The following is a 56772-nucleotide window of genomic DNA, read 5'->3' on the forward strand; positions in this document are numbered from 1 at the left end:
TGTCACATATAAGTCTATTTATTAGCGCCAGCCAATAACCAGCTGGAGTTTGTTTTATTATCTATCCGTTTTGGATAATAAGGTAAGAGATTTTCTCTTATGAGTACGATACACATAATTTCTAAGAAATGCAGATTGCTCTGCGTTGGCGTGAACAAGGGCAACGGGGTTAAAACAGGCAACACCGCTACGTCATGGATAGAATGCTGAATGCGTGCCTGAGCCACAGTAATGAAATCACACAGCAGGGTGCATAGATAGGGAGAATTTATGATGGTGAATGTTGGTAATAATTGACCCTAAGCGGTGAGCAGTTCATTGATAATTATAAAGCTAGACAAGCCGCCTCTGCGCTGGGGGAGCATCGGTTTCGCCGCCAGCCGCGATAAGATGCAGCGTGCGTATGCCTCGCTAGATAGCTATACCGGCATTTTTACCGCTAAAGGCGGTTTTGATATCACCGTGGATAACCATACCCTGCGGGATGGGCGGTTATCGCCTCTACCGTCCGGCGGTAACAACAATAGGTTGGAGACAGGCACGCGCGGCTGGGCGGATATTCGCAACGAAAGTGAAACATCCGATGATCGCCATACCGTAGCGATGTTGGGCCGAGTAGGCGGTGGAGGTGATGAAAACCGCAACGTGATGTCGGCTATCTGTACCGTGCAGGCGGAGGATGTTCATCGGCAGATAAGTAAGTATATCGGTGATAAACAGGCTACGGCTTGCCTGAAGTTAAAGGAAGCTTTGGACTGTCAGAATGAGGTGAAACGCCAGTGGGCGTTGGAGGATATTTACAACCTACGGTATCAGCGACGTTTATTTGGCTGGTATTGCACGATTTATGCGGAGAATTATCAATAACAAGGAGATGATGATGATGAAAAAGATGTTGGTTATGCCGTTGATTGCAGCAGGTTTTATGGTGAGTACTCTGGCATTGGCGGAGACGCAAACCGTCTCTCTGGGTTACGCGCATATCAGGCCTCAGGAAGAAAAGGCCTTGAACGGTGCAATACTTGGCTATCAGTATGAGTTTGACAATGACTGGGGCGTGTTGGGCAATGTTACCTTTGCCAAAGGTGGCAGAAAAGAAACCGACGATTTCGCTAAAGGCGATTTTAAATATTATTCACTGATGGCCGGGCCAACTTACCGGATTAATGAATACATCAGCGTATACGGCCAGCTGGGTCTAGCCTACTTCAATGCCAAATTTGAAGCCAATTATGACGATGGCTATAGCGAACACAGTAGCGCCTCAGTAACAGCGTTGGGCTGGGGGGCAGGATTCATTGTGAACCCGATGGATAATCTGGCAATTACTGTTGGTTATGAAGGAAGTCGGTTCAACTTCAATGGAGATAACGAAGGCAGTAAGGCTTCAACCAATGGCTTTAACGTGAGCCTGGGATACCGTTTCTGATACTGATAGTTCGTTGTCAGTAACAGGGTGAAGACCCATACGCAATAGCAAGGCAACGCATTGCGTGCTACGCAGGCAGTTTTCGCGGCCGCCTGTCGGATAAGGTGATCCAACATAATCTCATTCTGGTAACGCTTTAAAAGCGTTATCTCGGTTACCTTGATGTAATTATTGAGATTTATGCCATGTAACATAGCGTTACGCTACGGTTATCATGGAACACTACCCAGAGCACAACTCGCAATGTCCGCCTTTATTTATGGGGGAGCCATCAGGTCTAAAGGCTCCTTTTTTATCGCCCGCATCGCGCGGGCGGCGGTGACGCTGGGCTTATTTGCCGCTATCCTCGGCGCCCGCGGTGGCGGGATTGCTCTGGGCGTTGGGCTGGCGGCGCTTGCCGACGTTTTTACTGTCGCGGTGGCGCACTTTGGTCTTGACCTTTTTCTTCTGCTCGTCGAGCTTTTTCTGCGCCCGCTTGGCCTGCACCTTCTTCGACGGCTTACCCTTGTTTTTCAGGCTCGGCGCCTTGGTTTCCGGGCGTAGATCATCGACGACGCGTGACTTCAACGGCTCCTGCACATAGCGGCTCACCTTGCCGAGCAGCAGCTGGTCGTGCGCCTCGATCAGGGAGATGGCGGTGCCCTTACGCCCGGCGCGGGCGGTACGCCCGATGCGGTGCAGGTAGACATCGGCGCTGCGCGGCATGTCAAAGTTGAACACGTGGCTGATATCCGGAATATCCAGGCCGCGGGCGGCGACGTCGGTGGCGACCAGTACGTTGACCCGTCCGTCCAGCATGCGCTTAATGGCCTCGTTACGCTTGGCCTGCACCATTTCGCCTTCTAAGAAACAGGCCTGGATACCGGCCTGATGCAGCCAGGTGACCAGCTCATGCACGCGCTCACGCTTGCGCACAAAGATAACGGACTTGGTGACGTCCGGCTGGCGCAGCAGATTACACAGCAGGGCGGTCTTGTGTTTCAGGCTATCGGCGCGATAGTACCACTGCTGGATCTTCTTACGTTCACGGCGCGGCGGCTCGGCGCTGACGTCAACGGGATCGTTGAGCAGGCGATCGGCAAAGTCGTGAACCGCGTCGGACTCCAGGGTGGCGGAGAACAGCAGGGTCTGCCGACGCCAGCGGGTTTCGGCGGAGACGGTTTCGATGTCGCTGGCAAAGCCCATGTCCAGCATGCGGTCAGCTTCATCGAGGATCAGGGTCTCTACCGCCCGGCAGTCAAAGTTCTCTTCTTTGATATACTGCAACAGACGCCCCGGCGTGGCGACCACCAGATCCTGGTTGGTGTTAAAGATCTCGGCGTGGTTAATATAGGAAACGCCGCCGGTGATGGTGGTGATGTCCAGGCTGGTGTGGCGTGCCAGCTCCCGGGCCTGATCGGCCACCTGCATGGCAAGTTCGCGGGTCGGCGTCAGGATCAGAACGCGCGGCGGGCCGGACTTCTTACGCGGGAAGTCGAGCAGGTGCTGCAGCGCGGGCAGCAGGAAGGCGGCGGTCTTGCCGGTTCCCGTTGGTGCGGAACCCAAAACGTCCCGTCCGTCCATGGCGGGCGGGATGGCGGCGATCTGGATGGCGGTCGGGCGCTCATAGCCTTTGTCGCGCAGGGCGTCGAGCAGGCGCTCGTCGAGTTCGAGTTCGGAAAAGTTGGTTGCTGTCATGGTCTACCTCTGCTTGGGGCGCAGATTATAGACGGGTTGGCGACTATATTCATCCATTAAAGCGCGATGTGCGCCTCCCCCATGCCCAGCAGCGCAGCCGCCGCGTCGTCTGCAGGGCCGTGCTGGTCTGCCTTTATTACACTGACTACACTGCAGTCGCGCAGGCGCGGCGATGGCCATTCCTTTTTTACGGCGGCGCGGGTATGTTATGCGCGTTACTCTCTCAGTCCCAAGGAGCCTGCTGTGCCGCATCCGCCCTCCGCCGCGCCCCTGCCGCGCAACGGATTTACCCTCAAGCGTTTCTTTGTCGCCCACGATCGCTGTGAAATGAAGGTCGGTACCGATAGCATTATGCTTGGGGCCTGGCTACCCCTGCGCGGCGATGAACGGCATATTCTGGATATCGGCAGCGGCAGCGGGGTGTTGGCGCTGATGATGGCACAGCGCAGCGCGGCGCAGGTTGACGGCGTGGAGATTGAGCCCGACGCGGCGACGCAGGGGCAGGAGAATTTTCTGGCTTCGCCCTGGCCGACGCGGCTGACCATGCATACGCTCTCTCTGCAGGCGTTTAGCGCCGGGTGCGGACGCCGCTACGATCTGATCGTCAGCAATCCACCCTATTTTACGCCGGGCATCGCCTGTCGTACGGCGGCCCGGGCGACGGCGCGCTATACGGACTCCCTGGATCATGCGACGCTGCTGCGGCACGCCGCCGCGCTGGGCTGCGCAGATGGGCGCCTGGCGCTGGTGCTGCCCGTCGAGGTCGCCGAGCCGGTGATCAGGGAGGGGACGGCGCACGGCTGGCACCTGCTACGCCGGACATGGGTGCGCGATCGCGCCGATAAACCGGTGCGGCGGGCGCTGCTTCTGTTCGGACGCATCCCCGCGAGCATACAGTCGAATACACTGGATATTCGCGATGATTCCAGCGAATACTCCTGCATTTTTCGCGACATGACGAAAGATTTCTACCTTTTCTTCTAGTGCTGTTGCTTTAATCAGCATGATATTCCAATATTCCTCACAGGGCAGGCGTATCCTGTCCATAATATCCTGGTCCGAGGGCAGGGGTATTTACGGGATTCAGGGACAAATCCAATACATCGCACCCGCTTTATTGCCACATACCTGAGTTTACTTCTGGACAGACCGCGTTTTGATGCGGCACCCCCGTGCGTTTCTGCGGCGTAGACGGTTGGGTAAGAGAGATAAGAGGGCAGAATATGCAACAACGTTTATCGATGGCTGACACTCTGGGGCTGGGGTTAATGACCTTTGCTTTTTTCCTGGGCGCCGGCAACATTATTTTTCCGCCGCTGGAAGGCCAGATGGCCGGTGAGAATGTGCTGTACGCCATGGGCGGCTTCCTGCTGACCGCCGTCGGCCTGCCTCTGGTGTCCATTATCGCCGTCGCCAGCGCCGGCGGCGGCCTGCCGGCGATGACCCGCGATTTACCGCGCGGCACCGGCACCTTTGCCGCCGTGCTGCTGTTTATCATCATCGGGCCGGCCTTCGCCGCGCCGCGTACCGGCCTGGTGGCCTTTGAGATGGCGATCCGTCCGCTGCTGGGGAGCCAGAGCGACAGCGCGCTGCAGGTCGGCGGCGTGACCCTGGACGGGGCGCAGATGGTCGTTACGGCGCTGTTCTTTGTGGTGACGCTGGCGCTGGCCTGGAGCCGCGGCAAGCTGATCGACAGCGTGGGTAAACTGCTGACGCCGATGCTGTTTCTGCTGCTGGTGGTGCTGGCGCTCGGCGTACTGCTGCGCCCGCAGGGCGAGATCGTCGCTCCGGTGGAAGCCTACCAGACCATGGCCTTCAGCAAGGGCTTTATCGGTGGCTATAACACCATGGATACCTTCGCTGCCCTGATGTTTGGCATGCTGCTGGTGGACGTGCTGCGCGGCAAGGGAGTCACGGCGCCGCGCGCCTGCTTCCGCTATCTGAGCATCGCCGGGGTGATCGCCGCTATCGGCCTGGCCTTTGTCTACGTTTCCCTGTTCTGGCTGGGGGCGACCTCGTCTAGCGTTGCACCGGGCGCGAGCAACGGCGGGGTGGTGCTCGCGGCCTATGTGCAGGCGCTGTTCGGCCAGCCGGGGCAGTGGATCCTATCGCTGGTGGTGCTGCTGGCCTGTCTGACCACGGCGGTGGGGCTGGTGAGCGCCTGCGCCGACTACTTCTCAACCCTGACGCCGCTGCGCTACCGTCAGTGGGTGGTGCTGCTGTGCGTGATCTGTGCGGTGGTGGCCAACGTGGGCCTGAGCCGTCTGATCGCCCTGTCGGTGCCGGTGCTGATGGCGCTCTATCCGCTGGCGATCGCGTTGGTGGTGCTGACCTTCATCCGCCGCTGGCTGCGTAATCCGCTGCTGGGCTATCGCCTGGTGATGCTGGTCGCTCTGCTGTGCAGTCTGATGGATGGCGCCCGCGCTGCCGGCGCCGAGAGCGGTTGGCTGGGCGAGCTGCTGGCGTGGCAGATGCGTACCATGCCGCTGGCCGCCGACGGTATGGCCTGGGTGCTGCCGTCTGCGCTGGCGCTGCTGGTGGCGCTGCTGCTGCCGGCGGGAGCCCGCAACGCCGGTGCGCCGCAGGCCGCCTGAGTCAGACCGCGGTTCACGGAGCATCGTCGGGCGCCCTTGGGGCGCCCGATTTTTTAGCGCGTGTCCCTCGCCCCGGTCGCCGGGGCGCCGTTTGTCGCGCCGCAGGGCGCAGCGCCGGGGGTAACCCTGTGTCTCTACTCTGAATTTTGTCGCCGCCGTAGTCAGGGGGCAGCCGAATCAGAAAAATCGTGTTAGGCTGTTGCGTCCAGCCACTCATTGCCAAGGCGTATCGACTCTGCATCGGGTAACGGAGCACCGCTGGGCGGATGTCTGTGCCCCGGCGTGGGCGGCGGATCGTGTGCCCGCAGGATAAAAATAACGGGCAGGGAACTTTTGGGCGCGTATGAACTCTAATTCAATGCTTGCTCAGTTTTTTTGACGACTGGCGATCTATTTCATACGTGGAGACAGATTTGGGGAGACATTACCTCGGATGAGCGAGCAGTTAACGGATCAGGTATTGGTCGAGCGCGTCCAGAAGGGGGACAAGAAGGCGTTTAACCTGCTGGTAGCGCGCTACCAGAATAAGGTTGCGAGCCTGGTGTCCCGCTATGTTCCGCCCGGCGATGTGCCGGATGTGGCGCAGGAGTCGTTCATCAAGGCCTATCGCGCGCTGGCGTCGTTCCGCGGTGACAGTGCGTTTTATACCTGGCTCTATCGTATTGCCGTGAATACGGCCAAAAATTATCTGGTTGCTCAGGGGCGCCGCCCACCGTCAAGCGACGTGGACGCGGTCGAAGCCGAAAACTTTGAAGGCGCCAGCGCGCTGAAAGAAATTTCGAACCCTGAGAACTTAATGTTGTCAGATGAGCTAAAGAAGATCGTTTTTCGCACCATTGAGTCATTGCCAGAGGATTTGCGCCTGGCGATTACGCTCAGGGAGCTGGATGGCCTCAGCTATGAAGAGATAGCGGCTATCATGGACTGTCCGGTCGGTACGGTACGTTCACGTATCTTCCGCGCCAGGGAAGCGATCGACAGTAAAGTTCAGCCGCTGATTCAGCGTTAGTCATGCGGACACAGCAAAGGGTATAAGGCATGCAGAAAGAAAAACTTTCGGCTCTAATGGATGGCGAATTGCTGGACAGCGAGCTGATCGGCTCACTGAGCAAGGCGCCTGAGCTGCAGCAGACCTGGCAGCGTTACCACCTGATCCGTGACACCCTGCGCGGTGACGTGGGTGAGACGCTGCAGATCGATCTCACCGATCGCATCGCCGCCGCGCTGGAGGACGAGCCGGTGCGTCTGGTGCCCAACGCCATTCCTGAGTCTCAGCCACAGCCGTCCGCCTGGCAGCGCATGCCATTCTGGAGCCGGGTGCGTCCGTGGGCGGGGCAGATCTCCCAGATGGGGATCGCCGCCGGTGTTTCCCTGGCGGTGCTGCTGGGCGTGCAGCATTACAACAAGCCTCTTGAGGGTGTCTCCGAACCCGAGTCGCCGGTCTTCAACACCCTGCCGCTGGGTGGACAGGCGTCGCCGGTGAGCTTTGGCGTGCCGAGCGAGGGCAACAACGCGCAGCAGCAGATCCAGCAGCAGCGCAAGCGCATCAATGCGATCCTGCAGGACTATGAGCTGCAGCGCCGTCTCCACGCTGAACAGCTGCAGACCGAGGATAGCAACGCGCAGGCGTCTATCCAGGTGCCCGGCACGCTGTCATTGGGAACTCAGCAGCAGTAATGAAGCACATTTGGTTTGCCCTGAGTCTGTTGACCGGCAGCCTGTTTATCTCCTCTTCCGCCCTGGCCCAGGATACTGCGCCGGGGCTGATGCTGCAGCAGATGAACAAGGCCAGCCAGTCACTCAATTACGAACTGGCGTTCATCAATATCACCAAGCAGGGCGTCGAGTCGCTGCGCTATCGTCACGCACTGGAAAACCAGCAGGCCTTGGCGCAGCTGCTGCAGATGGATGGCCCGCGGCGCGAGGTGGTGCTGCGCGGCAATGAGGTCAGCTACTTTGAGCCGGGCCTGGAGCCCTTTACCCTGGCCGGCGATCACATTGTCGATGCGCTGCCGTCGGTGATCTTTGCCGATATTGCTCAGCTGGCGCCCTACTACAACTTCATCTCCGTTGGACGCACCCGCGTAGCCGATCGCCCCTGTGAGGTGATCCGGGTGGTGTCGCGCGACGGCATGCGCTTTAGCTATATCGTCTGGATCGATGAGGACTCCAAGCTGCCGCTGCGGGTGGATTTGCTCGATCGCGACGGTGAGACGCTGGAGCAGTTCCGGGTCATCGCCTTTGACGTGGGACAGCAGGTGGCCAACGAGATGCGTAGCTTTAGCCGTCTGACCCTGCCGCCGCTGCTGCGCCTGCCGCCGGCCGAGCACGTCAGCTTCAGCTGGCGTACCGCCTGGGTGCCCGACGGTTTCAAAGAGGTTTCCCGCAGTCGTCGAACCCTGCCTTCTCTGTCCGAACCGGTCGAGTCTCGTCTGTATAGCGACGGGCTGTTCAGCTTCTCTGTCAACGTCAGTCCGACGACCGGCGATAGCCGCGACGATCAGTTTTTGCGTCAGGGGCGGCGGACCATTCATACCGAAACCCGCAATAACGCCGAAATCAGCGTGGTGGGCGAGCTGCCGCCGATGACCGCCAAGCGCATCGCCGCCTCCGTCCGTTTCAGCCGGTAATGCCGCGATGATGCGTGAGTGGGCTACGGTGATCAGCTGGCGGCAGGGGGAGGCCCTGCTGCAGTGCGAGGCGCACGCCGGGTGCAGCGGCTGCCGGGCCCGTCAGGGGTGCGGCAGCGCGGCGCTGGCCGAGCTGGGGCCGCAGACCCGGCATCAGCTGAGGTTGGCCGTTAGCCAGCCGCTGCAGCCGGGGCAGCGGGTCGAAATCGGCCTGCAGGAGGCCAGCGTGCTACGCTCTGCGCTGTTGGTTTATATTACGCCATTGGTCGGGCTGCTGGGCGGCGGCGCTGCCGGTCAGCTGTGGCTGGGATCGGATGGTGCTAGCGCGCTCTGTGCCCTGGCCGGCGGCGTTCTCGGTTTTATCCTGGCTCGCCGCTGGGCGCGCCGTATGACGCAGGGCGAGGCCTATCAACCGGTGCTGCTGCAGGTGGCGCTGCCGTCCACCCAGCTGTGTAGCATAACGAATCCACCCAATCGCGAGTGAAGCGCTAGGTTTTGGCCGATGGGCTGTGTAAAATGCAGCGATTCGGCGCCCGGCGCCACTTAACCCAAATCATCGCTTTGAGCCCGTCCGCGTGTCCTTAGGCGAGTAATTCAGAAATCATCAGGCATATATATTAATAATGAAGAACATACGCAATTTCTCCATTATCGCGCACATTGACCACGGTAAGTCGACGCTGTCTGACCGTATCATTCAGCTCTGCGGCGGTCTGTCAGACCGTGAGATGGAGGCCCAGGTTTTGGACTCCATGGATCTGGAGCGCGAACGCGGTATCACCATCAAGGCCCAGAGCGTCACGCTCGACTATAAGGCGCAGAATGGACAGGTGTATCAGCTCAACTTTATCGATACGCCGGGACACGTGGACTTCTCTTATGAGGTCTCCCGTTCGCTGGCCGCCTGTGAAGGGGCACTGCTGGTGGTCGACGCCGGGCAGGGGGTTGAAGCCCAGACCCTGGCCAACTGCTATACCGCCATCGAAATGGATCTCGAAGTGGTGCCGGTACTGAACAAGATCGACCTGCCCGCCGCCGATCCGGATCGTGTCTCCCAGGAGATCGAAGACATCGTCGGCATCGATGCCACCGATGCGGTGCGCTGCTCGGCCAAGACCGGCGTTGGCGTCGGCGATGTGCTGGAGCGTCTGGTGCGCGATATTCCGGCGCCGGAGGGCGATCCAGAGGCGCCGCTGCAGGCGCTGATCATCGACTCCTGGTTCGATAACTACCTCGGCGTGGTGTCGCTGATCCGTATTAAGAACGGTACGCTGCGCAAGGGCGATAAGGTCAAGGTGATGACCACCGGGCAGACCTATAACGCCGATCGTCTGGGGATCTTCACCCCGAAACAGGTCGATCGCGACGTGCTGAACTGCGGCGAGGTCGGCTGGCTGGTCTGCGCCATCAAGGATATCCACGGTGCGCCGGTGGGCGATACCCTGACCCTGGCCCGCAACCCGGCGGACGTCGCCCTGCCGGGCTTCAAGAAGGTGAAGCCGCAGGTATACGCCGGGCTGTTCCCGGTCAGCTCCGATGACTATGATGCCTTCCGCGATGCGCTGGGCAAGCTGAGCCTGAACGACGCCTCGCTGTTCTATGAGCCGGAGACCTCGACGGCGCTGGGCTTCGGCTTCCGCTGCGGCTTCCTCGGCCTGCTGCACATGGAGATCATTCAGGAGCGTCTGGAGCGTGAGTACGATCTGGATCTGATCACCACCGCGCCGACGGTAGTGTATGAGGTGGAGACCACCCGTAACGAGGTGATCTACGTGGACAGCCCCTCCAAGCTGCCGGCGGTGAACAATATTCAGGAGCTGCGCGAGCCGATCGCCGAGTGCCATATGCTGCTGCCGCAGGAGTTCCTGGGTAACGTGATTACGCTCTGTATCGAGAAGCGCGGCGTGCAGACCAACATGGTCTACCACGGTAATCAGGTGGCGCTGACCTATGAAATCCCGATGGCCGAGGTGGTGTTGGACTTCTTCGACCGTCTGAAGTCCACCTCGCGCGGCTATGCGTCGCTGGATTACGGCTTCAAGCGCTTCCAGGCCTCGGATATGGTGCGGGTTGACGTGATGGTCAACAGCGAGCGCGTCGATGCGCTGGCGCTGATTACCCACCGCGCCAACGCCAATGTGCGTGGCCGTGAGCTGGTCGAGAAGATGAAAGAGCTGATCCCGCGCCAGCAGTTTGACATCGCCATTCAGGCGGCGATCGGTAACCAGATCATCGCTCGAGCGACGGTGAAGCAGCTGCGTAAGAACGTACTGGCCAAGTGCTATGGCGGCGACATCAGCCGTAAGAAGAAGCTGCTGCAGAAGCAGAAAGAGGGTAAGAAACGCATGAAGCAGATCGGCAACGTCGAGCTGCCGCAGGAAGCGTTCCTGGCCATTCTGCACGTCGGCAAGGACTGATCGTTAGCCTGGCGGGCGCGGTTGATACCGCGCCCGCTGCGTTTATAAGCATTGATTTTAAGGAGTGATGGACATGGCAAATATGTTTGCCTTGATCCTGGTTATCGCCACGCTGGTAACCGGTATCGTGTGGTGTATCGACCGTTTCAAACTGGCGCCGGCGCGGCGTGCCCGCCTGGCGCAGATTAACAGCCAGACCGAGCAGGGGCTGGATGCGCAGAGCGCCCGCCAGGCCGTCAAGGCGCCGGGCTGGATCGAGTCCTGCGTATCGGTGTTCCCGGTGCTGGCTCTGGTATTGGTGATCCGTTCCTTTATCTACGAACCGTTCCAGATCCCCTCCGGTTCGATGATGCCGACGCTGCTGATCGGCGACTTTATTCTGGTGGAGAAGTTTGCCTACGGGCTGAAGGATCCGGTGACCCAGACCACCCTGATCCCGACCGGGCATCCCAAGCGCGGCGATATCGTGGTGTTCAAGTATCCGCTCGATCCGCGTCTGGATTACATCAAGCGCGCCATCGGTCTGCCGGGCGACAAAGTGGTGTACGACCCCTACAGCAAGGAGCTGACGGTGTATCCAGCCTGCCAGCAGGGCGAGCAGTGCGATCGGCTGCTGCCTATCACCTACAGTCCGTCGCGCCCGAGCGAATGGGTGCAGACCTTTAATCAGATGAGCGCCAACGAGCCGAGCAGCGGTTTCTATCAGTATCCCATCGATCAGAGCGTGCCGAACGGCTACCGCATGTATCAGCGTCAGGAGACGCTGGGTACGGTGAGCCACAGCATCCTGACCGTGCCGCAGGCGCAGGATATGGTCTCCCGCTACTACCAGCAGCCGGGTCAGCCCGAGGGCACCTGGATCGTCCCTCCGGGCCACTACTTTATGATGGGTGATAACCGCGACAACAGCGCCGACAGCCGTTACTGGGGTTTCGTGCCGGAGAAAAATCTGGTCGGTAAGGCCACGGCGATCTGGATGAGCTTTAAGAAACAGGAAGGCCAGTGGCCAACCGGCGTCCGGCTGGAGCGGATTGGTGGAATTCATTAAATAACCCCCGTAATTACGCAGCAATCTCCGGTCAGTCGTTGTAGAATATTCCCGTGACACGTTTGGCCCCCCGCGCGGGGGCCACTGCAAACGAAACAGCTTTGGATTGGCTTATGGCAAGGCAGGCCTGTTCCGTATGCTGCGGTTTTTGACGCATTCTGAATTTATTGGTATCTCATGAACCCCATCGTAATAAACCGGCTTCAGCGTAAGCTGGGCTACACTTTTAGACAGCAGGATCTGCTGATGCAGGCGCTGACCCACCGCAGCGCCAGTAGTAAACATAATGAACGGCTTGAGTTTCTGGGTGACTCGATCCTGAGCTTTGTGATCGCCAATGCGCTGTATCACCGCTTCCCGCGGGTGGATGAAGGCGATATGAGCCGGATGCGCGCCACGCTGGTGCGCGGCAACACCCTGGCCGAAATGGCGCGTGAGTTCGATCTGGGCGAGTGCCTGCGTCTGGGGCCGGGCGAGCTGAAGAGCGGTGGCTTCCGCCGTGAGTCTATCCTGGCGGATACCGTAGAGGCGCTGATCGGCGGCATTTTCCTCGACAGCGATATTCAGACCATTGAGCGTCTGATCCTCGACTGGTATCGCTCCCGTCTGGAGGAGATCAGCCCGGGCGACAAGCAGAAGGATCCCAAGACGCGTTTGCAGGAGTTTCTGCAGGGTCGCCATCTGCCGCTGCCCTCCTATCTGGTGGTGCAGGTGCGCGGTGAGGCGCACGACCAGGAGTTTACCATTCACTGCCAGGTCAGCGGGCTGTCCGCGCCGGTAGTCGGCGTCGGCTCCAGCCGGCGCAAGGCCGAGCAGGCCGCCGCCGAGCAGGCGTTAAAACAGTTGGAGCTTGAATGAGCGAAGAAAAAACCTACTGCGGCTTTATTGCCATCGTTGGCCGTCCCAATGTCGGTAAATCAACGCTGCTGAACCAGTTGCTGGGGCAAAAAATCTCCATCACCTCGCGTAAGCCGCAGACCACTCGTCACCGCATTATGGGCATTCATACGGAGGGCCCGTACCAGGCTATCTATGTCGATACCCCGGGGCTGCACATCGAGGAGAAACGGGCCATTAACCGCCTGATGAACCGTGCGGCCAGCAGCTCCATCGGCGATGTCGAGCTGGTGATCTTTGTGGTGGAAGGCACCCACTGGACGCCGGATGACGAGATGGTGCTCAACAAGCTGCGCGATCTGAAGTGCCCGGTGATCCTGGCGATCAACAAGGTAGACAACGTGGTCGACAAGACCGCGCTGCTGCCGCACATTCAGTTCTTGAGCCAGCAGATGAACTTTTTGGACGTGGTGCCGATTTCGGCGGAGAAGGGCACCAACGTGGACGCTATCGCGCGCATCGTGCGCCAGCGTCTGCCGCAGGCGGAGCACCATTTCCCGGAGGAGTACATCACCGATCGCTCCCAGCGCTTTATGGCCTCTGAGATCATCCGTGAAAAACTGATGCGCTTCCTCGGCGAGGAGCTGCCCTACTCGGTCACCGTAGAGATCGAACGCTTTGCGCCGAACGAGCGCGGCGGCTATGACATCCACGGTCTGATCCTGGTGGAGCGCGATGGCCAGAAGAAGATGGTCATCGGCAACAAAGGCAGCAAGATCAAAACCATTGGTATCGAAGCGCGCCAGGACATGGAGGCGATGTTTGACGCCAAGGTGCATCTTGAGCTGTGGGTTAAGGTGAAATCCGGCTGGGCGGACGACGAGCGTGCGCTGCGTAGCCTGGGTTACGTCGACGATCTGTAAACCAGACGATGGACGGCTGGCAACGCGCCTTCGTGCTGCACGCACGGCCCTACAGTGAAACTAGCCTGATGCTGGATACGTTCACCGAGGGGCATGGTCGGGTACGTCTGCTGGCCAAAGGGGCGCGCAGCCGCCGCTCTTTGCTGAAGGGGGCGCTGCAGCCCTTTACGCCGCTGCTGATCCGCTGGGGCGGCCGGGGCGAGGTAAAGACCCTGCGCAGCGCCGAGGCCGTCTCCCTGGCGCTGCCGCTCAGCGGTATCACCCTCTACAGCGGCCTGTACGTCAACGAACTGCTGGCGCGAGTGCTGGAGCAGGAGACCTGCTACAGCGCCCTGTTCTTCGATTATCTGCACTGCATTCAACATCTGGCCGCCCACGCGGGCTCACCGGAGCCGGCGCTGCGCCGCTTTGAGCTGGCGCTGCTGGCCCAGCTGGGTTACGGCGTCGACTTTCTGCACTGTGCGGGCTCCGGCGAGCCGGTGGCCGATACGATGACCTACCGCTACCGCTACCGCGAGGAGAAGGGATTTATCGCCAGCCTGGTGGTGGATCAGCTCAGCTTCACCGGACGCGATCTGAAGGCGCTGGCCAGCCGCGAATTCCCCGACGGCGCCTCCCTGCGCGCCGCCAAGCGCTTTACCCGCATGGCCTTAAAGCCCTACTTGGGCGGTAAGCCTCTGAAAAGCCGTGAGCTGTTCCGTCAGTTCTCCCCGCGTCGCCCGGCCTCGCCGGGGCCCTCCTGACGCCGACTGTCCCCCTGTTTTCCCCGCCGCTGTCCTGCGTCCGGCGGCGCGCCCGGCGTTACACTGCATCAGGCTAGCCCGGCGGCACTTGTCAGCCGTCCGTTGGCGGGTAATATGATGTCTGATAACCGGGTTATCCCGACCGATCATCCTTGAGGAGCTGTCATGGCCGATATTCTGCTGGGCGTTAACATCGATCACATCGCGACCCTGCGCAACGCGCGCGGGACTCAGTATCCCGATCCGGTACAGGCGGCCTTCGTCGCCGAGCAGGCCGGGGCGGACGGCATCACCGTACACCTGCGCGAGGACCGTCGGCATATCACCGACCGCGATGTGCGGCTGCTGCGTCAGACCATCCAGACCCGCATGAACCTGGAGATGGCGGTGACCGAGGAGATGGTGGCGATCGCCTGTGAGCTGCGGCCGCACTTTTGCTGCCTGGTGCCGGAAAAGCGCCAGGAGGTGACCACCGAGGGGGGCCTGGACGTCGCCGGTCAGCGCGACAAGATCGCGGCGGCGGTGGCGCGTCTGAGCGCCGCCGAAATCCAGGTGTCGCTGTTTATCGATCCCGATGAGCGCCAGATCGAGGCCGCGGTGGCCGTCGGTGCGCCCTACATTGAGATCCATACCGGCGCCTATGCCGATGCGCCCAGTGCGCTGGCGCAGGCGGCGGAGCTGGAGCGGATTGCCGCGGCGGCGCGCTTTGCGCACGCGCGTGGCCTGAAGGTCAACGCCGGGCACGGTCTGACCTACCACAACGTGCAGGCGGTGGCCGCTCTGCCGCAGATGCATGAGCTGAACATCGGCCACAGCATCATCGGCCGCGCGGCCCTCGACGGGCTGAATTTGGCGGTGCGCGACATGAAGCAGCTGCTGCTGGACGCGCGTCGCTGATGGCTATTGTGGGGCTGGGTACCGATATCGTCGAGATCGCTCGCATCGCGGCGGTGGTTGAGCGCAGCGGCGATCAGCTGGCGCGGCGGGTGCTTTCGCCGGCGGAGTGGCAGCAGTATCTGACGCATGCCCAGCGGGTACGCTATCTGGCCAAGCGCTTCGCCGTCAAAGAGGCGGCGGCCAAGGCGTTGGGGACCGGTATCCGCCACGGCTTGGCCTTTGCCCAGTTTGAGGTGGCTAACGATGCGCTGGGCAAGCCACGGTTGATCTTACACGGGCGCGCGGCCGAGCTGGCCGCCGAGTTAGGGATCGCCTCGCTGCACGTGTCGCTGGCCGATGAGCGACGCTATGCCTGTGCGACGGTGATCGCGGAGGGGTGACCCCCGCGGCGCCGGGCGACGGCGGCGGAGAAGAAACGGTGGGCCGCGGCCCGCCGTTTTTTTTGTCTCTTGCCCCTAATGCGATCCACGGCCCGGCGGCGCCTGACGTCTCCGTGGCGATGCGGGCAGCCTTATCGGCGTAGAGACCATCCCCCGGCGATGCCGGGAGATATTTACTGTTCGTCGCCCGGCACCGGCGTGAGGTAGCCCTGCGCGGCGCGGGTCACGTTGTCCATTTCATCCAGCAGCTCCAGCCACTCCGGCTCCAGATCGCTGGCCGGCGTACCGTGGCGCAGCTGCTGCTCCAGATAGTGGCACAGCCTGCGCAGGCGCGGCACCCCGCTGTAGCTGCTGCTGCCGTGCAGCTTGTGGATCAGGCTGCACAGGTCGCCGTCCTGCTCGCCCGCCAGCTGGCGGGCGATCCGCTCGCGGACCTGGGGCAGGAACGCGAGCAGCATCTGTAGCATGTCGCGCGCCAGATCGGCTTTATTGGCCGCCTGGCGCAGCGCCAGGCCCCAGTCGAGGGAGACATCGGCGCTATCCGGCTCTGCCGGGACAGGCGCGCTGGGGCGCTCGCCGCTGTAGCGGTTGAGCAGCTGGCGCAGCATGTTTTCGTCGATCGGCTTGGCCAGATAGTCATCCATTCCGGCGCGCAGTAAACGCTCACGTTCGCCGTTAATCGCATGGGCGGTGACAGCGATGATCGGCGTGGTGGCGTGGCGCGCCTGTTGGCGCAGCAGCTCCGTGGTGCGGATGCCGTCCATCTCCGGCATCTGGATGTCCATCAGAATGATATCCAGATGGCGTTCGCGCGCCGCCGCCAGCGCCTCCTCACCGCTGTGGCACAGCAGGGTATGCTGCACCAGCTCGCCGAGCAGGGCGCCGATAAGCTTCAGGTTGGCCGGGTTATCGTCTACCGCCATCACCGTCAGCGGCAGGCGGGCGCCGTGCGGAGAGATCACCTGCGGCGCCCGCAGCGGCAGGGCGTTATCCATCAGTGCGGGCAGCAGTCGGCTGCTGGCGAGCGGTTTGAACAGGCAGCTGCGGATACCGCGGGCCTTCAGGGTATCGCTGTCGTGCAGCGTGTGGCTGGGCAGCGCCAGGATCACCCGGTCGGCCAGGCACAGCGCCTGGCTCAGCTTCTCCTGCGTCGACTCCGTCGTGAGAGAGGTCTTGACCGGCAGGCCGAACAGCAGGATATCGTAGTGGCTGTCCGGGATCACCTGGGCGAACTGCGGGCAGTAGGTGACCTGCAGCGGGGTGACCTTCAGCATATCGAGGGTGCACTGCGCCGCCACCGGGTTGCTTTCGATGTACAGCAGGGTCTGGCCCTGCAGCCGCTCCAGCGGCAGGCTGGAGGGGGGCGCGTTATGATTGAGCTCCAGGCGGATATGGAACCAGAAGGTCGACCCTTTGTGGGGCTGACTGTGGAAGGCGATGTCGCCGCCCATTTCGTTGATCAGCTTCTGGGTGATCACCAGCCCCAGACCGGTGCCGCCGTGGCGGCGGGTAATGCTGGCATCCGCCTGGCGGAAGGCCTGGAACAGCTGGGACTGCTGACGCTCGGAGATACCGATGCCGGTATCGTGCACCTGTACCTCCAGCTCGACGGCCTGGGCGGTCTGGCTGCGCAGCTCGATGCGGATGTCGATGTTGCCCTTTTCGGTAAATTTAATCGCGTTGCCCAGCAGGTTAGTCAGCACTTGCTGCAGGCGCATCGGATCCCCCAGCACATGCTCCGGAACGTCGTTGCGCACGTTGAGCGTCAGCTCCAGCCCCTTGTCATGGGCGCTGGGCGCCAGCAGGGTCGCCACCTCGTCAATGGTTTCACGCAGCATGAACGGGATGTGTTCCAGCACCAGCTTACCGGCCTCCAGCTTGGAGAAGTCCAGTACGTCGTTGATGATGGTCAGCAGGTTGTTGGCCGAGCGTTCAATGGTGTGCAGGTAATCTATCTGGGTGGCGCTCAGCGGCGTTTTCATCACCTGGCGGGTGAAGCCGATCACGCCGTTGAGCGGGGTGCGCAGCTCGTGGGACATGTTGGCCAGGAACTCGGACTTGATGCGAGCGGCCTCCTGGGCGCGCTTCTTGGCCAGATCCAGCTCGACGTTCTGGATCTCCATCTGCTCCAGGGTTTCACGCAGATCGGAGGTGGCCTGGTCGATGTTCTGCTGCATCTCCTCATGGTAGGCGGTCAGCGACATCGCCATCGAGTTGATGCCGTTTTTCAGCATATCCAGCTCACCCAGCATGTGTCCCTCTACGCGGCTATCGAGCTGACCGCGGCGGATACGATCGACGGTGTTGACCATGTTGCGGATGGGGCCGGTGACGTCGCGCATCAGACGGTAGGAGAACAGCAGCGCAATGCACATGCTGATCAGCAGCAGCAGCGTGGCGACAAAGACCTCTTTATACTGCTGCAGGCGCACCGAGCGCAGATCCAGCTCAATGGCGATATAGCCCAGCGGCGCGCTGACGGCGTTTTTATCTTCCGCCAGGCGGTTTTCGGAGATGATCGGGGTACGCAGGATCAGCGCGTCGCCGCGTTTGCTCAGCATCAGATCGGTCGGCGGCGGGCTGCCGTCCGGCAGCTGCAGCATGGCGTAGTTATGGTGATAGTTCGAGGTAACGAACAGATTATTCTGGCTGTCAAAGACTGCGATGGCGCGCACAATGTCCGAGTGACGCCGATGCAGCAGGCCGATCAGCTGGCGCACCGCCTCGCGGCTGCGGAAGGTCATGCCGTATTCGCTGGCGACGGCCAGCGGCTCGATGATGCTGGCGCCGGCGTCGACCAGCTGATCCTGCAGTTCATTGTAGCGGTGCACGACGAAGAAAGTGCTGAGCAGCAGCCCGATCAGCAGCGTCGGGGCCAGCGTCAGGATCATCATGCGCGCCCGCAGGCTGTATTTGGTCATGGCGTTCCGATGTGGGAGAATTGGCGGCAAACTATTATTGGGGTAAGCCCCGGCTTAACCCACCGCACAGATAAGCAATCGACATGGCTCAATTTTACACACCGGGGCGCCGTACCGCGACCCGGAAAAACCTGATTGTGACCGCCACCGATCTGGATGCCTTTGGCCAGGGGGTGGCGCGCGATAAGGGCAAGACGCTGTTTATCAGCGGACTGCTGCCCGGCGAGGAGGCCGAGGTCATCCTGAGCGAGGAGAAACGCCAGTTTTCCCGCGGGCGGGTTACGCGTTTAATCAGCCACAGCCCGCAGCGGGTGGCGCCGCGCTGCCCCCACGCCGGCGTCTGCGGCGGCTGTCAGCAGCAGCATGCGGCGATCGCGTTGCAGCAGCAGAGCAAGTCGCAGGCGCTACAGCGTCTGATGGCGCGTGAGACCGGGGTGGATATGGCGCCGCAGGTGATCGCCGGAGAGCCCTATGGCTACCGGCGGCGCGCCCGCTTTGGGCTACAGTTTAACGCGAGGACGCAGCGGGTGGTGCTGGGGTTCCGTCAGGCGGCCTCTAACGACCTGGTGGCCCTGAAGGCCTGCCCGGTGTTGGCGCCCGCGCTGGAGGCGCTGCTGCTGCCGCTGGGCGAGTGTCTGTCGGCGCTGCGCGCGCGGCGCCGTCTGGGACACCTGGAGCTGGCGCTGGCCGACAATGGGCCGCTGATGGTGCTGCGCCATCTGGATCCGCTCGCGTTGTCGGATCGGGAGGCCCTGGGCGCCTTTGCCCGCCAGCGCGGGCTCACGCTGTACCTGAGCGACGGCGGCGCACCGCAGCGCCTGCTCGGCGAGGCGCCCTATTACCAGATCGACGGGATCCGCCTGGATTTTAACCCGCAGGATTTTATCCAGGTGAACGCCGCGGTAAATACGCAGATGGTCGAACAGGCCCTGGCCTGGCTGGATGTCAGGGCCGATGAGCGCGTGCTGGATCTGTTCTGCGGCATGGGCAACTTTACCCTGCCGCTGGCGCGCCGCGCCCAGCGGGTGGTGGGCGTCGAGGGGGTTCCCGAGCTGGTGGCGACGGCGCAGAATAATGCACGTAACAACGGGCTGAGTAATGTAGAATTCTTCCATCAGAATCTGGAGGAGGACGTGACGCGTCAGGCCTGGGCGGCACAGGGATTTGACAAGATTTTGCTCGATCCGGCGCGCGCCGGCGCCCCCGGGGTGATGCAGCATATCGTTCGCCTGGCGCCGCGTCGGGTAGTCTATGTCTCTTGTAACCCGACCACGCTAGCCCGGGACAGTAAGACGCTGCTGCAGGGCGGCTATCGGTTGACGCGTTTATGTATGCTGGACATGTTTCCCCACACGGGGCATTTGGAGTCGATGGCGCTGTTTGAATCGGCGGCGCAATAGGCATTTGATAGACAGTAGTCGAGAGGGAGAGAACCATGGTCGCGGTAAGAAGTGCTCATTTGAATACGGCTGGTGAATTTGTCCCCGAGCAGTGGGTGGCAAGCCTGAACCTGTCCAATTCTGAGTCGTGTGAGCGTCTCACCGCCACCTGGCGCTATTGTCAGGAGAAAACCGCCGGTAACGCCGCGGCGCCGCTGCTGCTGTGGCGCGGCGTCGAAATGGTCGAGATCCTCTCCACCCTGAGCATGGATAATGACAGCATGCGCGCCGCGCTGCTGTTCCCGCTGGTGGACGGTGCGGTGATCGATGACGCCCGGGTGCGCGAGGACTTTGGCTCTTCCATCGCCGATCTGGTGCGCGGGGTGCTGGAGATGGACGCCATCCGCGAGTTGAAGGCTACCCAGAGCGGGGCGGCCGGGTCAGAGCAGGTGGATAACATTCGCCGGATGCTGCTGGCCATCGTAGAGGACTTCCGCTGCGTGGTGATCAAGCTGGCGGAGCGCATCGCCCACCTGCGCGAGGTGAAGGATGCGCCGGAAGAGGAGCGCGTGCTGGCGGCCAAGGAGAGCTTCAACATCTATGCTCCGCTGGCCAACCGGCTGGGGATCGGCCAGCTGAAGTGGGAGCTAGAGGACTTTTGCTTCCGCTACCTGCATCCGGATGAGTACAAGCGCATCGCCAAGCTGCTGCATGAGCGGCGCATCGATCGCGAGCAGTTTATCGACGACTTTGTGCGCGACCTGCGCGGGGCGATGGCCGAGGAGGGGATCAAGGCGGATATCTACGGTCGCCCCAAGCACATCTACAGCATCTGGCGCAAGATGCAGAAGAAATCCCTGGCCTTTGACGAGCTGTTCGACGTGCGTGCGGTGCGGGTGGTGGTCGAGCGCCTGCAGGACTGCTACGCGGCGCTGGGGATAGTGCATACTCACTACCGTCACCTGCCCAGCGAGTTCGATGACTATGTCGCTAACCCCAAGCCCAACGGCTACCAGTCGATCCATACGGTGGTGCTCGGGCCGCACGGCAAGACGCTGGAGATCCAGATCCGTACCCGCCAGATGCACGAGGACGCCGAGCTCGGCGTGGCGGCGCACTGGAAATACAAAGAGGGGCCGCAGGCGGGCGGCCGCTCCGGCTACGATAACCGCATCGCCTGGCTGCGCAAGCTGCTGGCCTGGCAGGAGGAGATGGCCGACACCGGCGAGATGATCGACGAGGTGAGAAGCCAGGTGCTGGACGATCGGGTGTATGTCTTTACCCCCAAAGGCGACGTTATCGATCTGCCCGCCGGCTCCACGCCCCTCGACTTCGCCTACCATATCCACAGCGACGTCGGCCACCGCTGCATCGGTGCCAAGATCGGCGGGCGCATCGTCCCCTTTACCTATCAACTGCAGATGGGCGATCAGGTGGAGATCATCACCCAGAAGCAGCCTAACCCGAGCCGCGACTGGCTGAACCCGAACCTGGGGTATGTCACCACCAGCCGCGGGCGCGCCAAGATCCACAACTGGTTCCGTAAGCTCGATCGCGATAAGAACATCCTGGCCGGGCGCCAGATTCTGGATGACGAGCTGGCCCGTCTGGGGATCAGCCTGAAAGAGGCGGAAAAGCTGCTGCTGCCGCGCTACAACGTGCATACCCTGGACGAGGTGCTGGCCGCCATCGGCGGCGGCGATATCCGCCTGAACCAGATGGTCAACTTCCTGCAGGGCAAGATCAACAAGCCCAGCGCGGAGGAGGCCGATCGCGAGGCGCTGAAGCAGCTGACCCAGAAGGGGCAGTCCAGCGTACGCAGCGACAAGAGCAGCGGCCGGGTAGTGGTCGAAGGGGTCGGTAACCTGATGCACCACATCGCCCGCTGCTGTCAGCCGATCCCCGGCGATGAGATCGTCGGTTTCATTACCCAGGGGCGCGGGATCTCCATTCACCGGGTCGACTGCGACCAGCTGGATGAGCTGCGTCGCCACGCGCCGGAGCGGATTATCGACGCGGTATGGGGCGAGAGCTACTCCAGCGGCTATTCGCTGGTGGTGCGGGTGACCGCCAACGATCGCAGTGGGCTGCTGCGCGACATCACCACCATATTGGCCAACGAAAAGGTCAATGTGCTGGGGGTCGCCAGCCGCAGCGATACCAAGCAGCAGATGGCGACCATCGATATGGAGATAGAGATCTATAACCTGCAGGTGCTGGGCCGGGTGCTGGCCAAGCTGAATCAGCTGCCGGACGTGCTGGACGCGCGTCGTCTGAACGGCGGACGCGGCGGCGCGGAGTAAGTCCGGGGCCGCCTCCCCACTGTCTGACGCGCCGGCCCGGGTTGGGCCGGCTGGCGTCGCTCTCTTTTTTACTGCGGGAATAACACCGATGACCACACCTGCCATGCAACGATTGTTGACGATTATGCGCACGCTGCGCGATCCGCAGCGGGGCTGTCCTTGGGATCTACGTCAAACTTTTGCCACAATCGCGCCCTATACGCTGGAAGAAACCTATGAAGTGCTTGACACGATTCAGCGCAGCGATTTCAATGGACTTCAAGAAGAGCTGGGCGATCTGCTGTTTCAGGTCGTGTTCCATGCGCAGATGGCTCAAGAGCAGGGGCTGTTCGACTTTGATGACGTGTGTCAAAGCATCTGCGACAAGCTGGAACGCCGCCATCCCCACGTGTTCGACGCGGAGTATGACGGGACGGCGCAGGCGTCCGTGGCGCGCTGGGAGCAGCGTAAGCAGCGGGAGCGGGCGCAAAAGGCGATGGACTCAGCGCTGGATGATATTCCGCAGGCGCTGCCGGCGCTGATGCGCGCCGACAAGATCCAGCGGCGCTGTGCCTCGGTGGGATTTGACTGGGACACCCTGGGGCCGGTGCTGGGCAAGGTTTACGAAGAGATAGACGAAGTGATGGATGAGGCGCAGCAGGCGGTGGTGGATCAGACCCGCCTGAGTGAGGAGGTGGGGGATCTGCTGTTCGCCACGGTCAATCTGGCGCGTCATCTCGGCTGTCGTGCAGAAACCACACTGCAGGAGGCCAACCGTAAGTTTGAGCGCCGTTTCCGCGCGGTCGAGCAGGCGATAATCGCCGGTGGACAGACGCTGGATAGCGCCTCGCTAGAGGAGATGGAAGCGGCGTGGCAGCAGGTAAAACAGCAAGAAAAACAGTAGGGTGGCGCGCCGCGGCGACGGTGGTTTTCCGTTTTGTTTTGGCTGTTTGATACGCTGCGACAGAGATTAATGGGATTTTTTGGCGTTTTTTCTCTGTATCTTGTTGTTTAAGAAGTAAAAGAAGATTATTGCAGGCGGTGTTTGGGCGCAGAAAACGGCGCGGACGGGATCAGATCGTTTGTGGCAAATAAAACCTTCGGGTATACTACTGTCCCGTCCTGGTTCTTCCATCGTCTTTAAACCTAACTCTCAGGTTCAGCATGACAACGAATTATATTTTTGTGACCGGCGGGGTCTTATCCTCTCTGGGTAAAGGCATTGCCGCAGCCTCCCTGGCGGCCATTCTTGAAGCCCGTGGCCTCAATGTATCCATGATGAAGCTCGACCCGTACATCAACGTCGATCCGGGTACCATGAGCCCGATCCAGCACGGGGAAGTTTTCGTTACCGAAGACGGCGCGGAAACCGATCTGGACCTGGGTCACTACGAGCGCTTCATTCGTACCAAAATGTCCCGTCGCAATAACTTTACCACCGGGCGCATCTACTCCGATGTGCTGCGTAAAGAGCGCCGCGGCGACTATCTGGGCGCCACCGTTCAGGTGATCCCGCATATCACTAACGCCATCAAAGAGCGCATCCTGGAAGGGGGCGAGGGCCACGACGTGGTTCTGGTTGAGATCGGTGGCACCGTCGGTGATATCGAGTCGCTGCCGTTCCTGGAGGCCATCCGCCAGCTGGCGGTCGACGTCGGTCGTGAGCACACCATGTTCATGCACCTGACCCTGGTACCCTACATGGCGGCCGCCGGTGAGGTGAAGACCAAGCCGACCCAGCATTCCGTGAAAGAGCTGCTCTCTATCGGTATCCAGCCTGACGTGCTGATCTGCCGCTCCGATCGCGCGATTCCGGCCAACGAGCGCGCGAAGATCGCGCTGTTCTGTAACGTACCGGAGAAAGCGGTTATCTCCCTGAAAGACGTAGATTCCATCTACAAGATCCCGGGGCTGCTCAAGTCGCAGGGGCTGGATGAGTTTATCTGCAAACGCTTCAATCTGGCCTGCCCGGCGGCGAATCTCTCCGAGTGGGAACAGGTTATCTTTGAAGAGGCCAACCCCGCCGGCGAAGTGACCATTGGGATGGTCGGCAAGTACGTCGAGCTGCCGGACGCCTATAAGTCGGTGATCGAAGCGTTGAAGCACGGTGGGCTGAAAAATCGCGTCAGCGTGAATATCAAGCTGATCGACTCGCAGGATGTCGAAACCAAAGGTACCGAGATCCTCAAAGATCTGGATGCTATCTTGGTGCCGGGTGGCTTCGGCTATCGCGGCATTGAAGGGAAGATCGCCACCGCTCGCTATGCGCGCGAAAACAATATCCCGTATCTGGGCATCTGCCTGGGTATGCAGGTTGCCCTGATGGAGTTTGCCCGCAACGTCGTGGGCATGGAAGGCGCCAACTCAACGGAGTTCATGCCGGACTGCAAATACCCGGTCGTGGCGTTGATCACCGAGTGGCGTGATGAAGAAGGTAACGTTGAAATGCGCAGCGAAGACAGTGATCTGGGCGGTACCATGCGCCTGGGCGGTCAGCAGTGCAATCTGGTGGACGGTACGCTGGCGCGCCAGCTGTACGATGCGCCGAGCATTGTGGAGCGTCACCGTCATCGCTACGAAGTGAACAACATGCTGCTGAAGCCGATCGAAGCCGCGGGTCTGCGCGTCTCCGGCCGTTCAGCGGACAATAGCCTGGTGGAGATCATCGAGCTGCCTAACCACCCGTGGTTCGTGGCCTCGCAGTTCCATCCGGAGTTCACCTCCACCCCGCGTGATGGGCATCCGCTGTTCTCCGGCTTTGTTAAAGCGGCGGCGGAATACCAGAAACGTCAGGTGAAATAAGTGATTATGGGCAGGCGCGGGACTTTTGTTCCGCGTCTGTCGTCTGGAGTTTTAGTTTAACTTGTATCGAGGAAAACCTAATGTCCAAAATCGTTAAAGTCATCGGTCGCGAAATCATCGACTCCCGCGGTAACCCGACTGTAGAAGCCGAAGTTCATCTGGAAGGCGGTTTCGTCGGTATGGCTGCTGCGCCGTCAGGTGCTTCTACCGGTTCTCGCGAAGCGCTGGAACTGCGCGACGGTGACAAGTCACGTTTCCTGGGTAAAGGCGTCCTGAAGGCGGTTGCCGCCGTCAACGGCCCGATCGCTGAAGCCATCATCGGCAAAGACGCGAAAGACCAGGCTAACATCGACCAGATCATGATCGAACTGGACGGTACCGAAAACAAATCCAAGTTCGGTGCTAACGCCATCCTGGCGGTTTCCCTGGCTAACGCGAAAGCTGCCGCTGCCGCTAAAGGCATGCCGCTGTACGCGCACATCGCCGAACTGAACGGCACTCCGGGCAAATACTCCATGCCGCTGCCGATGATGAACATCATCAACGGCGGTGAGCACGCCGACAACAACGTCGACATCCAGGAGTTCATGATCCAGCCGGTTGGCGCTAAGACACTGAAAGAAGCGGTACGCATCGGTTCTGAAGTGTTCCACAACCTGGCTAAAGTTCTGAAAGCCAAAGGCATGAACACCGCCGTGGGTGACGAAGGTGGCTACGCGCCGAACCTGGAATCCAACGCCGCTGCGCTGGCTGCCATCAAAGAAGCCGTTGAGAAAGCCGGTTACGTGCTGGGTAAAGATGTTACCCTGGCGATGGACTGCGCCGCTTCTGAGTTCTACAACAAAGAAACCGGTATGTACGAACTGAAAGGCGAAGGCAAATCCTTCACCTCTAACGAGTTCACTCACTACCTGGAAGGTCTGACCAAAGAGTTCCCGATCGTCTCTATCGAAGACGGCCTGGACGAGTCTGACTGGGACGGTTTCGCTTACCAGACCAAAGTGATGGGCGACAAGCTGCAGCTGGTGGGTGACGATCTGTTCGTAACCAACACCAAGATCCTGAAAGAAGGCATCGAGAAAGGCATCGCCAACTCTATCCTGATCAAGTTCAACCAGATCGGTTCTCTGACCGAAACTCTGGCGGCGATCAAGATGGCGAAAGATGCTGGCTACACCGCTGTCATCTCTCACCGTTCTGGCGAAACCGAAGATGCCACTATCGCTGACCTGGCGGTAGGTACCGCGGCAGGCCAGATCAAGACCGGTTCCATGAGCCGTTCTGACCGCGTTGCCAAGTACAACCAGCTGATCCGTATCGAAGAAGCGCTGGGCGCGGCTGCACCGTTCAACGGTCTGAAAGAAGTGAAAGGTCAGCACTAATCGCTGCCGTTTCACCGATGCAAAAAACCCGCCATATGGCGGGTTTTTTTATGTCCGCGGTGTAACGATCAACTGACCGCCTCCTCACTGCGCAGGATCTGGTACAGCTCATCCTTGATCCTCAGTTTTTCGCGCTTCATGGCGGCGATCTGCTCATTGAATAGCGCGCCGGGTCTGTTTTCGGCCCTTCTGATTTCATGATCCAGCTGGTTATGCTCATGGAACAGGGTGGCAAATCGGACGTCTTCGGTTTTCAAACGGGAGATCAGATCACGATACTCTGGGAACATAAGCCCTCCTTTTGGTCAGAACCCATCGTTAACTATGGCACAGAAATAGTGGTGAGTTTGTAACCAGGCTCTCAGCTTGTCGCTTCGCCGCGCAGGATCGCCGCAGGGAGGGGGATAAAAAACGGAGGCCGTGCTTGGCACGACCTCCGGGTCTCGTTGATGGGGGATTACAGGCCGGCGATCACTCGGCGCAGCAGACGGATGCGCGGGGCGACGCTCTCCAGCTCCAGGTATTCGGCCGGGCTGTGGAAGCCGGCGCCGATCGGGCCAAAGCCATCCAGCGACGGGATCCCCAGCGCCGCGGTGTGGTTGGCGTCGGAGCCGCCGCCCACCGCCTGCCAGGTGATGGCGATCCCCTCTTCACGCCCCGCCTGTTCGACGCGGGCCATCAGGGCTTCGGTATCGCCCGACGGCGCCATGGCCGGGGTGTGGGCATCCTGCTGCAGCGTGCAGCTGACGCCGTCCAGGAACGGCTGCTGACAGCGGGCCTGCAGCGCCTGATTGACGCGCTGATACTCATCGTTGCACCAGAAGCGCAGATCGACCACGGCCTGAGCGTGGTCGGGCACGATGTTTGCCGCGTCGCCGCCGCTGATCACCCCGACGTTGAGGGTGGTGCCCTTGTCGCTGTCGCCCAGCTGGTTGACGGCGATGATGGCGTGGGCCAGGGCGGTGATCGCCGAGCGTCCTTTCTCCGGATCGTTACCGGCGTGGGCGGCGACGCCCTGGAAGTCGAGGCGATAGCGGGCCATACCTTTCCGTGCCTTGACCAGGGAGCCGTCGGCGCGCGCCGCTTCGCACACCAGCACGCAGCCGCTGCGCTTGGCCAGCTCGCCAATCCAGGCGTGGGAGTGGACGGATCCAGTCTCTTCATCCGGGTTCATGGCGACGGCGATGCGCAGGCGCTGGCGATCGCGCTCCTCCAGACCACGCAGGGCCCACAGAATATTGAGCAGGCCGCTCTTCATATCCGAGACGCCCGGCCCGTAGGCGCGGCCATCGCGTACGCTCAGCGGACGCTCGGCGGCGGTGCCCGGAGGGAAGACGGTGTCCAGATGGCCGACCAGCAGCACATCGTAGCGATCGGCCTGCGGCTGGTTGGTGACAAAGACCCCCGGTCCGACCTGATCGCCGAGATCGACCCGCTCCGCGTGCCAGCCGGCGTCGCGGTACAGGCCGGCAAAGATGTCGGCGACCCGGGCGACACCGTCGCGGGTCTGGGTGCCGCAGTCGACGTTGACCACACTGCGCAGTTCGTCCAGATACTGTTCCAGCTGTATCATTCGATCTCTCCTTGAGTTACAGAATTACGCGCATGAGCAGCATGGCGATGAAGGCGTTGATGACGGAGATGCCGATCATCACCGGGATCCGTTTGGCGGCGGTGCCGATAACGCCGAGGATACGCCCGGCATACTGGATCTGGGAGCCCATCAGGTAGATGGCCGGCGCCAGGATCGCCAGATGGGTTCCGGTGAGGATACCCTGGTCGAACAGCGCCACGGCAACGCCCACGCCGCCGCCCATGGACATCCAACCGCCGATCAGCACGGCGGCGGCCTCACCCGGCAGGCCAAACAGCCCCATCAGCGGGCCAAACACCAGCGCCATCCCTTTCAGGGCGCCGGTGATCTCCAGGGCCTTGATCAGCACAAAGGCCATCAAGACGTTGGGCAGGGTGCTGGTGGTAGCAATGTTCCAGCCTTTACGCGCGCCGGCGACGAAGACGTCGGTGATCATGGGCTTCGATGCGGAGGTAGAAATAGGTGCAGACATTAGGCTTCTCCCTGTGCCGGATGGGTTACATTTTTTGCGCTGTTACGTGTCGTCAGGCGCAGGTACAGGCGCATCAGGTTGGCGCCGAAAATTTTCATCACGAACATAACCGCCACGCACAGGCCGATAGAGGCCGGTACCGCCGGGGTGCCGTCGAGGGTCATCAGGGTGAACAGCACCGCGCCGGAGGAGAAGAAGTTGGTGATCATGGCGCCGGCGGAGAACTGGAACATGGTGAAGACGTCACGCTCGTGTTCGGCGATCTGTCCTTCGTCGGAGAGGTTGCGGGTCAGCGAGGCACCGACGTCGGTGCTCTGCAGTGAGCCGATCATCGCCAGGCCGGCGGCGCCGGGGATCCCCAGCAGTGGGCGCAGCAGCGGCGTCAGCAGCTTACGGGCCGCGTTGAGCGCGCCGTAGTGCTCCAGCACGTTGATCATCCCCAGGGCGAACATGACCGCCGGGATCAGGCCAAAGGCGAACAGAAATCCGTCCATGGCACCGGAGCCACCCTTACCGCGGAAGGTGCTGGTGGCGGCGTTCACCGCATCGCCGGCGCTGCTGACGCCGCTGACCACCTTACCAAATGCGCCGTTGAGGGTGGTGAAGTCGAAGACGCCGTACCATTCTTTTCCGCCCAGCAGGCCGGAGAAGAATACCATTGCGAAGATCAGCGCGATATAGGCGCCGAAGCCGACGCGCTGTTCCGTGGGCGGGGCGCTGGGTGGGATTGGACTACTCATGGATCATTTCCTTATGCCAGGTGTGAAGTGTTACAAAAGACAAGAATACGAATATTCAGTAATACTTTTTTAGAATATATGACCTGGAGCAATAAAAATATTGGTTATTTATACGACTAATTAATAATTTGAGATATCGCACGTGGAAAAATCGGAATTCCGTGCTAATAGTTCGGAATTGCAGAAATGTTACCGGGAACTCGCGCGCGAGGGCGGCGGCCATAAAAAATCCCCGCCGGCGTCAGCGGGCAGGGATTGCAGGGGAATGCGCCGATCGCAGCGATCAGTACATCAGGGAGTAGAGCTGGCGGCGGAACTTAGCGGCCAGCGCATCGCCGGTGCCCAGGGCGGCCAGAATGTCCATCAGCGTCTTGCGCGCCGCTCCGTCACCGGCGGCCAGATCGTGGCGCAGGTGATCCATCAGCAGGGTCAGCGCCTCTTCATTGCGTCCGACCTGATGCAGCTGCAGGGCCAGCTGGACGGCCAGCGCCACGTTCTGCGGCTGTTCGGCGACCTGCTGCTGTAGCTGCTGGATCTCCGGGGAGTCGGCGGCCTGCTTCATCAGCTCGATCTGGGCGATCAGGCTCTGGTAGTGAGTATCCTGATCCTGCAGCGGTACGGTGGTCAGCAGGGCGCTGGCCTCGTCGCTGCGGTTTAGGGCGATCAGGGTTTCCGCCAGCGCCAGCGTGATATCACTGCGGGTCGGCGCCAGGGTGTGGGCCTCTTTCAGCAGCGGCAGGGCCTCCGCCATATTGCCGGCGGCCATTAGCTCCGCCGCCTGGGCGGCCTTTAGCTCTTCTGGCTTGGGTAGAACCCGGGCCAGCAGATCGCGGATCTGCTCTTCCGGCTGCGGTCCCTGAAAGCCGTCAAGCGGCTGACCGTCCTTAAACAGGTAGACCGTCGGAATGGCGCGTAGCCCGAACTGGGATGCCAGCATCTGTTCGGCGTCGCAGTCGACCTTGGCCAGGATGAACTGCCCGGCGTACTCGGCGGCCAGCTTTTCCAGCACCGGCGTGAGCTGTTCGCAGTGTTGGCTGCGGGCAGACCAAAAGTAAAACAGCACCGGCACCGACATGGATTGCTCCAGCGTCTGGTGTAGGTTGGCTTCGGTAATGTTGACTACGGTGGCGTTGATCATGGTGGTTTCTCTCGATCCCTTCGGCTAGATAAAACGGATATGGGGGCGGCGGCGGCAATTACAAGATCAGCGCGCCGTCGAATGGCCACTCAGAATGCGATCCAGCACGCGGCCCGGCAGGATCCGTCGCAGCAGGCTGAGCACGTGAGCGATAACGGTGACCGGATAGCGCAGGCGCGGACGCGGACTCTCCAGCGCGTGGCGCAGCTTGGGCAGTATCGCCTCCGGGGTCAGGGCGAAGCGGGCGGCGATGCTGGGGTTGGTCACCGGCCTAGCGCTGTCGCACTGGTGCACGTTGTGGGTAAAGCGCGTGTGGATGGGGCCGGGCTCGATCAGGGAGACGTGTACGCCGCTGCCGCGCAGCTCCATGCGCAGCGCATCCGACCAGCCCTCCAGCGCATATTTGCTGGCGGCATAGGCGCCGCGTCCGGGGGTGGCAACCAACCCCATAATGGAGCTGGTCTGGATGATGCGCCCCTCACCCTGGGCCAGCATCGCCGGTAGCAGCAGCTGAGTCAGCTGATGGGTGCCGAACAGGTTGGTGGCGAACTGGCGCTCCAGCCCCTCGCGGCTGATCTGGCTGAGGGGCCCATAGAGGCCGAATCCGCCGTTATTGAACAGGGCATACAGACGCCCGCCGGTCAGCGTCAGTACCCGACGGGCGGCCTGCTCTACGCTCTCGGCGCTGTCGAGATCCAGCGTGATGCCCTCCATCCCCATGGCCTCCATCGCCGCGACGTCCTCCGCTTTACGGCAGGCGGCCAGCACTCGGTAACCCCGCTGGTGTAGATCCTTGGCCGCTGCCAGTCCGATGCCGCTAGAGCTGCCGGTGATTAAGATGGCTTTTTGCATAAGTTTACCTAAGTTGCCCTGTTGGTCGCTGAATATTCATGTTTAATTAATAGACGGCGCACCGTCCTCCGCGCGCGTTAGCTGCGGCAGCAGGCGCTGCGCCATCCAGTCGGCGATAAACGGCTGGGCCAGCGCGTTGGGGTGCAGGCCGTCATCCTGGATCCAGTCGGGGTGGCTGACCACCGCCTCCATGTAAAACGGCAGCAGCACCGTGCCAAAGTGCGCGGCCAGCTGAGGGTAGATAGCCGCGAAGGCGTCGCCGTAGCGCCGGCCGTAGTTGGGCGGCAGGCGGATCTGCATCAGCAGCGGCGTGGCGCCGGCCTGCTGCACCTGTCCGATGACAGCGGACAGCGTAGCGGCGATGGCGTCGGGAGCAACGCCGCGTAGCCCATCGTTGGCCCCTAGCTCAATCAGCACCCAGCGCGGCCGGTGCTGCTGCAGCAGCGCCGGCAGGCGCAGCAGGCCCTGCTCGGCGGTATCGCCGCTGATGCTGGCGTTGATCACCGTCAGCGGCGGGGTACGCCGCTGCCATTGCTGTGCCAGGCGTGCGACCCAGCCCTGCTGTTCCGGCAGGCGATAGGCGGCGCTCAGGCTGTCCCCTAGCACCAGCAGTGTATCGGCACGGGCCGCCGTTAGGCCACACAGGATCATGACCACTATCAGGAGTATTCGATGCCAGCGCAAAACGTAATTGAAGTTCATCATGTCGCCAAACGGGTTGGTGAGGGTGAAAACCAGATCTCCATCCTTACTGCTGTCGACCTGGTTGTCAAACGCGGACAGAGTCTGGCGCTGATCGGTGAGTCGGGATCGGGAAAATCGACGCTGCTGGGGATCTTGGCCGGGCTGGACGATGCCAGCGACGGCGAGGTGCGTCTGCTGGGGCACCCCCTGTCACAGCTGGATGAAGAGGGGCGTGCCGCCCTGCGTGCCCGCGATATCGGCTTTGTGTTTCAATCATTTATGCTGGTTCCGACCCTGACGGCGCTGGAGAACGTACAGCTGCCCGCGCTGCTGCGCGGCGAGAGTGAGCGCGACAGCGGCCAGCGTGCCGCGGCGCTGCTGACGCAGCTGGGGCTGGGGCAGCGCCTGCGCCACCTGCCGGCCCAGCTCTCCGGCGGTGAGCAGCAGCGGGTCGCGCTGGCGCGCGCCTTCAGCGCCCGGCCGCAGATCCTGTTTGCCGATGAACCGACCGGCAACCTGGATCGCCAGACCGGCGATCGCATTGCCGATCTGCTGTTTGAGCTGAACCAGCGCCAAGCGACGACGCTGGTGCTGGTGACCCACGATGTTCAGTTGGCGACACGCTGCCAGCGGCGTCTGCGGCTGGTGGACGGAACGCTGCGGGAGGTCGCGTGATCCGGCGCTGGTTCTGGCGCGAATGGCGTACTCCGTCGCTGCTGATCGTCTGGCTGGCGTTGGCGCTGGCGGTCGCCTGCGTGCTGGCGCTGGGGCGCATTGGCGATCGTCTGGATCAGGGGCTGCAGCGGCAGGGACGCGAGGCGATCGCCGCCGATCGGGTGCTGCGCAGCTATACGCCGGTGCCGGAGGCGTGGCTGGCGCAGGCGCGGCGGGAGGGGATCCGGGTCAGCCAGCAGTGGGTGTTTTCAACCATGGCGTTTGCCGAGGGGAAGCTGCAGCTGGCGGAGGTGAAGGCGGTGGACGACGCCTACCCGCTGTATGGGCGGCTGGATACGCGCCCGTCGCGCCAGATGCCGCGCCCCGGCGATGCCGTGGAGGTGGGGGATATAACGCTGCGGGTGGCCGGCGAGGTCGACCGGGAGCCGGATGGCGGGTTCAGTCTGCTGAGCAGCGCGCCCAGGATGCTGATCGCGCTGGCAGACGCCGAGCGCAGCGGAGTGGTGCAGCCGGGTAGCCGGGTGAGCTACCGCTATGGACTGGCCGGCAGCCGCGAGGCGCTGGCGCGCTATGACGCCTATCTGACGCCGCGCCTGCAGGCGGATCAGCGCCTGACTCAGGCCGCACAGGGCTCGAACGTGTTGGCGCGTACCCTGCAGCGGGCGCAGCAGTTTCTGCTGCTGTCGGCGCTGCTGACGCTGCTGCTGGCCATGGCCGCCGTCAGCGTGGCGATGGGGCACTACTGCCGCCACCGTCATGCGCTGGTGGCGTTGTTGAAGACGCTGGGCGCCGGGCGGCGTCTGCTGCTGAAGTGGGTGGTCGGACAGTGGCTATGGCTGCTGGGGTCGGCGCTGCTGGTGGGGGCTGGGCTGGGGCTGCTGGTCGAGCGGGGGCTGCTGTGGCTATTGGCGCCGCTGCTGCCCGTCGCGCTGCCGTCGCCCGGTCTCTGGCCCTGGCTGTGGGCGCTGGGGGGATCCCGCTGATGGCGCTGCTGGTCGCCCTGCGGCCCTATCGTCAGCTGCTGGCGATGCGGCCCCTGCGGGTGCTGCGCGCCGACGCGCCGTGCCCGGTCTGGCCCCTGCGCTACTACCTGCCGCTGATGGCGCTGCTGCTGGGCGCCGGGCTGCTGTGGCTGGTCGGCACCAGCGCACTGATGTGGTCGCTGCTGCTGGGGATGGCTCTGCTGGCCCTGCTGTTGGCGCTGTGCGGCTGGCTGGGGCTGTGGAGCTTGCGCCGACTGGTGCCGGGCAGCCTGACGCTGCGTCTGGCGCTGGGGCGTCTGCTGCGCCAGCCGGGGGCAACCCTGAGCCAGCTGGCGGCCTTTTCGCTCTCTTTTATGCTGCTGGCGCTGCTGTTGATGCTGCGCGGCGATCTGCTCGATCGCTGGCGCCAGCAGCTGCCGCCCGACAGCCCCAACTACTTTCTGCTCAACATCAGCGCGGCGCAGCGCGAGCCGCTGCAGGCGTTCCTGCACGCCAACGGCGTCACTCCGCAGCCGTTTTATCCCATTGCGTTGGCGCGGCTGACGGCGATCAACGGGCGCCCGCCGGCGACGCAGGGGGGCGATGAGTCCCTGAACCGTGAGCTGAACCTCACCTGGCTGGCGTCGCTGCCGCCTGGAAACCCGCTGCTGGCCGGAGAGTGGCCGTCGGGCGCGGGGGGCGTCTCCGTGGAGCAAGGGGTGGCTGAACGCCTGGGTCTGACGCTGGGAGATAGCCTGACGTTTAGCGGCGACAGTCGCCAGTTCAGCGCCCGAGTGACCAGCCTGCGGCGGGTGGACTGGGAGAGTCTGCGCCCCAACTTCTACTTCATTTTTCCGCCCGGCGGGCTGGAGGGGCAGCCGCAAACCTGGCTCACCAGCCTGCGCTATGACGGCGATACGCGGTTCTTGGCTGAGCTTAACCGCCGCTTTCCGACCCTGACGCTGGTGGATATGGGCGCCCTGCTGCTGCAGGCGCGTCAGATATTGGATCAGGTGGGGCGAGCGCTGGAGGTGATGGTGCTGCTGGTGGTGCTGTGTGGGGTCCTGCTGCTGTTGGCGCAGGTACAGGTGGGGATGGATCAGCGCCGTCAGGAGCTGCAGATCTACCGGATCCTGGGCGCTTCGCGGCGGGTGCTGCGCCGCACTCTGTATGCCGAATTCATGCTGCTGGGGCTTGCGGCGGGCGCGGTGGCCGCGGCCGCGGCCGAGGGGGCGCTGTGGCTGCTGCAGCGGCAGGTGTTTGACTTTCCCTGGCAGCCCGCCTGGCCGATGTGGCTGCTGTTGCCGCCGGGCGCCGCGCTGCTGCTGGGGTGCTGCGGCGCCGGGCTGGGAAGAGGGCTGCTGCGGCGCCCCTCTGCGCGCTGATGCTCAGCTCAGCCGTGCGCCGGCCCAGGCCAGGGCGTCCTGGTACTCCGCCGGCAGCTGGCCGCGCAGGGTGTCCAGGGCGCTGACCAGTCGTTGGGACTGGAAGTGGTTCAGGTTGAGATGGCCCACCTTGCGCCCCGGACGAACCGCCTTATCGTACCAGTGCAGGTGCACCAGCGGACCGGCTAGCCATGCGGTGTCCAGCGCGGTGCCGATCAGGTTGATCATCACGGAGGGGGTGGAGACATCCGGGTGCGGCAGCGGCAGGCCGAGCAGCGCGCGCAGGTGCAGCTCGAACTGGCTGATCGAGGCGCCGTTCTGGGTCCAGTGTCCGCTGTTGTGTACGCGCGGCGCTAGCTCGTTAATCAGCAGGGTGTCGTCATCCACCACGAAACACTCCATCGCCATGACGCCGACGTACTCCAGGCGCTGCATGATGCGCTGCAGCATCGTCTGCGCCTTCTCCTGCAGAAAGCTTTCCGGCTGCGGAAAGACCAGGCTGGCGCGCAGAATGCCGTCCTGGTGCAGGTTATGGGTGAGGGGATAGAAAACGCAGCGGCCATCCCGAGCGCGGGCGCCGATCAGCGAGACCTCGCCGATGAAGTTTATCCCTTGCTCGACGATACACTGCCCGTAGACCTCGGCATCCAGCTGGGTTTCAGCGCCGGGGCGGATACGCCACTGACCGCGACCGTCATAGCCGCCGGTGCGGCGCTTGACGATGGCCAGCGGTCCGAGGCGTTCAAACAGGGCGGGCCACTGTGCTGGGGTGGCCAGCAGCGCCCAGGGCGCCGTCGGTAGGCCCAGTTCGTCCAGCAATTGCTTTTGGCTGTAGCGATCGGCCAGCTGTGGGAAGATATCGCGGTTGATAAAGCCCGGGTGGCGGGCCAGCTCGCGGGTCAGCGGCGTGTCGGGCCAGCGCTCTATCTCGGCGGTGATCACCGCCTGCTGCCAGGGCACGCTGTGCGGATCGGCCTCGATACCCACCGGATAGACCGGGATCCCCAGCGGCTCTCCGGCCTGACGCAGCATGCGTCCCAGCTGGCCGTCGCCCAGTACGCAAACCGGCTTCATGCGTCCTCCCGCGGATCGGGATGGTTGAGCACGTCGTCGCTCTGCGCCTGGCGCCAGGCGGCCAGGCGGCGGCTCAGCGGCTCGTCATGCAGCGCCAGGATCTGGGCCGCCAGCAGGGCGGCATTGGCCGCCCCCGCCTTGCCGATGGCCAGGGTGCCAACCGGGATGCCGCGCGGCATCTGCACTATCGAGTACAGGCTGTCGACCCCATTCAGCGCGGCGCTCTGTACCGGTACGCCCAGCACCGGCAGCAGGGTTTTGGCCGCCAGCATGCCGGGCAGGTGGGCCGCGCCGCCGGCGCCGGCGATGATCACCTGCAGCCCGCGCGCCGCCGCCTGCTCGGCAAAGTGAAACAGCTTATCCGGAGTACGGTGCGCTGATACCACCTCTACGTGGCAGGACAGTTCAAGCTGAGTCAGGATTTCGGCGGCGAACTGCAGAGTGGCCCAATCGCTTTTGGACCCCATGACGATGGCGATCCTGGCCGGTGCGGCGCTGGCGGACATGAATGGCGTGCTCCTCTAACTCGGTGGCGGTGACATGGCCGCCCGATCCCGGCGGCCCTGCAAATAAGAGGGGCAAAGCATAGCATAGCTTCGCCGGTGAGGAAAACGTTTGCGTGGCCGCCGCGCCGGGGAAAGATAGCCCCGTTACGCCGTCATGCGCTGGAAACCTCAACGACAAAAGCCGTCGTCCTGGAAGGGCTCTGCGGGGGCCTCAGCCGTTCGACGCCAGAGAGTCTGACGCCATCGTGTTTAAGCGCCGCCGATGGGGGGAGTCGCGATGCGACTCTCCTGCGGCGGCCTTCCGTATCGCTGGCGTTGTCGGCGGGGGAGGGCGGAATACGCGCCCAGGCGTACGCGGCGTAGGCCGGCATGGCGCTATATCAGCTCACGCTGGCGAGGGTTAACCGCGCCGCGATGGGTTAGTCCTCGGCGGGGTGAGCGGGCAGTTCGATCAGGTGTATCCCCTGAGCGTCGACCCGGATCATCGAGCCGTGGGTATGCCAGGCTCCCAGCACCGCGCGCAGGGCGCCGCGGCCATCGTCCAGGCTAAAGTGGTGCAGGGCCGGGCGGTGGGTATGGCCGTGGATCATGCGCTGAACGCCGTGGCGCCGCAGGGTGGCGCAGACCGTCTCCTGGTTGACGTCCATGATGGTCATCGCCTTGGCGCTGTTGCTACGCTGGCTCTGTCGGCGCATGCCTGCGGCGATCTTCAGGCGCAGACGTAGGGGAAGGCGGCGGAACAGCCACTGCAGCAGGGGGTTATGAACCCGGCGTCGGTAGCGCTGGTAGTCGCGATCGTCGCTGCACAGGGTATCGCCGTGCAGCAGCAGAATAGGCTGACCGTACAGCGTAATGATCTGTTCGTCGGGCAGCAGAGTCATGCCGCAGCGCTTGGCATAGGACTTACCCAGTAAAAAATCGCGGTTGCCGCAGATGAAGTAGCAGGGAACGCCGCTGTCGCTCAGACGGCGCAGCGCCTCGGCGACCTGCCGGTGCAGCGGCTGGGGGTCATCATCGCCTATCCAGTAGTCGAAAAAGTCGCCCAGAATGTACAGGGCTTCTGCCTTAGGGGCTTCTTCGGCAAGAAAACGCAGAAAACCGGCGGTGATCGCCGGTTCCTGTTGGCTGAGGTGTAAATCAGCGATAAACAGCGTTGCCATTCGGGCGATTATTCGCTCACGGTAACGCTTTGGATGATCACGTCTTCACGCGGAACATCCTGGTGCATGCCGTTACGGCCGGTGGAGACACCCTTGATCTTGTCGACCACGTCCATGCCTTCCACCACTTCGGCGAATACGGCATAGCCCCAGCCGTCCGGGCGCTCGGAGCGGAAGTTGAGGAAGTCGTTATCAACGACGTTGATGAAGAACTGGGCGGTCGCAGAGTGCGGATCGTTGGTGCGCGCCATGGACAGCGTGCCACGGGTATTCTTCAGGCCATTGTTGGCTTCATTCTTGATCGGTGCCTTGGTGGCTTTCTGTTTCATGCCCGGCTCGAAACCGCCGCCCTGGATCATGAAGCCATCGATCACGCGGTGAAAGATGGTGTTGTCGTAGAAGCCGTCACGGCAGTATTCCAGGAAGTTGGCAACGGTAGCCGGTGCTTTGTCGTCAAAGGTTTTGATGACGATGTCACCATGATTGGTGTGGAAAGTAACCATAACAATAATCCTGTTTTATGATGATTGAAGCAAGCGGGATGATTGTAGCCGATGCCCCTGCCGCTGGCACCTCTTTCTCCGGGAATATTCGCCGTGCGCCGCTCCCGGGCTTCATTCTCTCCGGGCGCTGCGTTAGTATAACCTTTACGTTTCTATCCTGTTATCAGCAACTATCACGGATACCCCCGATGCTTAAAATCTTTAATACACTCAGTCGCCAGAAAGAGGAATTTAAACCCATCCATGCCGGTGAAGTCGGTATGTATGTGTGTGGGGTAACCATTTACGACCTGTGTCACATCGGCCACGGTCGTACCTTTGTCTGTTTCGACGTGGTGGCCCGCTACCTGCGCTACCTGGGCTACAGGCTGAAGTATGTGCGTAACGTGACCGACGTGGACGATAAAATCATCAAGCGTGCGCTGGAGAACAAAGAGAGCTGCGAGCAACTGACCGAGCGTATGCTGGCGGAGATGCATCGCGATTTCGACGCCCTGAACATCGCCCGTCCCGACGTGGAGCCGCGCGCGACCCACCATATCGCTGAGATCATCGCGCTGGTAGAGCAGTTGATCGCCCGCGATCATGCCTACGTGGCCAGCAACGGCGACGTGATGTTCGCCGTCGATACCGATCCGGACTACGGCGTGCTGTCGCGCCAGGATCTGGAGCAGCTGCAGGCCGGTGCGCGGGTGGAGGTGGCCGACGTGAAGCGTAACCCGATGGACTTTGTGCTGTGGAAGATGTCTAAGCCGGGCGAGCCGAGCTGGTCGTCACCGTGGGGCGACGGGCGTCCCGGCTGGCACATCGAGTGTTCGGCGATGAACTGCAAACAGCTAGGGGCGCACTTTGATATTCACGGTGGTGGCTCTGATCTGATGTTCCCGCACCATGAGAACGAGATCGCCCAGTCGACCTGCGCCCACGACGGCGCCTATGTCAACTACTGGATGCACTCCGGCATGGTGATGATCGATCGCGAGAAGATGTCCAAGTCGCTGGGCAACTTCTTCACCATTCGCGACGTGCTAGCGCATTATGACGCAGAGACGGTGCGTTACTTCCTGATGTCCGGCCACTACCGCAGCCAGCTGAACTACAGCGAAGAGAACCTGAAGCAGGCGCGTGCGGCGCTGGAGCGTCTGTATACTGCGCTGCGCGGCACCGACGCCGCGGCGGCGGCGGCGGCGGATGAGACCTTTACCTCTCGCTTCCGGGCGGCGATGGATGATGACTTCAACACGCCGGAGGCCTACTCGGTACTGTTCGACATGGCGCGTGAGATCAACCGCCTGAAAGGGGAAGACATGGCGCAGGCGAATGCGCTGGCGGCGCAGATGCGCGGCCTGGCCCACGTACTCGGGCTGCTGGAGCAGACGCCGGAGCACTTCCTGCAGAGCGGCGCCGCGGCAGGCGACGACGAGGTTGCGCAGATCGAGGCGCTGATCAAGCAGCGCAACGACGCCCGCGCCGCCAAGGCATGGGCGCTTGCCGATGAGGCGCGTGACAGCCTGAATGCGATGGGGATCGTGCTGGAGGATGGGCCGCAGGGCACTACCTGGCGGCGTAAGTAAGGCCGAGCGATAACGCGCAAAAAGCCGGACCCGGGTCCGGCTTTTTTACGTTTGACGCTCAGCTTAGGCGATGACGCGCGCCTGCTGCCCGGCGAAGTCGACCACCTGGCCTGCGACAATCTTTGCGCGCTTGCGCGTTTCGATCGCGCCGTCGACCTTGACCTGGCCCTCGGCGATCAGGTTTTTGGCCTGGGCGCCGCTGTCGCACCAGCCCTGCAGCTTCAGCAGATCGCACAGCTCGACGTGCGGGTGATTGTCCAGATGGAAAGTTTGCATGGTCTTTTCTCTTGCCTTAAAAATTAACCGCCGCGCGGGCGGACACGCCGCTATTGTGCCAGCCTGCAGCGCCTGGCGCACGGGAAAGCTGCGTCTGGGGTGCGATGGCGCGCCGAGGACTTAGCGATCGTGAAACGCCTCACAGGCCTGCAGGGTGTTCTGCATCAGAGTGGCGACGGTCATCGGCCCGACGCCGCCGGGGACCGGGGTGATCCAGCTGGCGCGCTGGGCGGCACCGGCAAAGTCGACGTCGCCGACCACCTTACCGCTCTCCAGCCGATTGATGCCGACATCGATCACCACCGCGCCGGGCTTGACCCATTCGCCGGGGATAAAGCCGGGTTTACCGACGGCGGCGACGATCAGATCGGCGCGCTCGACGTGCTGCTGCAGGTTACGGGTGCGGCTGTGGGTGATGGTGGTGGTGCAGCCGGCCAGCAGCAGCTCCAGCGCCATCGGTCTCCCCACGATGTTGGAGGCGCCGACCATCACGGCATCCATCCCCTGGGTTTCGATGCCGCAGCGCTCCAGCAGGGTAATGATGCCGCGCGGGGTGCAGGGGCGCAGCTTGGGAGTGCGCTGACACAGGCGGCCCAGGTTGTAAGGGTGAAAGCCATCCACGTCTTTGTCCGGATGGATGCGTTCCAGCACGCGGCTGTTATCGATGCCGGCGGGCAGCGGCAGCTGTACCAGAATGCCATCGATGGCCGCGTCTGCGTTGAGTGTATCGATCAGCGCAAGCAGCTGGGCCTCATCGGCACTGTCCGGCAACGCATAGGAGCGGGAGAGAAAGCCGACCTCTTCACAGGCGCGCTGTTTACTGCCGACGTAGATGCGGGAGGCTGGATCGTCACCGACCATGATAACCGCCAGTCCCGGCGCCCGTTTGCCGTCCGCCAGGCGCTGTCGCACCCGTGTCGCCACTTCGCTTCTGACCTGCTGCGCAATCGTTTTCCCATCAATAATTTTTGCTGTCATGGTGAGCTGATCCATCCTGGTTATGTTGCGGGGATAACGCCATTGTCGCAAATGGCTGGCCCGCTGTCAGGTGAATATTGATCTCCATCAATACCCGATAGGCGCGTTTTACAGTGAAAGGCATTGACTCACCCGAGTGGGGCCGTATAATCCCATTCCGCCTGAAACATCAGGCAGATGCACCGGTTGTTTTCCGATGCGCCCTTAGCTCAGTCGGATAGAGCAACGGCCTTCTAAGCCGTGGGTCGCAGGTTCGAATCCTGCAGGGCGCACCATTGAAAATCAATGCGTTACGCGATTTTCAATCCTGCCTATTTTCCCTCCTGTGTCGTTTTTGTGTCGTTAATTGCCAAAAGTGGGTCGATTTTTCTGGCGTACTCGGTAAGGTGATCGACTGCCAGACGTGCATAGCCTCGTACCATTGCGCTTGCTCCCCATCCGCCCACTCCTGGCAAAACAGCGAGTGGAACACCCGATTGTATGAGCCAGATCGCTCAGACGGGGCCCAGAGCGTGAACATGACACGCCTTAATCGTAGTGCGGAGATGTGCTGCCCTAACGCTCTGCGAGAGGGTGGCGATAACGCCTAAAGAGCGCGCGATCTGCGGGCCGATGGGCTAGCGCTGTTATCCTACGCATTGAGGGTCGTCGATTGACGCGCCCTTCGCGCCCTGGCGATATAATCCGTGGGCGCGATGATGTGCGGGGGCTGGATGGCGCCCTGCACAGTAATACCGAGGGGTAAACGGTAAGAGGCGGGGCAGCCCAGAGCGCGCCCTGCTGCGCTGTGTGAGGAATATCTGAAAATCTCCTTGAGCCATTGCTCATCGCTACGGTCATCGATAACATCCCCCACCGCGGTAATGAGACCCCTGGTTAGCGTCGGCTGCGGCAGTCTGGGGATAACTCTCCCTTGTTTACAGTGCTTGCCCCTTTAGCTCAGAGAGGCGTGGGCTAAAGGCTCATAACCGATTGGTCGCTGGCTCAAAGTCAGCAAGGGCCACCATATAGGCGGGCATCGTATAATGGCCATTATCTCAGCCTTCCAAGCTGATGATGCGGGTTCGATTCCCGCTGCCCGCTCCAATCTATCCGCCACTAGCTCAGTTTGGTAGAGCCGATAACCTTGAGGTTGTAGGTGCGAGGTTCGAGGCCTCGGTGGCGGACCACATTTAGCACAGCATTCAGCGATGAAGGGTTTCCCGGAGCGTTTACTGTGCATCCCTAGTTCGGTTTCGCTAGCCACACAATAATCGCCCTCCATCGCATTCTCCACGTTGCTCGTATCGACTTGCCCAAGAAAGCCCATAATGTGCGGCAACGCACCACACGCCGATATCTCGACGATCCTGTGTCCTGCCCTCCCTGCGATCGGATGAATCAACGCGCTCTAATCGGCCATCTTTAAAACCATGCCTTCTCGGCCGTGTGGCGTCATTCTGCCGCCGCCGATCTGCTGGCCGCAGGGCAACGGCAGAGAGGACTCACGCAGCACCGGTGGCCGCACGTTTCACCGTGCGCGGCGCCACCGCTCGGCAAGAGGGAGCCCTGATCGTGGAGGCATGGGGGATGGGATTGCCGTCTTCAGGCTACATCATTGCGGTGGCGCAGGATGATGAGATCGCCCTATTATTTTGATGCGGCGCCTGCTCGCGATGACCGATGGATCGCCAGACGTGTCATGTTGGTCAGGTTGATAAAATGCCTTATATTCGCCGAAGACCCCATCGCATGCGGCGATGGGGTTATTCCAGGTTAAGCTACCTTTTCAAAGTTTCCGATAGCATATTTGGCAGACCCCTCCTTTTTCTTCAGCGTACCGGGATGGCTGGCATCAATATAGCAGGTGCCCTTTGCGCCAAAGCCTTTGCTATCAGGAAGATCGGCCCAATTTAATACAACGGATTGATCCTGTGGGTCAATAACACCAAAGCCTACGTTATGGCAGCCGTTGCCTGATCCGGAAACAAATACGGCATTTCCATCTTGCGTAATCTGATAGGTCATTCCATCGCCATGACATAGCCACTTGCCAGTTAAATTCTGCATATGAATTTCCTTTGGGGATAGAGAGATTGTCCTACTCAATTAACGTTGCGGTGCACCCAGCAATATAAGGAATAGCATAGGCAAGGATAACCTGCAGTGGTTTTATCCTGTTAAAACTTGTCATGGGTCAAACTTATCGGCTTGCAATGTTTTATATATTGCGCACCCAATAGTTCTCGCGCGATATATACAGTATGGCTGAATGTCATTATTTATCGGAGTCGGCGTATTTATTCTTCTCTTGAGCGATGAATAACCCAGCTTTTTATTATAAGCGCGTAGATGGCGGCGCTCGCTCTCTGACGTGTAAGAAAAGATAACAATATTGACGCAGCCGCGGCAGGATAGCCTGGCACAGGCTGTGCTATGGTCACCCACTGTGATGAATGGGTGACGGACGGTGACGGTGAGTAAGCTGGGTGACATATTGCATTGGCGGCGCTGGGGCCGCTTTACGCTGGCGACGCTGCTGACGGGGGGGATCGCTGGGGGGGCGGGATGGCTGGTCGCCCTGCTGCTGCACAGCGTGCAGCACCTTGCCTATGGCTATAGCCTGGATGCGGTTATCAGCAGTGAGTCTTTTCTACAGGGGGTCAGCGATGCGCCGGCGTGGCGCCGTTTTACGGCGCTGATGGCGGCGGGCGGCGTAGCCGGCGTGGGGTGGTACGCGCTGTACCGTTATGGACGCCGTCTGGTCAGCGTGCGCGACGTGCTACGCACTCCGCCGCCGCGGATGCCGCCGCGGGAAAGCATACTGCATGCCGCGCTGCAGGTGATTACGGTCGGGATGGGATCGCCGCTGGGGCGGGAGTCTGCGCCGCGGGAGATGGGGGCCCTGGGTGCGGAGCGTCTGGCCTCTGCGCTGGGGGTTACGGCGCAGCAGACGCGTACACTGATTGCCTGCGGCGCCGGGGCTGGCCTGGCGGCGGTGTACAATGTGCCGCTGGCCGGCGCTCTGTTTACGCTGGAGGTGCTGCTGAAGAGCTGGCGGGCGAGGGCGGTGATCCCGGCGCTGGTCTGCTGCGCAGTGGCGACGCTGGTCGCCCGGATCGGACTGGGGGATGAGTACCAATACCATATGCCGGGTTATCGGGTGACGGAGGGGCTGATCCTCTGGTCGCTGCTGTTTGGCCCGCTGTTTGGCTGTGCGGGGGTGCTGTTTGCCCGCCTGGGACGTTTGGCTGAATCTCGCTCTACGCGTGATGTCCGACTGATCCGGGATAATCTGCTGGCCTTTCTGCTGCTGGCGCTGCTCAGTCTGTGGCTACCGCAGCTGCCTGGCAACGGAAAAGGGGCGACCTGGCTCAGCTTTAACAGCGACGTGGGCATTGCGTTGGCCGGACTGCTGCTATGTGCGAAGGTGGCGGTACAGATGGCGGCTCTGCGGGCGGGGGCACGCGGAGGGCTGATGACGCCGGCGTTGGCCAACGGCGCGCTGCTGGCCTGCATCGTGGGGAGTCTGTGGCTGAGGCTGTGGCCGGGCACCGCGCTGGGGGCGTTCGCCGTCGTCGGCGCCGGGGCGTTTTTATCCGCCTCGATGGGAATGCCGCTGACCGCGCTGCTGCTGGTGTTCGAGCTAACCCATATCAGCCCAGACTTTCTGCTGCCGATGCTGTTGGCTATCGTCGGTGCTACGGTGGCGCGCCGTCTACTGGGCCCCTAGGGGCACGGAGTATGTAATTGGCGCCGTCATGGCCTGAGCGCGCGGCGGCGTATGAGATTCTGCGTCGTGCGGTTTTATATCGATGCGCTGTGCGTCTCATCGCTTGAAAATAAATTTATACATTACGTGCGAAGGAAGGTTTTATTTTAATTTATTATCAATAAATGCGCTGCGCGATAATCTCATAAATAAAATCCAGCCTAGCTCTGTCATTTTGTCTAATCTATTTGTGGCGCTGAAGTAGTGTCCGAAAATATGTACAGGAGGTGGGCTGTTTTTTGCTGCTTTTTATTATGGAAATAAAATAAAAATGATATTTATAAGAGTAGCAGTATCGAGTGCGTCTAACGAGAATATGATTGAATAAGGAGTTGGTGATGAAAAATAAAACAACATTTATTGGTGGTTCCGTACTGGCGCTGACGCTGGCACTGGCTGGCAACGCCTGTGCCCAGGCGCTGACGATGACCACGGTAACCACGCCGGAAACCATGACTTGCCATGAGTTTACCCAGATGAACCCGAAGGCGATGACGCCGGTTATGGTCTGGGTGGTCAATAAGGATCTCGACTATAAAAACGGTGATTATGTTGACTGGCAGAAGGTCCAGACGATCATGGTGCCGCAGGTGATTAAAGTTTGTAAAAAAGAGCCAGGTAAGAAAATTGTCGAATTCCGCAATCAGCTCCAGGAGCTGGTTTCAGAATAACGTCCCAGAATAACGTCCGGTGCGCGCCCTCTGCGCTGAGCGGGCGGCGACCCATACCCATGATGTCACGGAGATAGAGCCTATCCCATCAGTCAGCGTAGGCGCCTGACGAGCGGGAGTGCGCAGGGGATCTGCGCGCTTCGGCGCGTGTTAACGCCAGCCTCTGCTGGAATAGGCTCTCCGTCGCACCTAAGCCCGCCGATCGGCGGGCTTAGGTCGGCACCTACTTCAGAAACTCACTGTCTTTGAGCACGATAAGCGGCTCGATATCACTCTCTTTCTTGATCACCAATGAGCTGTCTGCGCGCAGGCAGGCGCCGCCGTAGCTACCGCCCACGGTAAAGGTACAGACCTGGATATGCTTGTCCGCCACCCGCGGCAGGCACCATAGCTGCTGATAAATATTCTTCTGGTCGCGGAATTTCCCGCTGGTGGTATCGAGCACCTCCTCATGGCGACTGACCAGATCGATATTGCTGCCACAGCGTCCGGCGATCGGCTTAACGGCGTAGCCGCTGCGGATCAGCGCCGGCGTCGGTTCAAAGTCGGTATCCAGGAGATAGCGGTGGTGGGGGAACAGCGACCACAGGATCGGGAGGATCGCCTTGTTGCCGGGGATGACGGTCCACAGCGGTTCGAACACCATGATTTCCGGCCGCAGCAGAACGTCGATCAGCCGCACCTGGTTTTCCGGTTGGCCGGTGCGGATGGGCACCGCGGCATATTCGGCGTCGCTGACCTCCCGCACCTGCTCCAGGGCGGTCTCCCACGCCCAGGTTTTCCACACGCAGTTCACCTGGCGCCCATCGTCGTCGATCAGCTGACCGGTGGCGTCCCAGCGCAGCGCCGCCAGACCTTTGACTATCTTGCTATCTAAGCCGGCCTGCGACAGCGCCCGCTGCATAAAGAGCGCATGATAGCTCTCCTCGACGTCGTTATCCTGCATGATGTGGACAAACGGGCGGGCGTGGCTGTGGCGCCAGGCGCCGGCCAGCTCGTTGAGCAGATCCTCGCCCGGGTTGTAGCCCGGAACGCCGTCGCCCTGTTTCGCCCAGCGCTGCAGGATCAGCGCGGCCTCCGTATGGCAGGAGGCCGAGTCAGCGTTGTATTCGTAGACCTTCAGCCCCCGTTCATCCATACAGAAGTCCATGCGTCCGGTGATCATGCAGTGGCGACGCTGCTGCCAGGAGAGGCGTAGGCGCGGCCAGAGGATCTTGGGAATATCGAACAGCGCCAGCAGACTGTCATCGCGCAGCACCTTATCGGTGGCGTGCAGGTACATCAGGTGCAGCTCATTGGTGGCCTTGATCAGCTCCTGCTCGGCGCTTTCGCTGATGGTGACATACTGATACGGGTTTTGGTTGATGATGTGCCCATTAGCCTGTACATAGGCCTTTTCGAGGGGGTCGTCTTCATTCAGCCAGCGGCCGTCAAAGGTCCCCCTATCGCTGCGCCGGGCGTCATGTAGTGCCATCATCGGCGGTGCGAGAGTGGGCTGGGGTAAACTGTCGCGGGCGTCATCGGTATGGATCATCCAGCCGAGGATCTCGGTATCGTCAAACGAGTCCCGAATGGTATAGCGGTCGTGGTGTCGCTGCAGCGTGAGCTCTCGCGTCCACTGCTGTCCCGGCGGCAGCGGGGCGTGGATAACGTTTTGCTCAGCGATGCGCACCCGGTCTCCCAGCAGCTGGGTGATGACGGCGACGTGGCCGGTATCCTTGAATTCACCGCCTTTCTGCCAGATCAGCAGCGCGCCGGCGACCGGCGCCCGTGCCGAGCCGTTGGCGAAGGCCTGCAGCGGCAGTAGGCTGTCGTTAACCACCTGACGCAGAAAACGCAGGGAGAAAATTTCATAGGCCATGCCGACGTCGGTAAATACGACGCCGTAGTTCAGAAACAGAAAACGGCGGGCAAATTCGACGCACTGCCACTTGTGGCCCATATATTCGTCGTCGATGTAGCTGCGCAAGGAGGCTTCATCGGGATAAACCCGGGGATCCAGCGTGCTATAGTCGGAGGAGTAAATTGCGACGCCGCCCGGTGCATAGCCAAGCAAAGTACCGAAAGGGGCGTCATTGTGGGTGATGTCTACGCTCATGATCCTGACCTCAGTATAACGCTGCTGGAGCTGGCTGGCAGGGTTGAAAAGGGTGCCATCATGGCAAGTCGCTGGCGCCAGCCAGACAGAGGTGGATTCATCATAGCACTAACTCACGGGGCGGCAACGGCGCGGGCAGAAAGGGGCTGGCGACCGCGCTGTGGCTACGCAGCCAATAAAATATAAATATGCTACCGCGTGAGAAATATCTTATTTTATCGCGCCTGGATGATCTTTTTCAGGGATGGCGGCAGGGTACCTTGGTCATTAAATTAATCGTGATTTGAATGTGTTAGCGCATATTAAGCGTATTCTATGCGGCGTTTTTAATAGCGCGATTTTGTTTTATCCAACTGATAATTAAGTGATTATTTTCAATGATGGCGAGCCGTAGGCGTGCGGCTGTTTGTTTATAGATGGTTTGTGTTTGTATTGTTATGCTATAGGCGCCTGCATTAAATAAAATAGAGTGAACCCGTTTTAGTGAAAACGCATAATGACATTCTGGCCGCGTTGGCGGCATTGCCCGTCTTTTTGGCTGGGGCGGCCTCCGCCGCTGAGCCAGGAATGCTGGACACGTTACGCAACAATATTGTTCAGACCTGGGATCAGCCGCAGCATTACGATCTGTATCTGCCGGCGATTACGTGGCACGCCCGCTTTGCCTATAGCCGGGAGAAGATCGATACCTATAACGAACGTCCGTGGGGCGCTGGTTTTGGCCAGTCCCGCTGGGATGAGAAGGGTAACTGGCACGGCCTGTACCTGATGGCGTTTAAAGACTCGTTTAATAAGTGGGAGCCGATCGGCGGCTATGGCTGGGAGGCGACCTGGCGCCCGCTGGAGGGATCGGACTTTCATTGGGGCGCCGGCTATACCGTGGGGGTGACCATGCGTGATAACTGGCGCTATATACCGATTCCGGTGATATTACCGATGGCTTCCGTCGGCTATGGTCCGCTGACGCTGCAAATGACGTATATCCCAGGCACCTATGATAACGGCAACGTCTATTTCGCCTGGCTGAGGCTGCAGTTTTAACGCGGCGCAGGGGGTGACTCACGGTGCGGGCGCCGCCGTTTAGGGCGCGTCCGGCGATAAAATACGGCGGAAAAATTGGTGAGCCGCCGGGTTGTTATCTATCTTTGCTACAGGGTACTCGGTTATTACGTCAACGGGCGTGGCCCGGGGGATGACCATGGTAGCGGAGAGCGTCTTGCTTGCCGATACGGTATTGATTGTGGATGACTCACCGGGCTATCGTCGCCTGCTGGCGACGATCCTGGCGCGCTGGCAATACCGGGTTATCGAGGCGCAGGACGGTGAGCAGGCGTTGGCGTGCCTGGCGAGCCATCGGGTGCATATTGTGATCAGCGACTGGGAGATGCCGCTGATGGACGGCGCCGCGCTGTGCCGGGCGATCCGCGCCGGAGACTATGGTCACTATATCTATCTGATCCTGTTGACTATCCGCCAGTCAACCGAGGATATGCTGGCCGGAATGGCCGCCGGCGCCGACGATTTCTTGACGAAACCCCTCAATCAGGGGCAGCTGCGCAGTCGCTTGCATGCCGCCCGACGCATCATCTCTCTGGAGGCCACGCTGGCGGCGCGCAACGCTACGCTGGCCCATGCCTATCAGCAGATTGAATCCGATCTGCAGGCCGCCGCCGCGATGCAGCGCAATCTGCTGCCCTCTCACGACCAAACCATTAACGGCTTCCATGCCGACTGGCTGTTCTTGCCCTCGGCCTATGTGTCCGGCGATCTGCTGAACTATGTTCTGCTGGATACGCATCATCTGGCGTTCTACTGTGTGGATGTGGCCGGACACGGCGTAAGCGCCGCCATGCTGGCGCAGTCGGTGGCGCAGGAGTTTAACAGCGCGCTGCTGACGCACAGTCTGCTGTTCTCCCCCTCGGCGCAGGATCCTGCGCCGCCGCACCGGGTGGTGAGCGAGCTCAATCGTCGCTTTTGCCTGGAGCCGCAGGAGGATGGCGTCGTGCGCTATTTCACCCTGGTGTACGGGGTGTTGGACACCCGTGACGGCCAGATAGCCCTGTGTCAGGCCGGGCATCCTACGCCGCTGTGGATCCGGGCGGACGGTAGCCTGAGCGGCGTTGGCGACGGCGGTCTGCCGATCGGCATGTTTGAGTGGGCAGAGTATGAGGATCATACGCTGACGCTGGCTCCCGGCGATCGACTGTGCCTGTACAGCGATGGCGTCAGCGAGTGCGACAGCCCGCAGGGCGAGCTGTTCGGCGAGGTGCGCCTGCGCCGTGAGCTGCAGGCGCAGAGCCACGCGGCGGCGCCGCAGCTGCTGCAGACGCTGGCCGCCGCGCTCTCGCGCTGGCACAGCCCCGATGAGGGAACCCCACATCAACGCTTTTCCGATGATATTTCACTGTTGATGATCACCCGCTGCGCCGATGGCCTGCAGGGACGGGTAGAGGAGAATATATGAATTTTGCCGTAGAGGAAGTGGGTGGCCTGACGATTGTCTCGCCGCTGATCCGCCGCCTGGATGCGTCGGTTGCCGGGGTCTTTCGCCAGAACGTCGTTACGCTGATCGAGCAGGGGCACCACCGGCTGCTGCTGGACTTCAGCCAGGTGGACTTCATCGACAGTAGCTGCCTGGGCGCGCTGGTATCGCTGCTGAAGCTGTTAAACAATCGGGGCGATCTGCTGCTGTGCGGGCTGAATGAAAATATCCAGGGCATGTTCCGCATCACCCGGATGGATCGCGTTTTTCATATCGGCACCGATCGCCAGCAGATGCTGGCGCAGCACGGCGCATGAGGCGGTAGGGCATGAAGCTGCGCACCTATTCATTTCCGCTGGCGGCGACGCTGGATAGCCTGGCTCCGCTGGGAGCCGCGCTGCAGGAGTTTTTTAGCGGCGCGCCCCCTGACGTTCTGTTCCAGCTGGAGCTGGCCGCCAATGAGTCCTTCAGCAATATCGTGCGTCACGGTCAGGCGGGGGCGCATCCGGTGGCGGTAACCCTGACGCGCCATCCCCGGCATCTGGAGGTAGTGCTGCGCGATCGCGGGCAGCCGATCCCCCGCGGGGCGCTGCGGCCGACGGCGCCGGATCCCCACATGGACGATCCGTGCAGCTGGCCGGAGCATGGCATGGGCATGCTATTGATCCGTCAAATGACCGATGAGTACCACTACCGCTACGGCGCGGGGGGAAATGAGCAGCGGCTGATCAAGTATCTGCCGCTGGGCGGTGGTACGTGCGCGCCATAGCGCATGACGGGGGCCGCGGGCCGGGCGCATAGCGCGTCGGCGATGGCGACGGGAACGACGGCTCAGGGCGCGCCGCGCCGCAGAGCCAACGGCGTATCACGCCGAGATAACAGGGGTAGCAGCGTATGTCCTATAGCGCGGAAAGCGAGAGCAGTGAAAGCCGTATGCAGCGCCAGATCGTCAGCGCGCTGCGCCATCGCGTCGGTATGGAGCCGGCGGCGGCGGGCCAGCGGGACTGGTTCAATGCCCTGGCGCTGGTGGTGCGTGATCGCCTGTATGACGCCTACTGTCAAACCCGGCAGCGTCACGCGCATCAGCGGCGCAAGCGGGTGTACTACCTGTCGATGGAGTTTCTGATCGGCCAATCGCTGCGCTTTAACCTGCAGAATCTAGGGCTGTACGCGACGGCGCAGGCGGCGCTGGCGGCCGAGGGGCAGGCGCTGGAGGCGCTGTTTGACAGCGAGCCGGACGCCGCGCTGGGCAACGGCGGCCTGGGGCGACTGGCCGCCTGTTTTATGGATTCGCTGGCGACTCTGGACGTCGCCGCCAGCGGTCACGGCATCAAGTATGAATACGGCCTGTTCCGTCAGCTGATCATCAATGATCAGCAGATCGAAAAACCGGATGAGTGGCACTCGGCCGCCTCGCCCTGGATTATCCAGCACCCGAGCCAGAGCATGATCATTCCGATCTACGGGCGTATAGAGCATGGCTTCGACGCGCAGGGAAACTATAACCCGATGTGGCTGGAGTGGAAGGTGCTGCTGGGCGTTCCCAACGACTATTATGTCAGCGGCGGAGAGGATAAGGGGGTTAACCGCCTGCGTCTGTACCACGCGGCGGCCTCTGACTCCTTCGATATCCTCATCTTTAACCAGGGGGACTATCTGCGGGCGGTCGGCGAGAAGATCGGCAGCGAGAATATCTCCAAGATCCTCTACCCCTCCGACGAAATTCTCTCCGGCAAAGAGCTGCGCCTGACCCAGGAGTACTTTCTGGTCGCCTGCACCGTGCGTGACCTGCTGCGTGATTTCTTCGCCGAGCACCAGGATATTCGCCGGCTGCCGGAGTGGGCGGCTGTGCACATTAACGATACGCATCCGGCGCTGATCGTGGTGGAGCTGATGCGGGTGCTGGTGGACGAGTACCGTATCGGCTGGGATGAGGCCTGGTCGATGACCTGCCGCACCTGCTCGTTTACCAACCATACCCTGATGCCGGAGGCGCTGGAGTGCTGGTCGCTGCCGCTGGTGGAGCGCCTGCTGCCCCGTCATCTGCAGCTGATTTATGAGATTAACCACCGTTTCCTGACCACGGTCAGCCGTCGCTATCCCGATGACGCCGCGCCGCTGCTGCCGTCGCTGTCGCTGATCGATGAGAGCGGCGAGAAGCGTCTGCGGATGGTGAATCTGGCGACGCTGGGCAGCCATAAGGTCAACGGCGTCTCGGCCATCCACTCCGAACTGGTGCGCGATATGCTGCTGCCGCAGTTCAGCCGCCTGACCCCCGACAAGTTCGTCAACCAGACCAACGGGATCTCCCATCGCCGCTGGCTACAGCTGGCCAACCCCGCGCTGGCGCAGTTTTTTACCGAGCTTATCGGCCCGGGGTGGCTGGACGATCCCCATCGTTTGGCGCAGCTGTCGGACTACTGCGACGACGGTCAGGTGGTGGATCGGGTGCGGCGGATTAAAACCGACAATAAGCTGGCGCTCAGTAACTATGTCTACAGCCGCTACCGGATCGCCCTGGATCCGATGGCCATGTTTGATGTTCACGCCAAGCGTTTCCATGAATATAAGCGCCAGCTGCTCAACGTATTGCACATTATCTATCAGTATCAGCGCCTGCAGGAGGGCGGGGAGCTGGCGACGCCGAAGATCTATTTCTTCTCCGGCAAGGCGGCGCCGCGCTATACCCTGGCCAAGCTGATCCTGCAGCTGGTGAACTGCGTGGCGCGGCGCATCAGCCAGCTGCCGCGGGTGAACGGAGTTATCCGCGTGGTGTTTCTGGAGGACTACAGCGTCTCGCTGGCGGAGCGGCTGATCCCCGCCTGCGATCTGTCAGAGCAGATCTCGATGGCCGGTACGGAGGCCTCTGGCACCAGCAACATGAAGTTTGCGATGAATGGCGCCCTGCTGATCGGGACGCTGGACGGCGCCAATATCGAAATCCGCCAGGCGGTGGGAGAGCAGAACTTCTACCTGTTTGGCCACACGACGCTGCAGATAGCCCAGAGGAAGGCGCAGGGCTACCGACCCTATGAGGTGTTGAGCCAGCAGCCGTCGCTACAGATGGCGCTGGACGCGCTGGTGTCCGGTGAGCTGTGCGCCGATCGCGAACGGTTCCGCCCGCTGTATGAGATGCTGACCGCGTCGGATTACTACATGCACCTGGCCGACTTTGATGACTATCGCCACGCTCACCAGCAGGCCCAGCTGGACTTTAGCCGGCATAGCGAATGGCACCGCCGCACCCTGTGGGGGATGAGCCGGATGGGGCACTTCTCCAGCGATTACACCATCCGTGGCTACTGCCGCGAGATCTGGAATACCGATGGGTAGCGCCGCGCAGAGGATAAAGGGCGGCCCGCGGGCCGCCCTTTTTTTAGGATGCCGGAGGGCTTACAGCGCCACCACGCGGTTGATTTCGACGACCTGATCGCTGGGCAGATAATAGTAGTCGGTGACATGGGCGCTGTTGCGCATCATGACGCGGAATATCTTACGCTGCCAGGTAGGGAACGCCTTGTTTCGATCCTTCATCATCAGGGACTCATGGCCGATATAGTAGGTCATCTCCTTGGGATCGCTCTGGCAGTGCTCAAAGTCGGCTCCGCTCAGCAGTTGGGGAATGTTGGGGTGCTCCATAAAGCCGTAGTGTGCGCTGCAACGCCACAGATTGGGCGCTATCTGGGTCAGGGTCACTCGCTCCGCGGGCGCGACGTAGGGAATATTGTCGACCAGGATGGTCAGCAGCAGCACGTTGCGGTGCAGTGAACCGTTGCGCTGTACGTGCAGGCGCATCACCGATGGCACTCCGGCGGAGGAGCGGGTCAGGAACACCGCGGTGCCGGGCACCCGCGGGATATTCTGCGCCTCAAGGGTGTGCAGGTAGCTGGCCAGCGGGATCATGCGCTCCTGGGTTTTGCGCAGCACCATCCGACTGCCCTTATGCCAGACCAGCATCAGGGTGAAGATGGCCAGCGCCAGCAGCAGCGGGATATAGCCCCCCTCCAGCAGCTTGGTCAGGTTGGCGCACAGGAACAGCAGATCCACGCACATGAAGAACCCGGCGGCGCACAGGCTGGCGGGCAGGGACCAGCGCCAGATCTCCCGCATGGCGATGAACAGCAGCGACGAGGTCAGGGTCATGGTCAGCGAGACGGCGATGCCGTAGGCCGCGGCCAGGTTTTCCGACGTCTTAAAGAAGATGGCCAGCAGCAGCGTGACGATCATCAGCATTAGGTTGATGCTGCCGATATAGATCTGGCCGTAGCTCTCCTCGGTGGTCTGCTTGATTTGCAGGCGCGGCAGCCAGCCGAGCTGGATAGCCTGGCGCGTCATGGAGAAGGCGCCGCTGATGATCGCCTGGCTGGCGATGATGGTGGCCAGGGTCGCCAAGATCACCAGCGGGATCACCAGCGGCGTCGGGCAGAGCAGGTAGAAGATGTTCTGGCTAAGATCGGCGCCGGAGAGCACCAGGGCAGCCTGCCCGGCGTAGTTCAACAGCAGGCTGGGAAAGACGATGCCGAACCAGGCGCCCCAGATCGGCTTACGTCCAAAGTGGCCCATATCGGCGTACAGCGCCTCGGCGCCGGTCACGCACAGAAAGACGCCGCCGAGCACGACAAAGCTCAGCGTGTCGTGCGTCAGCATAAAGTGGATGGCGTAGTAGGGATTTATCGCCAGCAGTACGCTGGGATGACGGCTGATGCCCCAGATGCCCAGCGCGGCGATAGAGAGAAACCACAGCGTCATAATCGGGGCAAACAGCTTGCTGATCCGCGCGGTTCCCAGATGCTGCAGCGCGAACATCAGCACCAGAATGACGACCGTCGCTGGCAGAATATAGGGATCCAGCTGCGGCATGACCAGATTGAGCCCCTCTAGCGCGGAAAGGACTGAAATGGCCGGGGTGATCGCCCCATCGCCATAGATCAGCGCCGCACCGAACAGGGCCGCCATGACGATGGCCGGTCGCGAATGTTTGTGGCGCACCAGCAGGGACATCAGCGCCAGAATACCGCCCTCGCCGTGGTTATCGATGCGCATGACGCACAGGGCATATTTAAGCGAGGTAATAATGACCAGCGTCCAAAATACCAGCGAAAGCAGCCCCAGCACATCGGCGGGGGCATGGGGGTTTCCGGCCAGAGAGAGTACCGTTTTCAGGGTATAGAGCGGACTGGTACCAATATCGCCAAAGACGATGCCCAATGCGCCAAATACCAGGATAGGTAGACGCTTGCCGGTGGATGCGTCGTTATCCGTACGCTCGGGCATGACATATCTCCTGATAATTACTTGATTTTCATAGTATAGCATAGACAATTTCTATGATGAATTGGCCTGCGGACGATATTGTTATTCCCCTGCGGCGGCGCGGCGTTGCCATTGATGCTATACGGCGGCGGCGCGATTATTGTCGGCCGGACGTTAAATTATTTTATATATTTATTTGTCTTGGTGAATTCATTCCAAATATTTATTCATAATAATAAAACTGTGATCGCTAGAATAATTGGATTAAAAAACGTTGGCGTTGCGCTGGTATTTAAATTTAATATTCAAAACACGCTAAGCCTGCTATCTATTTTAATGATGTGTAAATATTAATTATATAGGGAAATTATGAAAAAGATCCCGCTGAAGGAGAACGTCTTCGTTGCCGCCTATGCCCGGATGAACTGGATATTTGACACCTTTCCCCGGGTGTGTGTTTCATTTTCCGGCGGCAAGGACTCTACCGTTTTATTGCATATTGCCGCCGAGGTCGCGCGCAGGAAAAAGCGCCGTATCTTCGTGCTGTTTGTCGATTGGGAGGTGCAGTTCAGCCATACTATCCAGCATATTGAGCGTATGCGTCAGCGCTACCAGGATGTGATTGAGCGTTTCTTTTGGGTGGCGCTGCCGCTGACCACGGCCAGCGGGGTATCGCAGTATGAAACGGAGTGGACCTGCTGGCAACCGGGGGTGACGTGGGTGCGCCAACCGCCGCCGGACGCCATCACCGATCCGGCCTTCTTCCCGTTCCATACGCCGGGTATCAGCTTCGAAGCCTTTGTGGTGGCCTTTTCCCTCTGGCTATCGGGGCGTAAGAGCATGGCGACGCTGGTGGGGATCCGCGCCGATGAGTCCCTGAACCGTTTTATGGCGGTGGCGTCGCATAGCAAGCTGCGCTATGACGACGACAAGCCCTGGACGACCGCCTCCCAGGATGGCTTCTACTATACCGCCTATCCGCTGTATGACTGGAAGGCCAGCGATATCTGGCACTTTAACGCGCAGCAGCGTCTGCCTTATAACCCGTTGTATGATCTGATGTATCGCGCCGGGGTACCGCTGCGTCAGATGCGTATCTGCGAGCCTTTTGGCCCGGAGCAGCGTAAGGGGCTGTGGCTGTACCACGTGCTGGAGCCGGCGACCTGGGGACGCGCCTGCTCGCGGGTTGCCGGCGCCAACGGCGGCGCCATCTACGCCAATCAGAGCGGGGCGTTTTATGCCCTCAATCGGCAGATCGACAAGCCGCCCCAGCATACCTGGAAGAGCTATGTCCACTATCTGCTGGCCAGCATGCCGCAGAAAACGGCGGAGCATTACCGCAATAAGATCGCCATTTATCTGCGCTGGTATCTGAGCCATGGCTACCCGCAGGATATTCCCGATAGCCAGGAGCGCGATCTGGGCGCTCGGGATATTCCCTCGTGGCGTCGGATTTGCAAGACACTGATAAAAAATGACTTTTGGTGTCGAACGCTGTCATTCAGCCCCAATCGGCCACAGGCCTACGCACGCTATGTTAAACGCATACAGCAGAAGCGCCATCAATGGGAGATTATCTGAGATGACCCTAGAAGCCCTAGAG

At 61.2% G+C, this 56772-nt stretch carries 50 protein-coding genes, 3 tRNA genes and 2 pseudogenes (1 of these 55 running past the window's edge); 36 read left to right on the plus strand and 19 right to left on the minus strand.

Features of this window, described 5'->3' with window-relative positions:
• Positions 1–306: 306 nt before the first annotated feature.
• Both QY76_RS06840 and QY76_RS06845 read left to right on the plus strand, forming a co-directional pair.
• Entirely contained in the window at positions 307–867 is a 561-nt protein-coding gene (locus QY76_RS06840) for a hypothetical protein (protein WP_144418098.1), read from the plus strand.
• Positions 868–874: 7 nt separating this feature from the next.
• Positions 875–1429 carry an Ail/Lom family outer membrane beta-barrel protein gene (locus QY76_RS06845; protein ID WP_235439460.1) on the plus strand — a complete coding sequence of 185 codons (555 nt, stop codon included), beginning with the start codon at positions 875–877 and terminating at the stop codon, positions 1427–1429.
• A 330-nt stretch (positions 1430–1759) separates the two neighbouring features.
• Here QY76_RS06845 and srmB read toward each other — a convergent pair whose 3' ends face one another.
• A complete protein-coding gene (gene srmB / locus QY76_RS06850) occupies positions 1760–3106 on the minus strand; it encodes an ATP-dependent RNA helicase SrmB (RefSeq protein ID WP_034165580.1) in 1347 nt (448 codons plus the stop codon).
• Positions 3107–3349: 243 nt separating this feature from the next.
• Between srmB and QY76_RS06855 the strand changes: the two genes are divergently transcribed.
• The 13 genes from QY76_RS06855 to acpS all read left to right on the plus strand — a co-directional run bounded on the left by QY76_RS06855 (position 3350) and on the right by acpS (position 15575).
• Complete coding sequence (locus tag QY76_RS06855; protein ID WP_045425752.1) at positions 3350–4090, plus strand: tRNA1(Val) (adenine(37)-N6)-methyltransferase; 741 nt, start codon at positions 3350–3352, stop codon at positions 4088–4090.
• Positions 4091–4329: 239 nt separating this feature from the next.
• Positions 4330–5700 carry a branched-chain amino acid transport system II carrier protein gene (gene brnQ / locus QY76_RS06860; RefSeq protein WP_034165582.1) on the plus strand — a complete coding sequence of 457 codons (1371 nt, stop codon included), beginning with the start codon at positions 4330–4332 and terminating at the stop codon, positions 5698–5700.
• Between the two features lie 433 nt (positions 5701–6133).
• On the plus strand, positions 6134–6709 hold the full coding sequence (gene rpoE / locus QY76_RS06865; protein ID WP_034165583.1) for an RNA polymerase sigma factor RpoE: 576 nt from the start codon (positions 6134–6136) through the stop codon (positions 6707–6709).
• Positions 6710–6738: 29 nt separating this feature from the next.
• The gene (gene rseA / locus QY76_RS06870; protein WP_034165585.1) at positions 6739–7377 is read left to right on the plus strand and encodes an anti-sigma-E factor RseA; all 639 of its coding nucleotides are present in this window, start codon (positions 6739–6741) and stop codon (positions 7375–7377) included.
• Positions 7377–8330 (plus strand): sigma-E factor regulatory protein RseB, encoded by a 954-nt coding sequence (rseB, locus tag QY76_RS06875; protein ID WP_034165586.1) that lies wholly within the window; start codon positions 7377–7379, stop codon positions 8328–8330. Before rseA ends, rseB begins: the two co-directional genes overlap by 1 nt.
• A 7-nt stretch (positions 8331–8337) precedes the next feature.
• Positions 8338–8814, plus strand: a complete 477-nt coding sequence (rseC, locus tag QY76_RS06880) for a SoxR-reducing system protein RseC (protein WP_045425755.1) — start codon at positions 8338–8340, stop codon at positions 8812–8814.
• Positions 8815–8953: 139 nt separating this feature from the next.
• Complete coding sequence (gene lepA, locus QY76_RS06885) at positions 8954–10747, plus strand: translation elongation factor 4 (RefSeq protein WP_034164091.1); 1794 nt, start codon at positions 8954–8956, stop codon at positions 10745–10747.
• 73 nt (positions 10748–10820) lie between these two features.
• Complete coding sequence (lepB, locus tag QY76_RS06890) at positions 10821–11795, plus strand: signal peptidase I (RefSeq protein WP_034164093.1); 975 nt, start codon at positions 10821–10823, stop codon at positions 11793–11795.
• 177 nt (positions 11796–11972) lie between these two features.
• Positions 11973–12653: a ribonuclease III gene (gene rnc, locus QY76_RS06895; protein WP_034164094.1), complete on the plus strand. Its 681-nt coding sequence runs from the start codon at positions 11973–11975 to the stop codon at positions 12651–12653.
• Complete coding sequence (gene era, locus QY76_RS06900; protein ID WP_012849548.1) at positions 12650–13555, plus strand: GTPase Era; 906 nt, start codon at positions 12650–12652, stop codon at positions 13553–13555. The genes rnc and era overlap by 4 nt, the downstream gene beginning before the upstream one ends.
• 8 nt (positions 13556–13563) lie before the next feature.
• A complete protein-coding gene (recO, locus tag QY76_RS06905) occupies positions 13564–14298 on the plus strand; it encodes a DNA repair protein RecO (RefSeq protein ID WP_045425765.1) in 735 nt (244 codons plus the stop codon).
• A gap of 165 nt (positions 14299–14463) precedes the next feature.
• Positions 14464–15195 (plus strand): pyridoxine 5'-phosphate synthase, encoded by a 732-nt coding sequence (gene pdxJ / locus QY76_RS06910; protein WP_034164097.1) that lies wholly within the window; start codon positions 14464–14466, stop codon positions 15193–15195.
• A complete protein-coding gene (acpS, locus tag QY76_RS06915; RefSeq protein ID WP_034164098.1) occupies positions 15195–15575 on the plus strand; it encodes a holo-ACP synthase in 381 nt (126 codons plus the stop codon). The genes pdxJ and acpS overlap by 1 nt, the downstream gene beginning before the upstream one ends.
• A 173-nt stretch (positions 15576–15748) precedes the next feature.
• Here the strand turns inward: acpS and barA are convergent, their stop codons facing one another.
• Complete coding sequence (gene barA, locus QY76_RS06920; protein ID WP_045425769.1) at positions 15749–18496, minus strand: two-component sensor histidine kinase BarA; 2748 nt, start codon at positions 18494–18496, stop codon at positions 15749–15751.
• Positions 18497–18579: 83 nt separating this feature from the next.
• On the opposite strand from barA, the gene rlmD reads away from it, so the two are divergent.
• From rlmD to eno, 5 genes are all read left to right on the plus strand, one after another.
• Positions 18580–19896, plus strand: a complete 1317-nt coding sequence (rlmD, locus tag QY76_RS06925) for a 23S rRNA (uracil(1939)-C(5))-methyltransferase RlmD (protein WP_049648779.1) — start codon at positions 18580–18582, stop codon at positions 19894–19896.
• Between the two features lie 35 nt (positions 19897–19931).
• Entirely contained in the window at positions 19932–22178 is a 2247-nt protein-coding gene (gene relA / locus QY76_RS06930; protein WP_045425772.1) for a GTP diphosphokinase, read from the plus strand.
• An 88-nt stretch (positions 22179–22266) separates the two neighbouring features.
• Positions 22267–23061 carry a nucleoside triphosphate pyrophosphohydrolase gene (gene mazG / locus QY76_RS06935; protein ID WP_034164103.1) on the plus strand — a complete coding sequence of 265 codons (795 nt, stop codon included), beginning with the start codon at positions 22267–22269 and terminating at the stop codon, positions 23059–23061.
• A gap of 260 nt (positions 23062–23321) precedes the next feature.
• Positions 23322–24959 carry a glutamine hydrolyzing CTP synthase gene (pyrG, locus tag QY76_RS06940; protein ID WP_045425776.1) on the plus strand — a complete coding sequence of 546 codons (1638 nt, stop codon included), beginning with the start codon at positions 23322–23324 and terminating at the stop codon, positions 24957–24959.
• Between the two features lie 80 nt (positions 24960–25039).
• Positions 25040–26341: a phosphopyruvate hydratase gene (eno, locus tag QY76_RS06945; protein ID WP_005289371.1), complete on the plus strand. Its 1302-nt coding sequence runs from the start codon at positions 25040–25042 to the stop codon at positions 26339–26341.
• Between the two features lie 68 nt (positions 26342–26409).
• Here eno and QY76_RS06950 read toward each other — a convergent pair whose 3' ends face one another.
• The 7 genes from QY76_RS06950 to tesA form a co-directional block, all read right to left on the minus strand.
• Positions 26410–26631, minus strand: coding sequence for a YdcH family protein (locus tag QY76_RS06950; RefSeq protein WP_005289369.1), 222 nt, complete (start codon positions 26629–26631; stop codon positions 26410–26412).
• 167 nt (positions 26632–26798) lie between these two features.
• Positions 26799–27914: a M20 family metallopeptidase gene (locus tag QY76_RS06955; protein ID WP_034164107.1), complete on the minus strand. Its 1116-nt coding sequence runs from the start codon at positions 27912–27914 to the stop codon at positions 26799–26801.
• Between the two features lie 16 nt (positions 27915–27930).
• Positions 27931–28407: a YjiG family protein gene (locus tag QY76_RS06960; RefSeq protein WP_015462165.1), complete on the minus strand. Its 477-nt coding sequence runs from the start codon at positions 28405–28407 to the stop codon at positions 27931–27933.
• Positions 28407–29147 (minus strand): nucleoside recognition domain-containing protein, encoded by a 741-nt coding sequence (locus tag QY76_RS06965; RefSeq protein ID WP_034164108.1) that lies wholly within the window; start codon positions 29145–29147, stop codon positions 28407–28409. Before QY76_RS06965 ends, QY76_RS06960 begins: the two co-directional genes overlap by 1 nt.
• A gap of 283 nt (positions 29148–29430) precedes the next feature.
• Positions 29431–30285, minus strand: coding sequence for a co-chaperone YbbN (locus tag QY76_RS06970; protein ID WP_034164110.1), 855 nt, complete (start codon positions 30283–30285; stop codon positions 29431–29433).
• 66 nt (positions 30286–30351) lie between these two features.
• Positions 30352–31137, minus strand: coding sequence for an SDR family oxidoreductase (locus QY76_RS06975; RefSeq protein ID WP_034164111.1), 786 nt, complete (start codon positions 31135–31137; stop codon positions 30352–30354).
• Positions 31138–31179: 42 nt separating this feature from the next.
• A complete protein-coding gene (tesA, locus tag QY76_RS06980) occupies positions 31180–31842 on the minus strand; it encodes a multifunctional acyl-CoA thioesterase I/protease I/lysophospholipase L1 (protein ID WP_071844134.1) in 663 nt (220 codons plus the stop codon).
• Between tesA and ybbA the strand changes: the two genes are divergently transcribed.
• Both ybbA and ybbP read left to right on the plus strand, forming a co-directional pair.
• On the plus strand, positions 31810–32496 hold the full coding sequence (gene ybbA / locus QY76_RS06985) for a putative ABC transporter ATP-binding protein YbbA (RefSeq protein ID WP_034164112.1): 687 nt from the start codon (positions 31810–31812) through the stop codon (positions 32494–32496). The genes tesA and ybbA overlap by 33 nt on opposite strands.
• Positions 32493–34843, plus strand: a pseudogene (gene ybbP, locus QY76_RS06990) (putative ABC transporter permease subunit YbbP). Before ybbA ends, ybbP begins: the two are co-directional and overlap by 4 nt.
• A 3-nt stretch (positions 34844–34846) precedes the next feature.
• Here ybbP and purK read toward each other — a convergent pair.
• The 4 genes from purK to ppiB all read right to left on the minus strand — a co-directional run bounded on the left by purK (position 34847) and on the right by ppiB (position 38086).
• Entirely contained in the window at positions 34847–35917 is a 1071-nt protein-coding gene (gene purK / locus QY76_RS06995) for a 5-(carboxyamino)imidazole ribonucleotide synthase (RefSeq protein ID WP_045425785.1), read from the minus strand.
• The gene (purE, locus tag QY76_RS07000; protein ID WP_034164117.1) at positions 35914–36423 is read right to left on the minus strand and encodes a 5-(carboxyamino)imidazole ribonucleotide mutase; all 510 of its coding nucleotides are present in this window, start codon (positions 36421–36423) and stop codon (positions 35914–35916) included. The genes purK and purE overlap by 4 nt, the downstream gene beginning before the upstream one ends.
• Before the next feature lie 419 nt (positions 36424–36842).
• Positions 36843–37583, minus strand: coding sequence for a UDP-2,3-diacylglucosamine diphosphatase (gene lpxH, locus QY76_RS07005; RefSeq protein ID WP_034164118.1), 741 nt, complete (start codon positions 37581–37583; stop codon positions 36843–36845).
• Positions 37584–37591: 8 nt separating this feature from the next.
• Positions 37592–38086 (minus strand): peptidylprolyl isomerase B, encoded by a 495-nt coding sequence (gene ppiB, locus QY76_RS07010; RefSeq protein WP_034164120.1) that lies wholly within the window; start codon positions 38084–38086, stop codon positions 37592–37594.
• Positions 38087–38274: 188 nt separating this feature from the next.
• Here ppiB and cysS point away from each other — a divergent pair, with 188 nt between their 5' ends.
• A complete protein-coding gene (cysS, locus tag QY76_RS07015) occupies positions 38275–39660 on the plus strand; it encodes a cysteine--tRNA ligase (protein WP_034164121.1) in 1386 nt (461 codons plus the stop codon).
• Between the two features lie 63 nt (positions 39661–39723).
• Here cysS and ybcJ read toward each other — a convergent pair whose 3' ends face one another.
• Together ybcJ and folD are read right to left on the minus strand one after the other, a co-directional pair.
• Positions 39724–39936 (minus strand): ribosome-associated protein YbcJ, encoded by a 213-nt coding sequence (gene ybcJ, locus QY76_RS07020; protein ID WP_034164123.1) that lies wholly within the window; start codon positions 39934–39936, stop codon positions 39724–39726.
• 120 nt (positions 39937–40056) lie between these two features.
• Positions 40057–40914 (minus strand): bifunctional methylenetetrahydrofolate dehydrogenase/methenyltetrahydrofolate cyclohydrolase FolD, encoded by an 858-nt coding sequence (gene folD, locus QY76_RS07025; RefSeq protein WP_034164266.1) that lies wholly within the window; start codon positions 40912–40914, stop codon positions 40057–40059.
• A gap of 198 nt (positions 40915–41112) precedes the next feature.
• Between folD and QY76_RS07030 the strand changes: the two genes are divergently transcribed.
• Positions 41113–41189 (plus strand) — tRNA-Arg (locus QY76_RS07030).
• A 36-nt stretch (positions 41190–41225) separates the two neighbouring features.
• On the opposite strand, the pseudogene QY76_RS19225 reads toward QY76_RS07030, so the two are convergent.
• Positions 41226–41408 (minus strand): annotated as a pseudogene (locus tag QY76_RS19225) (integrase); the annotation flags it as partial.
• 517 nt (positions 41409–41925) lie between these two features.
• Between QY76_RS19225 and QY76_RS07035 the strand changes: the two are divergent.
• The 3 genes from QY76_RS07035 to QY76_RS18960 all read left to right on the plus strand — a co-directional run bounded on the left by QY76_RS07035 (position 41926) and on the right by QY76_RS18960 (position 42552).
• Positions 41926–42000: transfer RNA gene (locus QY76_RS07035), tRNA-Gly, on the plus strand.
• Between the two features lie 6 nt (positions 42001–42006).
• Positions 42007–42083, plus strand: a tRNA-OTHER gene (locus tag QY76_RS07040).
• Between the two features lie 328 nt (positions 42084–42411).
• Positions 42412–42552: a hypothetical protein gene (locus tag QY76_RS18960; RefSeq protein WP_156119368.1), complete on the plus strand. Its 141-nt coding sequence runs from the start codon at positions 42412–42414 to the stop codon at positions 42550–42552.
• Between the two features lie 117 nt (positions 42553–42669).
• On the opposite strand, the gene QY76_RS07045 is transcribed toward QY76_RS18960, so the two are convergent.
• A complete protein-coding gene (locus tag QY76_RS07045; protein WP_034164125.1) occupies positions 42670–42963 on the minus strand; it encodes a hypothetical protein in 294 nt (97 codons plus the stop codon).
• 415 nt (positions 42964–43378) lie between these two features.
• Between QY76_RS07045 and QY76_RS07050 the strand changes: the two genes are divergently transcribed.
• Together QY76_RS07050 and QY76_RS07055 are read left to right on the plus strand one after the other, a co-directional pair.
• Positions 43379–44626: a chloride channel protein gene (locus tag QY76_RS07050; protein WP_370634787.1), complete on the plus strand. Its 1248-nt coding sequence runs from the start codon at positions 43379–43381 to the stop codon at positions 44624–44626.
• Positions 44627–45003: 377 nt separating this feature from the next.
• Positions 45004–45336 (plus strand): HdeA/HdeB family chaperone, encoded by a 333-nt coding sequence (locus QY76_RS07055; protein ID WP_034164127.1) that lies wholly within the window; start codon positions 45004–45006, stop codon positions 45334–45336.
• A 223-nt stretch (positions 45337–45559) separates the two neighbouring features.
• On the opposite strand, the gene gss is transcribed toward QY76_RS07055, so the two are convergent.
• Entirely contained in the window at positions 45560–47434 is a 1875-nt protein-coding gene (gss, locus tag QY76_RS07060; RefSeq protein WP_034164128.1) for a bifunctional glutathionylspermidine amidase/synthase, read from the minus strand.
• Positions 47435–47956: 522 nt separating this feature from the next.
• Between gss and pagP the strand changes: the two genes are divergently transcribed.
• The 5 genes from pagP (at position 47957) to QY76_RS07085 (ending at position 53249) form a co-directional block, all read left to right on the plus strand.
• Entirely contained in the window at positions 47957–48475 is a 519-nt protein-coding gene (pagP, locus tag QY76_RS07065; protein ID WP_225865206.1) for a lipid IV(A) palmitoyltransferase PagP, read from the plus strand.
• A 157-nt stretch (positions 48476–48632) separates the two neighbouring features.
• Positions 48633–49898 (plus strand): PP2C family protein-serine/threonine phosphatase, encoded by a 1266-nt coding sequence (locus tag QY76_RS07070; RefSeq protein ID WP_034164268.1) that lies wholly within the window; start codon positions 48633–48635, stop codon positions 49896–49898.
• Entirely contained in the window at positions 49895–50233 is a 339-nt protein-coding gene (locus tag QY76_RS07075; RefSeq protein ID WP_034164129.1) for an STAS domain-containing protein, read from the plus strand. The genes QY76_RS07070 and QY76_RS07075 overlap by 4 nt, the downstream gene beginning before the upstream one ends.
• An 11-nt stretch (positions 50234–50244) precedes the next feature.
• Positions 50245–50685, plus strand: coding sequence for an ATP-binding protein (locus tag QY76_RS07080; RefSeq protein ID WP_034164130.1), 441 nt, complete (start codon positions 50245–50247; stop codon positions 50683–50685).
• Between the two features lie 125 nt (positions 50686–50810).
• The gene (locus tag QY76_RS07085; protein WP_081854087.1) at positions 50811–53249 is read left to right on the plus strand and encodes a glycogen/starch/alpha-glucan phosphorylase; all 2439 of its coding nucleotides are present in this window, start codon (positions 50811–50813) and stop codon (positions 53247–53249) included.
• A gap of 60 nt (positions 53250–53309) precedes the next feature.
• On the opposite strand, the gene QY76_RS07090 is transcribed toward QY76_RS07085, so the two are convergent.
• Positions 53310–55190: a potassium transporter Kup gene (locus QY76_RS07090; RefSeq protein ID WP_045425792.1), complete on the minus strand. Its 1881-nt coding sequence runs from the start codon at positions 55188–55190 to the stop codon at positions 53310–53312.
• Positions 55191–55538: 348 nt separating this feature from the next.
• Between QY76_RS07090 and QY76_RS07095 the strand changes: the two genes are divergently transcribed.
• Positions 55539–56750 carry a phosphoadenosine phosphosulfate reductase gene (locus QY76_RS07095; RefSeq protein WP_034164132.1) on the plus strand — a complete coding sequence of 404 codons (1212 nt, stop codon included), beginning with the start codon at positions 55539–55541 and terminating at the stop codon, positions 56748–56750.
• Between the two features lies 1 nt (position 56751).
• Positions 56752–56772, plus strand: the 5' end (the start) of a protein-coding gene (locus QY76_RS07100) for a ParB N-terminal domain-containing protein (protein WP_034164133.1). The gene runs 609 nt beyond the window's last position; the window shows 21 of its 630 coding nt (coding positions 1–21); the start codon lies at positions 56752–56754; the stop codon falls past the right edge of the window.

Source organism: Edwardsiella sp. EA181011 (assembly GCF_000800725.1).
GTDB lineage: Bacteria > Pseudomonadota > Gammaproteobacteria > Enterobacterales > Enterobacteriaceae > Edwardsiella > Edwardsiella anguillarum.

What these genes read in the sequence shown, in the direction of transcription:
- lepA (WP_034164091.1), top strand. Translation starts at nt 8,954, where the DNA reads ATGAAGAACATACGCAATTTCTCCATTATCGCGCACATTGACCACGGT.
- rlmD (WP_049648779.1), top strand. Translation starts at nt 18,580, where the DNA reads ATGGCTCAATTTTACACACCGGGGCGCCGTACCGCGACCCGGAAAAAC.
- QY76_RS07055 (WP_034164127.1), top strand. Translation starts at nt 45,004, where the DNA reads ATGAAAAATAAAACAACATTTATTGGTGGTTCCGTACTGGCGCTGACG.
- ppiB (WP_034164120.1), bottom strand. Translation starts at nt 38,086, where the DNA reads ATGGTTACTTTCCACACCAATCATGGTGACATCGTCATCAAAACCTTT.
- lpxH (WP_034164118.1), bottom strand. Translation starts at nt 37,583, where the DNA reads ATGGCAACGCTGTTTATCGCTGATTTACACCTCAGCCAACAGGAACCG.
- ybbA (WP_034164112.1), top strand. Translation starts at nt 31,810, where the DNA reads ATGCCAGCGCAAAACGTAATTGAAGTTCATCATGTCGCCAAACGGGTT.
- rseB (WP_034165586.1), top strand. Translation starts at nt 7,377, where the DNA reads ATGAAGCACATTTGGTTTGCCCTGAGTCTGTTGACCGGCAGCCTGTTT.
- folD (WP_034164266.1), bottom strand. Translation starts at nt 40,914, where the DNA reads ATGACAGCAAAAATTATTGATGGGAAAACGATTGCGCAGCAGGTCAGA.
- gss (WP_034164128.1), bottom strand. Translation starts at nt 47,434, where the DNA reads ATGAGCGTAGACATCACCCACAATGACGCCCCTTTCGGTACTTTGCTT.
- QY76_RS07090 (WP_045425792.1), bottom strand. Translation starts at nt 55,190, where the DNA reads ATGCCCGAGCGTACGGATAACGACGCATCCACCGGCAAGCGTCTACCT.
- recO (WP_045425765.1), top strand. Translation starts at nt 13,564, where the DNA reads ATGGACGGCTGGCAACGCGCCTTCGTGCTGCACGCACGGCCCTACAGT.
- ybcJ (WP_034164123.1), bottom strand. Translation starts at nt 39,936, where the DNA reads ATGCAAACTTTCCATCTGGACAATCACCCGCACGTCGAGCTGTGCGAT.
- pdxJ (WP_034164097.1), top strand. Translation starts at nt 14,464, where the DNA reads ATGGCCGATATTCTGCTGGGCGTTAACATCGATCACATCGCGACCCTG.
- QY76_RS06960 (WP_015462165.1), bottom strand. Translation starts at nt 28,407, where the DNA reads ATGTCTGCACCTATTTCTACCTCCGCATCGAAGCCCATGATCACCGAC.
- purE (WP_034164117.1), bottom strand. Translation starts at nt 36,423, where the DNA reads ATGTCCGCCAGCGCCGCACCGGCCAGGATCGCCATCGTCATGGGGTCC.
- QY76_RS07045 (WP_034164125.1), bottom strand. Translation starts at nt 42,963, where the DNA reads ATGCAGAATTTAACTGGCAAGTGGCTATGTCATGGCGATGGAATGACC.
- acpS (WP_034164098.1), top strand. Translation starts at nt 15,195, where the DNA reads ATGGCTATTGTGGGGCTGGGTACCGATATCGTCGAGATCGCTCGCATC.
- QY76_RS06955 (WP_034164107.1), bottom strand. Translation starts at nt 27,914, where the DNA reads ATGATACAGCTGGAACAGTATCTGGACGAACTGCGCAGTGTGGTCAAC.
- QY76_RS07070 (WP_034164268.1), top strand. Translation starts at nt 48,633, where the DNA reads ATGGTAGCGGAGAGCGTCTTGCTTGCCGATACGGTATTGATTGTGGAT.
- relA (WP_045425772.1), top strand. Translation starts at nt 19,932, where the DNA reads ATGGTCGCGGTAAGAAGTGCTCATTTGAATACGGCTGGTGAATTTGTC.
- purK (WP_045425785.1), bottom strand. Translation starts at nt 35,917, where the DNA reads ATGAAGCCGGTTTGCGTACTGGGCGACGGCCAGCTGGGACGCATGCTG.
- era (WP_012849548.1), top strand. Translation starts at nt 12,650, where the DNA reads ATGAGCGAAGAAAAAACCTACTGCGGCTTTATTGCCATCGTTGGCCGT.
- barA (WP_045425769.1), bottom strand. Translation starts at nt 18,496, where the DNA reads ATGACCAAATACAGCCTGCGGGCGCGCATGATGATCCTGACGCTGGCC.
- lepB (WP_034164093.1), top strand. Translation starts at nt 10,821, where the DNA reads ATGGCAAATATGTTTGCCTTGATCCTGGTTATCGCCACGCTGGTAACC.
- pyrG (WP_045425776.1), top strand. Translation starts at nt 23,322, where the DNA reads ATGACAACGAATTATATTTTTGTGACCGGCGGGGTCTTATCCTCTCTG.
- QY76_RS06845 (WP_235439460.1), top strand. Translation starts at nt 875, where the DNA reads ATGATGATGATGAAAAAGATGTTGGTTATGCCGTTGATTGCAGCAGGT.
- QY76_RS06950 (WP_005289369.1), bottom strand. Translation starts at nt 26,631, where the DNA reads ATGTTCCCAGAGTATCGTGATCTGATCTCCCGTTTGAAAACCGAAGAC.
- mazG (WP_034164103.1), top strand. Translation starts at nt 22,267, where the DNA reads ATGACCACACCTGCCATGCAACGATTGTTGACGATTATGCGCACGCTG.
- QY76_RS07075 (WP_034164129.1), top strand. Translation starts at nt 49,895, where the DNA reads ATGAATTTTGCCGTAGAGGAAGTGGGTGGCCTGACGATTGTCTCGCCG.
- QY76_RS06965 (WP_034164108.1), bottom strand. Translation starts at nt 29,147, where the DNA reads ATGAGTAGTCCAATCCCACCCAGCGCCCCGCCCACGGAACAGCGCGTC.
- QY76_RS07095 (WP_034164132.1), top strand. Translation starts at nt 55,539, where the DNA reads ATGAAAAAGATCCCGCTGAAGGAGAACGTCTTCGTTGCCGCCTATGCC.
- QY76_RS06975 (WP_034164111.1), bottom strand. Translation starts at nt 31,137, where the DNA reads ATGCAAAAAGCCATCTTAATCACCGGCAGCTCTAGCGGCATCGGACTG.
- rseC (WP_045425755.1), top strand. Translation starts at nt 8,338, where the DNA reads ATGATGCGTGAGTGGGCTACGGTGATCAGCTGGCGGCAGGGGGAGGCC.
- rseA (WP_034165585.1), top strand. Translation starts at nt 6,739, where the DNA reads ATGCAGAAAGAAAAACTTTCGGCTCTAATGGATGGCGAATTGCTGGAC.
- srmB (WP_034165580.1), bottom strand. Translation starts at nt 3,106, where the DNA reads ATGACAGCAACCAACTTTTCCGAACTCGAACTCGACGAGCGCCTGCTC.
- rnc (WP_034164094.1), top strand. Translation starts at nt 11,973, where the DNA reads ATGAACCCCATCGTAATAAACCGGCTTCAGCGTAAGCTGGGCTACACT.
- tesA (WP_071844134.1), bottom strand. Translation starts at nt 31,842, where the DNA reads ATGATGAACTTCAATTACGTTTTGCGCTGGCATCGAATACTCCTGATA.
- brnQ (WP_034165582.1), top strand. Translation starts at nt 4,330, where the DNA reads ATGCAACAACGTTTATCGATGGCTGACACTCTGGGGCTGGGGTTAATG.
- QY76_RS07085 (WP_081854087.1), top strand. Translation starts at nt 50,811, where the DNA reads ATGTCCTATAGCGCGGAAAGCGAGAGCAGTGAAAGCCGTATGCAGCGC.
- rpoE (WP_034165583.1), top strand. Translation starts at nt 6,134, where the DNA reads ATGAGCGAGCAGTTAACGGATCAGGTATTGGTCGAGCGCGTCCAGAAG.
- eno (WP_005289371.1), top strand. Translation starts at nt 25,040, where the DNA reads ATGTCCAAAATCGTTAAAGTCATCGGTCGCGAAATCATCGACTCCCGC.
- cysS (WP_034164121.1), top strand. Translation starts at nt 38,275, where the DNA reads ATGCTTAAAATCTTTAATACACTCAGTCGCCAGAAAGAGGAATTTAAA.
- QY76_RS06970 (WP_034164110.1), bottom strand. Translation starts at nt 30,285, where the DNA reads ATGATCAACGCCACCGTAGTCAACATTACCGAAGCCAACCTACACCAG.
- QY76_RS07080 (WP_034164130.1), top strand. Translation starts at nt 50,245, where the DNA reads ATGAAGCTGCGCACCTATTCATTTCCGCTGGCGGCGACGCTGGATAGC.